At 60.8% G+C, this 57,671-nt stretch carries 47 protein-coding genes, 1 tRNA gene and 2 pseudogenes (1 of these 50 running past the window's edge); 16 read left to right on the top strand and 34 right to left on the bottom strand.

Annotation, left to right across the window (positions count from 1 at the left end):
• The 12 genes from pepB (ACW5W8_RS07875) to ACW5W8_RS07820 all read left to right on the top strand — a co-directional run.
• A protein-coding gene (pepB, locus tag ACW5W8_RS07875; RefSeq protein ID WP_498627221.1) for an aminopeptidase PepB crosses the window boundary here: on the top strand, nt 1-922 show its 3' portion. 383 nt of this gene lie to the left of the window's left edge; only the last 922 of its 1,305 coding nucleotides appear in the window; its start codon lies off the left edge, out of view; its stop codon occupies nt 920-922.
• A gap of 97 nt (nt 923-1,019) precedes the next feature.
• Nucleotides 1,020-2,303: an aminopeptidase PepB gene (gene pepB / locus ACW5W8_RS07870; protein ID WP_498627219.1), complete on the top strand. Its 1,284-nt coding sequence runs from the start codon at nt 1,020-1,022 to the stop codon at nt 2,301-2,303.
• 267 nt (nt 2,304-2,570) lie between these two features.
• A complete protein-coding gene (ndk, locus tag ACW5W8_RS07865) occupies nt 2,571-2,999 on the top strand; it encodes a nucleoside-diphosphate kinase (protein ID WP_498627217.1) in 429 nt (142 codons plus the stop codon).
• A 167-nt stretch (nt 3,000-3,166) separates the two neighbouring features.
• Complete coding sequence (gene rlmN / locus ACW5W8_RS07860) at nt 3,167-4,270, top strand: dual-specificity RNA methyltransferase RlmN (protein WP_033136073.1); 1,104 nt, start codon at nt 3,167-3,169, stop codon at nt 4,268-4,270.
• 11 nt (nt 4,271-4,281) lie between these two features.
• Complete coding sequence (gene tapF, locus ACW5W8_RS07855) at nt 4,282-5,073, top strand: PilW family type IVa pilus biogenesis/stability lipoprotein TapF (RefSeq protein WP_085943024.1); 792 nt, start codon at nt 4,282-4,284, stop codon at nt 5,071-5,073.
• Nucleotides 5,063-6,031 carry a cytoskeleton protein RodZ gene (gene rodZ, locus ACW5W8_RS07850; protein WP_498627215.1) on the top strand — a complete coding sequence of 323 codons (969 nt, stop codon included), beginning with the start codon at nt 5,063-5,065 and terminating at the stop codon, nt 6,029-6,031. The genes tapF and rodZ overlap by 11 nt, the downstream gene beginning before the upstream one ends.
• Before the next feature lie 10 nt (nt 6,032-6,041).
• A complete protein-coding gene (gene ispG / locus ACW5W8_RS07845; protein WP_005333801.1) occupies nt 6,042-7,157 on the top strand; it encodes a flavodoxin-dependent (E)-4-hydroxy-3-methylbut-2-enyl-diphosphate synthase in 1,116 nt (371 codons plus the stop codon).
• 138 nt (nt 7,158-7,295) lie between these two features.
• Nucleotides 7,296-8,573: a histidine--tRNA ligase gene (gene hisS / locus ACW5W8_RS07840; RefSeq protein WP_498627213.1), complete on the top strand. Its 1,278-nt coding sequence runs from the start codon at nt 7,296-7,298 to the stop codon at nt 8,571-8,573.
• Nucleotides 8,574-8,576: 3 nt separating this feature from the next.
• Nucleotides 8,577-9,227, top strand: a complete 651-nt coding sequence (locus tag ACW5W8_RS07835; RefSeq protein WP_040066512.1) for a YfgM family protein — start codon at nt 8,577-8,579, stop codon at nt 9,225-9,227.
• Entirely contained in the window at nt 9,220-10,404 is a 1,185-nt protein-coding gene (gene bamB, locus ACW5W8_RS07830; RefSeq protein WP_005333796.1) for an outer membrane protein assembly factor BamB, read from the top strand. Before ACW5W8_RS07835 ends, bamB begins: the two co-directional genes overlap by 8 nt.
• Before the next feature lie 74 nt (nt 10,405-10,478).
• A complete protein-coding gene (gene der / locus ACW5W8_RS07825; protein ID WP_498627211.1) occupies nt 10,479-11,987 on the top strand; it encodes a ribosome biogenesis GTPase Der in 1,509 nt (502 codons plus the stop codon).
• Between the two features lie 124 nt (nt 11,988-12,111).
• The gene (locus tag ACW5W8_RS07820) at nt 12,112-12,336 is read left to right on the top strand and encodes a zinc ribbon domain-containing protein (RefSeq protein WP_498627209.1); all 225 of its coding nucleotides are present in this window, start codon (nt 12,112-12,114) and stop codon (nt 12,334-12,336) included.
• A gap of 371 nt (nt 12,337-12,707) precedes the next feature.
• Here ACW5W8_RS07820 and mltF read toward each other — a convergent pair whose 3' ends face one another.
• Nucleotides 12,708-14,192, bottom strand: coding sequence for a membrane-bound lytic murein transglycosylase MltF (mltF, locus tag ACW5W8_RS07815; RefSeq protein WP_498627208.1), 1,485 nt, complete (start codon nt 14,190-14,192; stop codon nt 12,708-12,710).
• Nucleotides 14,193-14,341: 149 nt separating this feature from the next.
• Between mltF and purL the strand changes: the two genes are divergently transcribed.
• The gene (purL, locus tag ACW5W8_RS07810) at nt 14,342-18,265 is read left to right on the top strand and encodes a phosphoribosylformylglycinamidine synthase (RefSeq protein WP_498627207.1); all 3,924 of its coding nucleotides are present in this window, start codon (nt 14,342-14,344) and stop codon (nt 18,263-18,265) included.
• A gap of 64 nt (nt 18,266-18,329) precedes the next feature.
• Here the strand turns inward: purL and ACW5W8_RS07805 are convergent, their stop codons facing one another.
• From ACW5W8_RS07805 to ACW5W8_RS07650, 32 genes and pseudogenes are all read right to left on the bottom strand, one after another.
• Nucleotides 18,330-19,865, bottom strand: a complete 1,536-nt coding sequence (locus ACW5W8_RS07805; protein ID WP_498627205.1) for an HD domain-containing phosphohydrolase — start codon at nt 19,863-19,865, stop codon at nt 18,330-18,332.
• Nucleotides 19,866-19,881: 16 nt separating this feature from the next.
• A pseudogene (locus ACW5W8_RS07800) lies at nt 19,882-21,310 on the bottom strand (HD-GYP domain-containing protein).
• Nucleotides 21,307-22,443, bottom strand: a complete 1,137-nt coding sequence (locus ACW5W8_RS07795) for an FIST C-terminal domain-containing protein (protein ID WP_498627204.1) — start codon at nt 22,441-22,443, stop codon at nt 21,307-21,309. The pseudogene ACW5W8_RS07800 and the gene ACW5W8_RS07795 overlap by 4 nt, the downstream one beginning before the upstream one ends.
• Nucleotides 22,444-22,678: 235 nt before the next feature.
• A complete protein-coding gene (gene nuoN, locus ACW5W8_RS07790; RefSeq protein WP_129504218.1) occupies nt 22,679-24,142 on the bottom strand; it encodes an NADH-quinone oxidoreductase subunit NuoN in 1,464 nt (487 codons plus the stop codon).
• Nucleotides 24,139-25,683 carry an NADH-quinone oxidoreductase subunit M gene (nuoM, locus tag ACW5W8_RS07785; protein ID WP_498627203.1) on the bottom strand — a complete coding sequence of 515 codons (1,545 nt, stop codon included), beginning with the start codon at nt 25,681-25,683 and terminating at the stop codon, nt 24,139-24,141. The genes nuoN and nuoM overlap by 4 nt, the downstream gene beginning before the upstream one ends.
• Before the next feature lie 98 nt (nt 25,684-25,781).
• A complete protein-coding gene (gene nuoL / locus ACW5W8_RS07780) occupies nt 25,782-27,629 on the bottom strand; it encodes an NADH-quinone oxidoreductase subunit L (protein ID WP_498627202.1) in 1,848 nt (615 codons plus the stop codon).
• Nucleotides 27,626-27,934 (bottom strand): NADH-quinone oxidoreductase subunit NuoK, encoded by a 309-nt coding sequence (gene nuoK / locus ACW5W8_RS07775; protein WP_431362521.1) that lies wholly within the window; start codon nt 27,932-27,934, stop codon nt 27,626-27,628. The genes nuoL and nuoK overlap by 4 nt, the downstream gene beginning before the upstream one ends.
• Nucleotides 27,931-28,482, bottom strand: a complete 552-nt coding sequence (nuoJ, locus tag ACW5W8_RS07770) for an NADH-quinone oxidoreductase subunit J (protein WP_005337246.1) — start codon at nt 28,480-28,482, stop codon at nt 27,931-27,933. The genes nuoK and nuoJ overlap by 4 nt, the downstream gene beginning before the upstream one ends.
• 10 nt (nt 28,483-28,492) lie before the next feature.
• The gene (gene nuoI, locus ACW5W8_RS07765; protein WP_005337245.1) at nt 28,493-29,035 is read right to left on the bottom strand and encodes an NADH-quinone oxidoreductase subunit NuoI; all 543 of its coding nucleotides are present in this window, start codon (nt 29,033-29,035) and stop codon (nt 28,493-28,495) included.
• A 10-nt stretch (nt 29,036-29,045) separates the two neighbouring features.
• A complete protein-coding gene (gene nuoH / locus ACW5W8_RS07760; RefSeq protein ID WP_005344904.1) occupies nt 29,046-30,014 on the bottom strand; it encodes an NADH-quinone oxidoreductase subunit NuoH in 969 nt (322 codons plus the stop codon).
• Nucleotides 30,011-32,767, bottom strand: a complete 2,757-nt coding sequence (gene nuoG / locus ACW5W8_RS07755; protein WP_498627201.1) for an NADH-quinone oxidoreductase subunit NuoG — start codon at nt 32,765-32,767, stop codon at nt 30,011-30,013. Before nuoG ends, nuoH begins: the two co-directional genes overlap by 4 nt.
• Before the next feature lie 41 nt (nt 32,768-32,808).
• Nucleotides 32,809-34,194 (bottom strand): NADH-quinone oxidoreductase subunit NuoF, encoded by a 1,386-nt coding sequence (gene nuoF, locus ACW5W8_RS07750; RefSeq protein ID WP_498627200.1) that lies wholly within the window; start codon nt 34,192-34,194, stop codon nt 32,809-32,811.
• Nucleotides 34,191-34,733, bottom strand: coding sequence for an NADH-quinone oxidoreductase subunit NuoE (nuoE, locus tag ACW5W8_RS07745; RefSeq protein ID WP_005337236.1), 543 nt, complete (start codon nt 34,731-34,733; stop codon nt 34,191-34,193). Before nuoE ends, nuoF begins: the two co-directional genes overlap by 4 nt.
• 80 nt (nt 34,734-34,813) lie before the next feature.
• Nucleotides 34,814-36,619 carry an NADH-quinone oxidoreductase subunit C/D gene (nuoC, locus tag ACW5W8_RS07740; protein ID WP_498627198.1) on the bottom strand — a complete coding sequence of 602 codons (1,806 nt, stop codon included), beginning with the start codon at nt 36,617-36,619 and terminating at the stop codon, nt 34,814-34,816.
• Nucleotides 36,620-36,621: 2 nt separating this feature from the next.
• The gene (locus ACW5W8_RS07735) at nt 36,622-37,296 is read right to left on the bottom strand and encodes a NuoB/complex I 20 kDa subunit family protein (protein ID WP_005344917.1); all 675 of its coding nucleotides are present in this window, start codon (nt 37,294-37,296) and stop codon (nt 36,622-36,624) included.
• 29 nt (nt 37,297-37,325) lie between these two features.
• The gene (locus tag ACW5W8_RS07730; protein ID WP_498627196.1) at nt 37,326-37,730 is read right to left on the bottom strand and encodes an NADH-quinone oxidoreductase subunit A; all 405 of its coding nucleotides are present in this window, start codon (nt 37,728-37,730) and stop codon (nt 37,326-37,328) included.
• Nucleotides 37,731-38,110: 380 nt separating this feature from the next.
• On the bottom strand, nt 38,111-38,680 hold the full coding sequence (locus ACW5W8_RS07725) for an Lcl C-terminal domain-containing protein (protein ID WP_236267878.1): 570 nt from the start codon (nt 38,678-38,680) through the stop codon (nt 38,111-38,113).
• A 13-nt stretch (nt 38,681-38,693) separates the two neighbouring features.
• Nucleotides 38,694-40,133, bottom strand: a complete 1,440-nt coding sequence (locus ACW5W8_RS07720; protein ID WP_498627194.1) for an Lcl C-terminal domain-containing protein — start codon at nt 40,131-40,133, stop codon at nt 38,694-38,696.
• A 59-nt stretch (nt 40,134-40,192) separates the two neighbouring features.
• Nucleotides 40,193-42,640, bottom strand: coding sequence for a proprotein convertase P-domain-containing protein (locus ACW5W8_RS07715; protein ID WP_498627193.1), 2,448 nt, complete (start codon nt 42,638-42,640; stop codon nt 40,193-40,195).
• Nucleotides 42,637-44,643 (bottom strand): prolyl oligopeptidase family serine peptidase, encoded by a 2,007-nt coding sequence (locus tag ACW5W8_RS07710; RefSeq protein ID WP_498627192.1) that lies wholly within the window; start codon nt 44,641-44,643, stop codon nt 42,637-42,639. Before ACW5W8_RS07710 ends, ACW5W8_RS07715 begins: the two co-directional genes overlap by 4 nt.
• A complete protein-coding gene (locus tag ACW5W8_RS07705; RefSeq protein ID WP_498627190.1) occupies nt 44,643-46,781 on the bottom strand; it encodes a TonB-dependent hemoglobin/transferrin/lactoferrin family receptor in 2,139 nt (712 codons plus the stop codon). Before ACW5W8_RS07705 ends, ACW5W8_RS07710 begins: the two co-directional genes overlap by 1 nt.
• A gap of 162 nt (nt 46,782-46,943) precedes the next feature.
• On the bottom strand, nt 46,944-47,819 hold the full coding sequence (locus ACW5W8_RS07700) for a flagellar motor protein MotB (protein WP_498627188.1): 876 nt from the start codon (nt 47,817-47,819) through the stop codon (nt 46,944-46,946).
• The gene (locus ACW5W8_RS07695) at nt 47,797-48,555 is read right to left on the bottom strand and encodes a flagellar motor protein (RefSeq protein WP_042056089.1); all 759 of its coding nucleotides are present in this window, start codon (nt 48,553-48,555) and stop codon (nt 47,797-47,799) included. Before ACW5W8_RS07695 ends, ACW5W8_RS07700 begins: the two co-directional genes overlap by 23 nt.
• A 367-nt stretch (nt 48,556-48,922) precedes the next feature.
• A tRNA-Ser gene (locus tag ACW5W8_RS07690) sits at nt 48,923-49,010 on the bottom strand.
• A gap of 145 nt (nt 49,011-49,155) precedes the next feature.
• Entirely contained in the window at nt 49,156-49,773 is a 618-nt protein-coding gene (locus tag ACW5W8_RS07685; protein ID WP_098969672.1) for a TPM domain-containing protein, read from the bottom strand.
• A gap of 20 nt (nt 49,774-49,793) precedes the next feature.
• On the bottom strand, nt 49,794-50,519 hold the full coding sequence (locus ACW5W8_RS07680) for a TPM domain-containing protein (RefSeq protein WP_150998917.1): 726 nt from the start codon (nt 50,517-50,519) through the stop codon (nt 49,794-49,796).
• On the bottom strand, nt 50,516-51,106 hold the full coding sequence (locus tag ACW5W8_RS07675; protein WP_005346564.1) for a LemA family protein: 591 nt from the start codon (nt 51,104-51,106) through the stop codon (nt 50,516-50,518). Before ACW5W8_RS07675 ends, ACW5W8_RS07680 begins: the two co-directional genes overlap by 4 nt.
• Before the next feature lie 85 nt (nt 51,107-51,191).
• A complete protein-coding gene (mepA, locus tag ACW5W8_RS07670) occupies nt 51,192-51,929 on the bottom strand; it encodes a penicillin-insensitive murein endopeptidase (RefSeq protein WP_498627185.1) in 738 nt (245 codons plus the stop codon).
• Entirely contained in the window at nt 51,923-52,828 is a 906-nt protein-coding gene (locus ACW5W8_RS07665) for an amino acid ABC transporter permease (protein ID WP_498627183.1), read from the bottom strand. The genes mepA and ACW5W8_RS07665 overlap by 7 nt, the downstream gene beginning before the upstream one ends.
• Entirely contained in the window at nt 52,828-53,649 is an 822-nt protein-coding gene (locus ACW5W8_RS07660; protein ID WP_498627181.1) for a transporter substrate-binding domain-containing protein, read from the bottom strand. The genes ACW5W8_RS07665 and ACW5W8_RS07660 overlap by 1 nt, the downstream gene beginning before the upstream one ends.
• 2 nt (nt 53,650-53,651) lie before the next feature.
• Complete coding sequence (locus ACW5W8_RS07655; protein ID WP_498627180.1) at nt 53,652-54,449, bottom strand: amino acid ABC transporter permease; 798 nt, start codon at nt 54,447-54,449, stop codon at nt 53,652-53,654.
• The gene (locus tag ACW5W8_RS07650) at nt 54,442-55,188 is read right to left on the bottom strand and encodes an amino acid ABC transporter ATP-binding protein (protein WP_498627179.1); all 747 of its coding nucleotides are present in this window, start codon (nt 55,186-55,188) and stop codon (nt 54,442-54,444) included. Before ACW5W8_RS07650 ends, ACW5W8_RS07655 begins: the two co-directional genes overlap by 8 nt.
• A 131-nt stretch (nt 55,189-55,319) precedes the next feature.
• Here ACW5W8_RS07650 and ACW5W8_RS07645 point away from each other — a divergent pair, with 131 nt between their 5' ends.
• A complete protein-coding gene (locus ACW5W8_RS07645) occupies nt 55,320-55,862 on the top strand; it encodes a hypothetical protein (RefSeq protein ID WP_498627178.1) in 543 nt (180 codons plus the stop codon).
• 216 nt (nt 55,863-56,078) lie between these two features.
• Complete coding sequence (rbp, locus tag ACW5W8_RS07640) at nt 56,079-56,360, top strand: RNA-binding regulator (RefSeq protein ID WP_005337180.1); 282 nt, start codon at nt 56,079-56,081, stop codon at nt 56,358-56,360.
• Nucleotides 56,361-56,431: 71 nt separating this feature from the next.
• Here the strand turns inward: rbp and ACW5W8_RS07635 are convergent, their stop codons facing one another.
• Nucleotides 56,432-57,331, bottom strand: coding sequence for an aldo/keto reductase (locus ACW5W8_RS07635; protein WP_498627176.1), 900 nt, complete (start codon nt 57,329-57,331; stop codon nt 56,432-56,434).
• Nucleotides 57,332-57,478: 147 nt separating this feature from the next.
• Between ACW5W8_RS07635 and ACW5W8_RS07630 the strand changes: the two are divergent.
• Nucleotides 57,479-57,586, top strand: a pseudogene (locus ACW5W8_RS07630) (XRE family transcriptional regulator); the annotation flags it as partial.
• Between the last annotated feature and the right edge of the window lie 85 nt (nt 57,587-57,671).

Raw genomic sequence — 57,671 nt, 5'->3', positions numbered from 1 at the left:
GAGTCTGGCGGAATCGGCCCTGTTACTCATTCGTGGTATCGCCGGGGATCAGGTCACAGCCCGCATCACCGCCGGTGAAGCGCTGCGCGAGTCCGGCCATATCGGGGTCTGGTCGGTTGGCCGTGGTAGCGAGCGTGAGCCTGTGCTGCTGGAGCTCGACTACAACCCGACCGGTGATCGCAATGCGCCCGTGGTGGCGGCGCTGGTGGGCAAGGGGATCACTTTCGACTCCGGTGGCTACTCCATGAAGTCCTCAGACAACATGCTGCCGATGAAGTCCGACATGGGCGGCGCTGCCATGGTGACCGGCGCGCTGGCGCTGGCCATCAGTCGTGGTTTGAACCAGCGGGTGAAGCTCATTCTCTGCTGCGCCGAGAACCTGGTCTCCGGCCACGCCTTCAAGCTGGGCGACATCCTTACCTACAAGAACGGGGTTTCGGTCGAGATCCAGAACACCGATGCGGAAGGTCGTCTGGTGCTGGCCGATGGCTTGATGGCGGCCTCCGACAGTGGTGCGGCTTATATCCTTGACGCAGCCACCTTGACCGGCGCCGCCAAGATGGCGCTGGGGCGCGATTACAATGCGGTGTTTGCCCTCGATGAGACCGAACAGCAGCGCGCGTTGGCCGCCGCCAAGGTGGAAAACGAGCTGGCGTGGGCGCTGCCGCTGGAGCCCTGGCATGCCAGCCAGCTCACCTCGGCTTTTGCCGATCTGGGCAACGTCGCCTCGGCCGAAGGCACGGCCGGTGCCACCACGGCTGCTGCGTTCCTCTCCCGCTTCGTGCGTGATGAGGGCAAGGGCTGGGTGCACCTGGATCTGGCGGCCTCCTATCAGAAATCGGGTAACGATCTCTGGGCGACCGGTGCCAAGGGCCACGGTCTGCGCACTATCGCACGTTGGCTGCAGGAGGTGACTGTATGACTATCTGGTTAAGTCTGCTCTCGGGTGACGTACAGCTGGTTCATAACGCGACAGTTTGCGCGCTATCGGTCCTTCGTGGGCTGCAGGAGGTGACAGCATGAATGTCTGGTTGATCCGTGAATTTGCGCCGGCCGAGTGGGGGGAGGAGGCGCTGCTCTCTCACCGCGCCGACGGCATGGTGATCCATCTGGTGACGGCCAATCCGTTACTCGATATCCAGCAGGCGGCGCGTCGCCTCTGCCTGCAAGGGATCCAGAAAGTGACCCTGGCTGGCCACTGGGAGCGTGAGCAGCAGTGGGCCTTTGCCCAAGGGCTGCAAACCCCCAAGGCCGAGGTGCAACTGCAGTGGGCCATGTCCTCGGAAGAGGACAGAGAGGAGCTGGAAGCGCGTTGGCTCTGTGGTCGCTGGGTGCGCGAGATGACCAATGCAACCCCGGAGCAGCTGGGCCCGCTGGAGCTGGCGGTGGAAGCGGCCTCCTTTATTACCGAGCTGGCGCCGGACAAGGTGAGCCATCGCATTTTGAAAGGCGAAGCGCTGCAACAGGCTGGATGGGTGGGCCTCTATCAGGTGGGTCGCGGTAGTGCGCGCGAGCCGGTGCTGCTGGAGCTTGACTTCAATCCGGGGCGGGATCCCAAGGCGCCGGTGGCGGCAGCGCTGGTGGGCAAGGGGATCACCTTTGACTCCGGCGGCTACTCCATGAAGAGCTCCGAGGGGATGCTCACCATGAAGTGTGACATGGGGGGCGCGGCAATTGTCACCGGTGCGCTAGCGCTTGCCATGCTGCGCGGGCTCGACAAGCGGGTGAAGCTGATCCTCTGCTGCGCAGAGAACCTGGTCTCCGGTCACGCCTACAAGCTGGGGGATATCCTCACTTACAAGAACGGCACCACGGTCGAGATTGTGAATACCGACGCCGAAGGGCGGCTGGTGCTGGCAGATGGCCTGCAATTGGCGAGCGACAGCGGCGCACCGCTGGTCATCGATGCCGCCACCCTGACCGGCGCCGCTGTGATGGCGTTGGGGGGGCGCTACAATGCCCTGTTTGGCCTCGACAAAGGGTTGGTGAGCCGGGCCATGACCTATGCCGATGCCGAGCAGGAGCCAGCCTGGCCGTTGCCGCTGGAGCCCTGGCACCGCCAGCAGTGCCCCTCCCATTACGCCGACACGGCCAACAGTCGTCCGGTGAAGGGGGGCGGACCGGGTGGCGCCTCCAACGCGGCGGGCTTCCTCTCCCGTTTCGTTGCCAACGAAGGGATGGGCTGGCTGCATATCGATCTGGCCGCCTGCTTCAGTGACAACGGCGATGCCCTCTGGGCGCCGGGGGCCAATACCCTGGGGATGCGTACCATAGCGCGGGCCCTGCTGGCGGAAGCCAGATAAACGAGACAAGGCACCTTCGGGTGCCTTTTTCATGCTGTTTGAATTGTGAGCAAAAGATGGGGTTTTGGCGGTTTAAGGTAACTATCGTGCGCAAGCGCACATATTTTTCGGCTCCGCTCGGTCAAGATGAGTGTGGATGTTGATTTCAAGGGGGTGGTGTTTAATAAAAAGTTGCCTGTTTGTGTGTTTTTTCCGGTTTTGTTTACGTATAATCGCCAGCGAAAATGGATTCTAACAATAAATCTCTGTAGTTAAGGAAAGATATCAATGGCCATCGAACGTACCTTCTCTATCGTCAAACCGGATGCTGTCAGCAAGAACCTGATCGGTGAGATCTACCACCGCATGGAAAGCGCTGGCCTGACCATCATTGCCGCCAAAATGCTGCGTCTGACCAGCGACCAGGCCGCGGGTTTCTACGCCGAACATCAAGGCCGTCCTTTCTATGATGCGCTGGTGACCTTTATGACCTCCGGTCCGGTCATGGTGCAGGTGCTGGAAGGGGAAAATGCCGTTCAGCGTTACCGTGATCTGATGGGGCTGACCAATCCCGAGCAAGCCCTGGCCGGTACCCTGCGTGCCTGCTTCGGCGAGAGCATCGACCGCAACGCGGTGCACGGTGCCGACAGCTTTGCCTCTGCCCAGCGTGAAATCGCTTACTTCTTCAGCGAAAACGAACTCTGCTCCCGCGACTAATCTCGCGACAGATACCTGCAAGGGAGCTTCGGCTCCCTTTGTTGTTTTCGCCGTTTACCCAATATCCCTCTATTCTCCAGGTGGAAAGCCAGACCCATTATTTGTACAATGCCGCCCCCTGACGTCGTCAGCCAATAATTGATGAAGTGTTTGAACTGAGGCCATTGATGAGCGAAACAAAAATCAACCTGCTGGATCTTGATCGGGATGCCATGCGTGCCTTTTTCGTCGAACTGGGCGAGAAGCCATTCCGGGCAGATCAGGTAATGAAGTGGATCTATCACTTTGGGTGTGATGATTTCGATCAGATGACCAACGTCAACAAGGTGCTCAAAGAGCGCCTCAAGGCGATCGCCGAGATCAAGGCGCCCGAGATCAGCCGCGAGCAGCGCTCTGCCGATGGCACCATCAAATGGGCCTTGCAGGTGGGTGATCAGGAAGTCGAGACCGTCTACATCCCGGAAGATGACCGCGCGACCCTCTGCGTCTCCTCCCAGGTGGGCTGTGCGCTGGAGTGCAAATTCTGCTCCACGGCCCAGCAAGGCTTTAACCGCAATCTGAAAGTCTCCGAGATCATCGGTCAGGTGTGGCGTGCTGCCCGCGTAGTCGGTGGCAAGCGCCCTATCACCAACGTGGTGATGATGGGGATGGGCGAGCCGCTGCTCAACCTCGCCAACGTGGTGCCTGCCATGCGTCTGATGATGGATGACTACGGCTTTGGCATCTCCAAGCGCCGGGTGACCATCTCCACCTCTGGTGTGGTACCGGCGCTGGACAAGTTGGGCGACCAGATTGACGTAGCGTTGGCCATCTCCCTGCACGCACCGAACGACAAGTTGCGCTCCGAGATCATGCCGATCAACGACAAGTACAACATCGAGGAGTTCCTCGCCGGTGTCCGTCGTTACCTCGAGAAGTCTAATGCCAACGGTGGTCGGGTGACCGTCGAGTATGTGCTGCTCGATCATATCAATGACGATATGCAGCATGCCCATGAGTTGGCCAAGGTGCTCAAGGATACCCCGAGTAAGATCAACCTGATCCCGTTCAACCCCTTCCCGGGCAACCCTTACGGAAAGCCGAGCAACAGTCGTATCGATCGCTTCTCCAAGGTGCTGATGGAGTACGGTTTCACCGTGATTGTCCGCAAGACCCGTGGTGATGACATCGATGCCGCCTGTGGTCAGCTGGTGGGTGACGTGATTGACCGTACCAAGCGAACTATCAAAAATCGGATGCAACAGGATGGGATTTCCGTCAAAATGGTTTAAATGCTAAGCCATTGTATAGACAGGGAATGGATACACGTACATTGATCGTAGTGGCAGCGCTCTGCGCGCTGCCAGGCTGTGTGACCGAGACCACTTACGCTGGCCAGAACTCGACCCAGCGTGAAGTGGGTCCTGACCTCAAGGCGGCTGCCCAAACCCGCCTCGACTTGGGTATCCAGTACCTGCGTCAGGGCAATGCCGAGCAGGCCAAGTTCAATCTTGACCGTGCCCTCCAGTATGACCCCTCCAACCCCCAGATCCAGATCGGTTTTGCCTACTTTTACCAGAAGGTAGGAGATTTCAAGGCAGCCGAGACCCATTACAAGAATGCCCTTGCCATGGATCCGTCCAATGCTGACGCAATGAACAACTATGGTGCCTTCCTCTGTGATCGCGGCAGGTATGCCGAGGCAGATCAGGCGTTCAACCAGGCTGTTATTCAGCCAGGCTACGTAAAAATTGCCGATACCTATGAAAATGCGGCACTTTGTGCGCTGCAAAATCGCAGAAATGATAAGGCAGGCGAGTACTATCGCCTGGCCTTGGGGTATAATCCCCGCAATCCAGGGTTATTGCTGGACTTGGCCGAGCTTTCCATGAAAGATGGCAAGCTGCCTGATGTGCAGTCCTACCTCGCCCGTTTTGCCGATGTGTCAGACGAGAACGAGGAGAGTCTCTGGTTGAGACTTCGGCTGGCGCAGGCGATGGACAAGCCGGCATTACTTCACCAATTCGGGACTGAGCTGGTAAGGCAATATCCCACTTCGCAACAAGCCAAGCGTTATTTAGCCAATGACTATTGAACAGCAACACGATTTCCAAGACGACTCCCAGGCAGTAGGCCCAGGCCAATTGCTGCGCAACGCCCGTGAACAGCTTGGCTGGACACGAGAACAGGTTGCGTCTCGCATTCACCTTCGTCTGACCCTGATCGCCGCTATCGAATCGGATACCTACGACAAGCACACGTCCCACACCTTTATTCGGGGCTATTTGCGTACCTACGCCAAGCTGGTCGGGATCCCCGACGAGACCATTCTGGCTGCTTACGACAAGCTGGGTCTGACTCCTCCCGACAATATCGACATGCAGAGTTTCTCCCGTCGCTCCCGCCAGCAAGCCAACGACAGTCGGCTCAAGGTGGTGACCTGGCTGGTGATCCTGGTGTTGATTGCGCTCTCGGTCGCCTGGTGGTGGCAGAGTACTTCCCGTCGCTCAGCCGGTGATGAAGCGCTGGCAGCCACCGAGATGAGTGCAACCGGTTCGACTCCGGCTGAACCTGCTATCACGCCGCCCGATGCGATCAACACCGCTCCGGTGGAAGGCGCAGCCATCGCACCGGCCGCCACGGACGTGGTTGCCCCTGCAGTGGTCTCCGATGCGACGGCTACCTTGGCGCCTACTTCTGCGGCTGTTGCCCCGACCGATGTCAGCGCGGCTGTCGGCACTGCGACCGATGCAGCGGTATCCGGCGCCAATGGCACCGAATCTGAAGAGGCTGTCGTTGATCCGGCGACTGCGCCGCAACTGAAGATGAGCTTCACCGCCGATTGCTGGCTGGATGTGAAGGATGCCAACGGCAAGACCCTGTTCAGTGGTCTGAAGAAGGCCAACGACGAGCTGGTGCTGGAAGGCGCCGAGCCCCTGAGGTTCATCATTGGCGCGCCCATGGCCGTCAAGCTTGACTACAAGGGTCAGTCGTTTGATATGAGCCGTTACAACAACGGTCGTACAGCCCGCTTCTCACTGCCGCAGGAGTAATCTGTTTCCCATGTCTTCTCACGAATCACCCATCATTCGTCGTAAATCCAGACAGATCATGGTTGGTAATGTACCGGTTGGGGGCGATGCCCCCATTACCGTGCAGACCATGACCAACACTAAGACCACAGATGTCGCCGCCACCATCGAGCAGATCCAGCGGATCGAGCGGGTCGGTGCCGATATCGTCCGTGTCTCCGTGCCCACCATGGAAGCGGCGGAAGCCTTCCGGCTCATCAAACAGCAGACCCGCATCCCCATCGTCGCCGATATCCACTTCGACTATCGCATCGCCCTGAAAGTGGCCGAGTACGGTGCCGACTGCCTGCGTATCAACCCGGGCAATATCGGCAATGAGCAGCGAGTGCGCTCGGTGGTCGATTGCGCGCGCGACCTCAATATCCCGATCCGTATCGGGGTCAATGGCGGGTCGCTGGAGAAAGATATCCAGGAGAAGTACGGCGAGCCGACCCCCGAAGCGCTGGTGGAATCCGCCATGCGTCACGTGGACTATCTCGATCGCCTCGATTTTCAGGATTTCAAGGTGAGCGTCAAGGCTTCCGATGTGTTCCTGGCGGTTGGCGCCTATCGCCTGCTGGCCAAGCAGATCGAGCAGCCGCTCCATCTGGGCATCACCGAAGCGGGCGGTTTCCGTGCCGGCGCAGTGAAGTCTGCCATTGGTCTGGGCATGCTGCTCACCGACGGAATCGGCGACACCCTGCGTATCTCGCTAGCGGCGGATCCGGTGGAGGAGGTGAAGGTCGGTTTCGACATCCTCAAGTCCCTGCGCATTCGCTCCCGTGGCATCAACTTTATCGCTTGCCCATCCTGCTCACGGCAGGAGTTCGATGTGATCGCCACTGTCAACGCACTGGAAGAGCGGCTCGAAGACATTATCACCCCGATGGATGTTTCCATCATCGGCTGTGTGGTGAATGGCCCGGGCGAAGCGCTGGTCTCCGACCTTGGTCTGGCGGGTGCCGCCAACAAGAGTGCCTTCTATGAAGGGGGCCAGCGGGTCGATCGGCTCGACAACAAGGATCTCATTCCAACTCTGGAGCGCCGCATTCGCGCCCGCGCCGCCATGCTGGATCCCGCTAACCGGATCCCGATGGACAAGGAGTGAGCGAAACAGGGCCACATTGGGTGGCCCTTTTTCCAGGTGACTGATTTTAAATCCCGCATCCGGATTCCCTGATTTTACCTTGGGGGGGAAAATCCCTATAATGCGGCCAAATTTTACCTCTTTTTCTCGAGTATCAACGTGGCAAAACAGATCCAAGCTATTCGCGGTATGAATGATTGCCTGCCGGAGCAGAGCCCGGTATGGCAGAAGGTTGAACAGATCCTGCGCCAGGTCGTTGCCAGCTATGGCTACAGCGAAGTGCGCATGCCGATTGTCGAGCAGACTCATCTGTTCAAGCGCGCCATCGGTGAAGTGACCGACGTGGTCGAAAAAGAGATGTACACCTTTGAAGACCGTAACGGCGACAGCCTGAGCCTGCGTCCGGAAGGGACCGCCAGCTGTGTCCGCGCCGGTATCGAGCACGGTCTGCTCTACAACCAGGAACGCCGGATGTGGTACATGGGCCCCATGTTCCGTCACGAGCGTCCCCAGAAGGGCCGTTACCGCCAGTTCCACCAGTTCGGTGTCGAGCTGTTCGGCATCAACGGGCCGGACATTGACGCTGAACTGATCATGCTGACCCACCGCCTGTGGCGTCTGTTTGGCATCAGCGAGCATGTCACCCTGCAGCTCAACACCCTGGGCCAGAGCGCCGAGCGTGCCGCTTACCGCGATGCGCTGGTGGCCTATCTGGAGCGGTACAAGGATCAGCTGGACGAAGAGAGCCAGCGCCGCATGTACAGCAACCCGCTGCGGGTACTCGACTCCAAGGATGAAAAGGTGCAGGCCATTTTGGCGGGTGCCCCGCGTCTGTTCGACCATCTGGGCGAAGAGAGCCTGGCCCACTTCGAGGGGCTCAAGCGCCTGCTCGAGTCTGCCGGTATCAAATACGAAGTGAACGAGCGTCTGGTGCGTGGTCTTGACTACTACAACCTGACCGTGTTCGAGTGGGTCACCAGCAGTCTGGGTGCCCAGGGCACCGTCTGTGCCGGTGGCCGCTACGATGGTCTGGTGGAGCAGCTGGGTGGTCAACCGACCCCGGCCGTGGGCTTTGCCATGGGCATGGAGCGTCTGGTGCTGATGCTGGATACCCTCGAGCTCAACGCCGATATCCGCCCGGCGGTGGATGTTTATCTGGCGATGGTGGGCGAGGGGACCGAACAGGCTGGCTTCCAGCTGGCCGAGCGTCTGCGCGATGCCCTGCCGGACCTGCGCCTGATGAGCCACTGCGGTGGTGGCAACTTCAAGAAACAACTCAAACGTGCCGACAAGAGCGGCGCGGCAATCGCCCTGATCCTTGGTGAGACCGAGGTGCAAAACGGGGAGATCACTATCAAATATCTGCGTGGTCAGGCCGAGCAACAGACCGTCAAGGTTGACGCCGCCATTGCCCTGCTGGCAGCCAAAGGAGAGTAAGCTGTGGAAGTCTATACCACCGAAGAACAACAGGTTGAGGTTATCAAGGAGTGGTGGAAAGAGAATGGAACCTCGGTGATTGCCGGGACCGTGATCGGTCTGGTCGGTCTGTTCGGCTGGCGCTATTACAACCAGCACCAGCAAGAGACCATGGAGGCCTCCTCCCACTCTTACAACCAGGTGATTGAGCAGCTGGCCAAGGGCGATGCCGCCGGTTTCGAGCAGGCACAGCAGTTTGTCACCGCCAACAAGGGTGACTCCTACGGTGAACTGGCCGCGTTGCAACTGGCTGCCGCTGCCGTCAAGGCGGGCAAGCTGGATCTGGCTGTCGAGCAGCTGGAGCTGGTAGCGACCACGGGTGACGAGAGCATTCGTCCCATCGCGGCGCTGCGTCTGGCCCGTGTGCTGAATGATCAGGGCAAGGCAGATGAAGCACTGGCCAAGCTGGCGACCATCCAGAATGAGGCCTTCAAGGCGCAGGTAGCCGAAGCCCGTGGTGATGTGCTGCAAAAGCAGGGCAAGACCGAAGAGGCTCGTGATGCCTATCAGGCGGCGGCGGATGCCGGCGGCCTGCAGGGTAGCGCCGAGCTCAAGCTGAAAATGGACGATCTGGCCCTGCCGGCCGTTGCGACTGGTGAGGCACCGGATGCGTAATCTATTCAAGATGGTGGCGCTGGGGGCTGCGGTCTCCTTCGCTCTGCAGGGTTGCTCCCTGTTCAGTTCGGAAGAGGATCTCAACCCGATGGCGCCGCTGCCCAAGGTTGAATCTGCCTTCACGGCCGACACCGCATGGTCATCTACTGTGGGTGATGGTATCGGTGACTTCTACTCCCAGCTCAAGCCGGTGGTGGAAGAAGATCGCATCTACGCGGCGGCCCGCGACGGCGATGTCAGCGCCTTTGACCGTGCCAGTGGCGATCGCCTCTGGACCGTCGATCTGGCCGACCTGCCGGTCAACGCCGACAAGCGTAGCGCTCGTCTCTCCGGTGGCCTGGTTTCCCGTTACGGCAAGCTGTTCCTCGGCTCCGAGAACGGGGTGGTCTACGCCCTGAACGAAGAGAATGGCGAAGTGCTGTGGCAGACCAATGTGCCCGGCGAAGTGGTGGCAAGCCCCGCGGTGGAAGATGGCCGCGTGGTGGTATTGACCACCTCCGGTCGCCTGATCGCGCTCGACACTGATGAAGGCAAGATGCAGTGGTCGCTCTCCGAAGAGCAGCCGCCGCTGACCCTGCGCAGTGCCGGTGCACCGGTGATCACCAACGGCGCCGTGATTTACGGTCGTGCCGATGGCAAGGTGGGCATCGCGCTGCTGAGCAATGGCCAGCCGGTGCGCCAGTCCAAGGTGGCTGATCCGCGCGGTGCCACCGAGCTGGACCGCATGGTTGACGTCGATGCCAGCCCGCTGATCGCCGGTGATGAGCTCTACGCCATCGCCTACAACGGTCAGCTGATGGCACGCAAACTGATGACCGGCGATGAAGTGTGGAAGCGCAAGTATTCCGGCTATCGCGATCTGGCGATGACCGGTAATGCCATCGTGCTGACCGACAGTCGCAGCCACCTGTTTGCCATCGACCGTCGCAACGGTCTGGAGCTGTGGTCCAACACCCAGCTGGAAAATCGTACCGTCACTGCACCTGTCATCTTCGGTGACTATGTGGTGGTGGGTGATGTGGAAGGATACCTGTATTGGCTTGATCGTACCGACGGTACCATCAAGGCGATGCAGCAGCTCGATAGCAGTGGTCTCTATGCCGCCCCGCTGGTGGATGGCGAGACCCTGTATGTGCAGAGCCGTGACGGCAAGTTGTACGCCCTCAAGCGTCCTTGATCGTCCGATAATGTGAATATCCGGCTCCTGGTCTTCGGACCCGGAGCCTTTGTCGTCTTGAGAATGAGGCTTTTATGACTCCTGTAGTAGCCCTGGTGGGCCGCCCCAACGTGGGGAAATCCACCCTGTTTAACCGCTTGACCCGTACTCGGGATGCCCTGGTTGCCGATTTTCCCGGTCTGACCCGGGACCGTAAATACGGTCAGGCGAAGTTGGGCGAGCTGGAATTTATCGTGGTCGATACCGGTGGTATCGATGGCACCGAAGAGGGGATTGAGCTGAAGATGGCCGAGCAATCCCTGCTGGCCATCGAAGAAGCGGACGTCGTGCTGTTCATGGTTGATGCCCGTGCCGGTCTGACCGCGGCGGATCAAGCCATCGCCGAACACCTGCGCAAGGCCCACAAGAAAGTATTTCTGGTGGCCAACAAGACCGATGGCATCGATGGTGATTCCGCGGTTTCCGAGTTCTATGGTCTGGCGCTGGGCGAGGTCTACCAGATCGCGGCCGCCCACGGTCGTGGCGTGCTGAGCCTGCTGGAACTGGCCCTGGCTCCCCATCTGGAGACCCTGGTCGACGCCGCTACCGATGAAGATGCGCAGGATGAGGATGAGGATGAGGAAGAGGAGGACTTCGACGAAGAAGCCCTGCTGCGCATGGTAGCCGCTGGTGATTTGGATACCAGAGAAGATACCAAAGAGACCCCGTTTGCCGACCTGCCCATCAAATTTGCCATCGTCGGTCGCCCTAACGTCGGTAAATCGACTCTGACCAACCGCATGCTGGGTGAAGATCGGGTCATCGTCTATGACATGCCCGGCACCACCCGCGACTCCGTCTACATTCCGATGGAGCGTGACGAGCAGAAGTACGTCATTATCGACACCGCCGGTGTCCGTCGTCGTGGCAAGGTGCACGAGACGGTGGAGAAGTTCTCCGTCATCAAAACCCTGAAAGCCATCGAAGATGCCAACGTCTGCCTGCTGGTGATCGATGCCCAGGAGACCATCACCGATCAGGACTTGAGCATTCTTGGCTTCGTGCTCCACTCCGGCCGCTCCGTGGTGCTGGTGGTGAACAAGTGGGATGGCTTGGATCAGAAGGTGAAAGAGGATGTGAAGAACGAGCTGGATCGTCGCTTGGGCTTCATCGACTTCGCGCGCGTCCACTTCATCTCTGCCCTGCACGGCAGCGGTGTCGGCCACCTGTTTGAATCCATTCAGGAGGCTTACCAGTCCGCCACCCGTCGTACCAGCACGGCGATGCTGACCCGTATCATGCAGATGGCGCAGGAAGATCACCAGCCGCCGATGGTTAACGGTCGCCGCGTCAAGCTCAAGTATGCCCACGCCGGTGGCTATAACCCGCCGCGCATCGTGATCCACGGCAACCAGCTGAACGATTTGCCGGATTCCTACAAGCGTTACCTGATGAACTACTTCCGCAAGTCCCTCAAGATCATGGGCTCGCCGATCCGGGTCGAGTTCCAGGAGTCGGTCAACCCGTTTGAAGGCAAGAAGAACACCATGACCCTGAGTCAGGAACGTCAGCGCAAACGCCTGCTGAAGATGAAGAAGAAATAAGTCCTTGCGGCTGCCCTCACCGGCAGCCGCTTTGTTATTCCCCCTGCAGTGGCGTGATGTCCGGCGGGGAGGGGAACCCGCCATGGGCAAGCCCATCGCAGGTTCACTTTATGAGGAGTCGACAATGGAAGCTTTGCTTTGCCCGTCATGCCAGGCTGAACTGGATACCCGCAGCAAGGAACAGACCTGTAGTCAGTGCCAGGCGCCTGTTCGCATCACGGCTATCTGTCCCACCTGCCAGCAGGAGCTGGAGCGGCTCAAGGCGTGCGGTGCGGTGGATTACTTCTGCAACCACTGCAACTCGCTGATCTCCAAGCGGACGGTACAGTTCAAGGCTGCGCTGGTGTAAGGTGGTTATCAGACGTTGATGAAGATAAAAAACCCGGCTAATGCCGGGTTTATGCTGTGTGCTCTGCAATAAGCAGAGTATAGGATCGATTTCTGCGCCACAGGTTGCGCTTGACGTCATTAAGCTTGAGTTTTCTTCTGGGGCTCCAGCTGCACTTCACTTTTCTGACCAGACTGATTTTTCTACGTTTTTGCATTTTGGTCTCCTCCCAACTGGGTGGCCGTCCCGGCCTTGGGTCATTGATGGAGCCCATCCGAAATTGCTGTTATTTAATCTCTCAACATAATGAAAACAATGCGATTTCGGATAGGCTCCGATGCAATTGGATGTTAACAGAGAAGTTTGCGTGAAAACAGCCGAATAATGGCTGGTTAGCGCATGGTGATCTGATTGACCACTTCGGCGATGGCGGTGGGGCGCTCGGCCAGCTCGGGCTCGCTGTCGTTGTCGAGACTCTCCCGCTGATGTGCCTTCTGCTGCTCGTTGTCGAGCCAGAGCAGACTCTGGTAATACTGGCGCACGTTGTTGACATAGTTGCGCGCCTCGCTGCCACGGGCATAGCCGTAACGTACCTTGCGGTGCCAGCGCGCTTGCTGCAGCAGCGGCAGCACCTCTTTCACGTCGCTCCAGGCGTCGGGATTCTTGCCGAGCTCTTTGGTCAGGCGGCGGGCGTCCATCATGTGGCCGTAACCGATGTTGTAGGCGGTGAGGGCAAACCACACCTTCTCGTCATCGGGCACCGAATCCGGTACCTTCTCCATCATTTGTTGCAGATAGAGGGAGCCACCCTTGATGCTCTCTTCCGGATGAAGCCGGTCGTTGACTCCCATCGCCTTGGCAGTGGGCTCGGTCAGCATCATCATGCCGCGCACGCCGGTGTAGGAGCGGGCCTGCGGGTCCCAGTGGGACTCCTGATAGCTGATGGCGGCCAGCAGGCGCCAGTCGATATTCTTGGCGTGGGTCTGGAACAGCGGTTGGTACTTGGGCAGCAGGCTCTTGGCGCGCTTGAGGAAGGTACGGGTATCGACAAAGTCGAAGTTCTGCACGTGGCCGAAGTACTTCTCGTCTAGCTTGGCGATGGCACCATCCATAAAGCGCTGACCGAAGAAGTCGATCACGCTGGCATAGAGGCTGTCATCGGGCAGCTTGCTCATGGCCCAGGCAACGGTCTGCTTCTGGGCCAGGGTCAGCCCCTCGGTGAGCTCCGGGTAGTAGCGCTGGGTACGGGCCAGCACGGTATCCTGCACCACCGTGTAGTCAATCTTGCCATCCACCACCTGCTTGAGCAGCTCCTCCACATCGGCGTTGTCGCTGGTGCTCCAGGCTAGTTTCGGATTCTCTTTGCTCATCTCTTTGAGCAGATCTTCACCGGTGGAGCCGGCGGCCACCACCAGCTTGCCCTTGATATCGTTCAAAGAGGCCGGCTTGGGTTTGCCGTTGCGGTAGACCAGTTTGGGGGAGACCTGGTAGAAGCCCGGGCCGAAGCGAAACAGCTCGCGTCGCTCGGGAGTGACCATGATGGCGGCAGCCGCCAGATCGAGTTTGCCCTTTTTCAGCAGGGTGACCAGTTGGTCAGTGGTGTCGACCGGGATGATGGTGAGTTTCACCCCCAACCAGTCGGCATAATTTTGCGCCAGCTCGTAATCGAACCCCTGGGCGAGGTCGTCACGCTGGTAATAGGAGGTGGGACCATAGATGGTGCCAACCCGGATCTCGCCTCGCTGGCGGATCTGCTCCAGCTGGCTGGAGGGGCTATAGAAGTCGCAGCCAAACAGCGTCAGCGTCAACAATAGCCCGATAAACAGTCGAAAAATGCAGCGCAAGTAGGTGAGTACCTTTGTTGAAAAAATCGGCATTTGTCAAAAAAGAGGCACCTTTATACCAGAGAGTGTGCGCAGAGTCACACTGCCGGAAGTGAGAAAAACGTTTGTCCGCTGTGAGCCAGATCCCTATAATACGCGCGTCTCAATTCCCCCCCACTTTAAAACTTGGTGAGAAAGGTCATATGGATATCTTGCGTGGTGCCCCAGCACTGTCTGATTTTCGTGTCCAAAAACTGCTGCAACGCTTCGCACAGATGAGAAATGAGAGTGGTACGGAGAGTGGAGTAGAGATAGAGGATGTCTATGCCGAGTATGTGCACTTTGCCGAGCTGACAAGCCCCCTCTCTCCCCCCGAGCGAGCGACCTTGGGCCAGCTCTTGCGCTACGGCCCGACCATCCCCGAACACACCCCCAGCGGTCAGCTGTTTCTTGTTACCCCCCGTCCCGGCACTATCTCCCCCTGGTCTTCCAAAGCAACCGACATCGCCCACAACTGCGGCCTGAAACAGGTCAAGCGGCTGGAGCGTGGTATTGCCTATTACCTGACCATCAAGGGGCAGGGGGAGCTGAGTGCCGCCCAGCGCAGCGCCATTGCCGCCGTGCTCCATGATCGGATGATGGAAGTGGTGTTTGCCGAGATGAGCGAAGCTGCCGCCCTGTTTGCTCACCACGAGCCTCGCCCCTTCACCCAGGTGGATGTGCTGGGCGGTGGTCGCGCAGCCCTGGCCGAAGCCAACGTGGCGCTCGGTCTGGCGCTGGCCGACGACGAAATCGACTATCTGGTAGAGAACTTCACCAAGTTGGGTCGCAACCCCAACGACATCGAGCTCTACATGTTCGCCCAGGCGAACTCCGAGCACTGTCGCCACAAGATCTTCAACGCCGACTGGACAATAGACGGTGAGCAGCAACCCAAGTCGCTGTTCAAGATGATCAAGAACACCTTCGAGCAGACGCCGGATCATGTCCTTTCTGCCTATAAAGACAACGCCGCCGTGATGGAAGGGAGCCAGGGTGGTCGCTTCTTCCCGAGCCCGGCCAACGGCGAATACCAGTATCACCAGGAACAGGTCGACATCCTGATGAAGGTGGAGACCCACAACCACCCGACCGCCATCTCCCCGTTCCCGGGCGCAGCCACCGGCTCCGGCGGCGAAATCCGCGACGAGGGAGCCACCGGTCGCGGTGCCAAGCCCAAGGCGGGTCTGGTCGGTTTCTCCGTCTCCAACCTGCGCATCCCCGGCTTCGAGCAGCCCTGGGAGCAGGATTTCGGCAAGCCGAGCCGCATCGTCAGCGCGTTTGATATCATGCAGGAGGGGCCGCTCGGCGGCGCCGCCTTCAACAACGAGTTCGGCCGTCCGGCCATTCTCGGCTACTTCCGTACCTTCGAAGAGGAGGTGCCGAGCCACAACGGCGTCGAGGTGCGTGGCTACCACAAGCCCATCATGCTGGCGGGCGGCATCGGCAACATCCGCACCGAACATGTCCAGAAAGGGGAGATCCCGGTCGGTGCGGCGCTGATCGTGCTGGGCGGCCCGGCGATGAACATCGGTCTGGGCGGTGGTGCCGCATCCTCCATGGCCTCCGGCCAGTCAGCCGAAGATCTCGACTTTGCCTCGGTGCAGCGTGACAACCCCGAGATGGAGCGCCGTTGCCAGGAGGTGATCGATCGCTGCTGGCAGCTGGGTGACGACAACCCTATCGTCTTTATCCACGATGTGGGGGCGGGCGGTCTCTCCAACGCCATGCCGGAGCTGGTCAACGACGGTGAGCGCGGTGGTCGTTTCGATTTGCGCGCCATCCAGAGCGACGAGCCGGGCATGAGTCCGCTGGAGATCTGGTGCAACGAATCCCAGGAGCGTTACGTGCTGGCGGTAGCGCAGGACAAGCTGCCGCTGTTCAAGGCGCTGTGCGAGCGCGAGCGCGCCCCCTATGCAGTGATCGGCACCGCGACCGAAGAGAAGCATCTGACCCTCTCTGACAGCCACTTTGACAACCAGCCCATCGATCTGCCGCTGGACGTGCTGCTCGGCAAGGCGCCCAAGATGCACCGTGACGTGGTGACCCTGCCTGCACAGGGCAAAGCGCTCCAGCTCGATGGCATCACCTTGGGCGAGGCTGCCGAGCGGGTGCTGCGTCTGCCGACCGTGGCGGAGAAATCCTTCCTGATCACCATCGGCGATCGCAGCGTGACTGGCCTCGTCAATCGCGATCAGATGGTTGGCCCCTGGCAGATCCCGGTGGCCGATTGCGCCGTCACCGCTGCCACCTACGACAGCTATCACGGCGAAGCCATGTCCATGGGCGAGCGTACCCCGGTGGCGCTGCTCTCCCACGCGGCCTCTGCCCGCATGGCGGTAGCGGAAGCGCTCACCAACCTGGCACCGGCCCACATCGGTTCCCTCAAGCGGGTTAAGCTCTCCGCCAACTGGATGGCCGCTGCCGGTCACCCGGGTGAAGATGCCGGTCTCTATGAGGCGGTCAAAGCGGTGGGCGAGGAGCTCTGCCCGGCTCTTGGTATCACCATTCCGGTGGGCAAGGACTCCATGTCCATGAAGACCCGCTGGCAGCAGGATGGCAAGGAGCAGAGCGTTACCTCGCCGCTCTCCCTGCTCATCTCGGCGTTTGCACGGGTTGAGGATGTGCGCAACACAGTCACACCACAACTGCGTACCGATCTCGGTGAGACCGACCTTATCCTCATCGACCTTGGCAATGGCAAGCAGCGCCTCGGCGCCTCGGCGCTGGCGCAGGTCTATCGCCAGCTGGGTGACAAGGCGCCGGATCTCGACAACCTGGTCCAGCTCAAGGGCTTCTTCAACGCCATTCAGGCGCTGGTGGCTGATCGCAAACTGATCGCCTATCACGACCGCTCCGACGGTGGCCTGTTCGTCACCTTGACCGAGATGGCGTTTGCCGGTCACTGCGGCCTTGACATCCAGCTCGATCGCATCGGCGGCGAGCTGCTGCCTGCGCTGTTCAACGAAGAGCTGGGCGCCGTCATTCAGGTGCGTCGTGAAGACAAAGAGACGGTGATGACCCTGCTGGCCGGTCACGGTCTGGCGGCCTGCTCCCATGTACTCGGTAGCGTGCGCGAAGGGGACCTCATCACCTTGCAGCGGGGCGGTCAGGAGGTCTATCGTGCCAGCCGTACCGCACTTCGCACCATCTGGGGTGAGACCAGCTGGCAGATGCAGCGCTTGCGCGACAATCCCGAGTGTGCCGACAGTGAGCACGCGGCCCGTCAGGACGCCACCGATCCGGGTCTGCATGCCAAGCTGACTTACAACCCGTCCGAGGATGTGGCTGCCCCCTATATCGCCCGCGGGGTCTCTCCCCGTCTGGCGGTGCTGCGCGAGCAGGGGGTCAACTCCCACGTGGAGATGGCGGCGGCGTTCGATCGTGCCGGTTTCGCGGCGGTCGATGTCCATATGAGCGATATTCTCTCCGGTCGCATCAAGCTGGAGGAGTTCCAGACCCTGGTGGCCTGTGGCGGTTTCTCCTACGGTGACGTGCTGGGGGCGGGGGAAGGCTGGGCCAAGTCCATCCTGTTCAACGACAACGCCCGCGAGCAGTTCCAGCGCTTCTTCGAGCGCAGCGACACCCTCTCTCTGGGGGTGTGCAACGGTTGCCAGATGATGTCCAACCTGCGAGAACTCATCCCGGGTGCCGATCTCTGGCCGCGCTTTGTACGCAACCGCTCCGAGCGCTTCGAGGCCCGCTTCAGTCTGGTTGAGGTGCAGGAGTCCCCGTCGGCCTTCTTCGCCGACATGGCAGGCTCGGTGATGCCCATTGCCGTTTCCCACGGGGAAGGGCGTGTCGAGGTGCGCGATGCCGCTCACCTGAACGCACTGCAGCAGAGCGGTCTGGTAGGACTGCGCTTTGTCGACAACCGCGGCAGCGTGACCGAGCAATATCCTGCCAACCCGAACGGCTCGCCGGATGGTATCACCGCAGTGACCACCACAGATGGCCGCGCCACCATCATGATGCCGCACCCGGAGCGGGTGTTCCGCACCGTGGCCAACTCCTGGCACCCGGACAACTGGGGCGAGGACGGCGCCTGGATGCGGATGTTCCGCAACGCCCGGGTTCGTCTGGGTTAATAGAGAGAGCGCCAGCGCATAAAAACAGAAACCGGCCAATTGGCCGGTTTTTTTATCCGTGTCGTTACGGCTTGCCGAGCGGTTGGGGGATAAAGTCTCCCCGGTCGAGGATCCGCAGACAGGCATCCACCACATCCGCATCGAGCTGATGGCCGCGCATCTGGATGATCTGCTCACGGGCCTGGGGAATGCCGAGGGCGGCGCGATAGGGGCGATCCGAGGACATGGATTCGACGATATCGGCAACGGTGAGGATGCGGGCCTCCAGCAGGATCTCATCTCCCTTGAGCCCCTGCGGATAGCCGGAACTGTCGAGATACTCGTGGTGCTGGTGGATCATCCGGGCGATGGGCCAGGGGAAGTCGATATCCTTGAGCACCAGATAACCTGCCGTCGGGTGCTCCTTGACCAGATTGAACTCCTGGGGGGTCAGCTTGCCCGGTTTGGTCAGGATCTCGACAGGCACCTGGATTTTACCGATATCGTGCACCATGGCGCCCAAATAAAGACCACGTAACTGTTTGTCACCCAGCCCCAGTTCCCGACCGATGGCCAACGCCAGAGTAGCGACGTGCTTCTGGTGACCTGCGGTGTAGGGATCGCGTTGTTCCAGCACGGCAGCGATGGCTCCCAGCGCATCCTCCAGGGCCAGCTCCAATTGACGGGCATGCATGGCTTTTTCTCGCTGAGCGGCGAGATAGGCTTGCTGGGTACGACGAGCTTGCAGGCCATAGGTCAGGTAGTCAGCCAGTCCGTTGAAGAGGTGTACTTCCTCATCGGTGAAGGCTCTGGCCTGCGTGCTGTGAATAAGCAGGCCACCTGGCACTGTGGCTTGCCACGGTAATGGCAGCAGCAGCCGGCCCCTCAGGGTGGCGGAGTGGTGAACCAGTTCGATGCCGAGTGCTTCGTTAAGCATCTCGCCTGAGCTGATGGCCCGGAGCAGGGCCACATCCCGGGTGAGCCAGTCATCGCTGGCAAACCAGATAGCCTGACCTGCCTGCGCCAGGATCTGCCTACTGTCCTGATCAGCGGCCTGCAGCACGATCACCAAAGGAAAGCGACCATCGAAGGTGATGGCATCGCAGATCTCCTGCAGTAGTGTCTGCTCGTCCCCCTGCTTGAGCATGGCATGGTGGGCGCGGGTAATGGCTTCAAGCGTCCAGGTATATTGCTGGAGACGCTCCTGCTGCAGCTTCTGGTCGGTGATATCTTCGAAGAAAACACCGACGCCGATCACCTTGCCCAGCTCATCGTACAGGGGAAACTTGGTGGTACTGAGCCAGCGGTCTTCACCCCCTTTCAGATAGGGTTCTTCGTGATGCCGGGTTGTGCCGCTGGCCATGACCTGGAGATCGTCATCCCGATAGCGTTGGGCCAGCTCGGCCGGGAAAAAATCGGCATCGCACCTGCCAACCAGTTCGGCCGGAGTGAGGGCCAGATCGTCGGCCAGCAGACGGTTGCAGGCGATGAAGTGTGAACGGGTATCTTTCAACAGGACGCGATAGGGTAGCTGTTCCATCACCTGATGGAGCAGGGCTGCGGTGGGGTGAGAGTTGACGCCCGGTGGCTGAATGGATGGCGGTAGATCTTTTAACATCATCTTGGTGCAACCAGAGTCAGGTGGTAGTAAAGCGGTAGCCCGCTTGCCAGACGGCGAAACAGGCATCGACCACCTGTTTGTCGTAATGCACACCGGCGTAGCGCGTCAGTTCGGTGAACGCATCGGTGAGGGGGAGGGCACGCCGGAACGGCCGGTGGGCCGTCATGGCGGCCAGGGAGTCGGCGACCCGTATAATCCTCGCCTCCAGCGAGATCGCATCTCCCTGTAGCCCCTGTGGATAGCCGCTGCCATCGAGGTTTTCGTGGTGCTGCAGCACTATGGTGGCGATGGGCCAGGGGAAGTCGATCTGTTTGAGAATATCGTGGCCGGCCTGGGGGTGCTGCTTGATCAGTTCGAACTCCACCGGCCGCAATTCACGTGGGCGGGTGATGATCTCGGTGGGGATCTGCAGCAGGCCGATATTGTGCACCATGGCCGCCAGTCCCAGCGCATCCAGCCGCTCTTGCCGCAGTTGCATGGCCTGCCCGATGGCCAGTGCCAAATCGCGCCCCCTCAGCTCATGGCCCGCACTGTTGCGATCCTTGTGGCTGATAGCGCTGGCGAGGGCACTGATGGTCTGGAACAGCAGATCACGCTGGTGACGCTCGCTCTCTTTAAGGCGGGTGATGTCGACCAGGGTGCCGATGATGCCGGCAACCATCCCCTGATGGTCATAGAAGAGATCCTTGAAACAGATGACCTGATAGCGCATGCCATTGCGATCATGCAACTGCTGTTCGATGCACTGGGGCTGGCGACTTCGCAGCAACTCGGCTTCCCGCATGCTGTAGGCCTCGGCAAGCCCGACTGGCAGCAGCTCCTCGACCCGTCGACCCAGCAGCGCCTCCTTGCCGATGCCGATCACCTGATTGAAGGCCTGGTTGCAGCCCAGAAACCGCCCCTCGATATCTTTGTAGAACACAGGGATCGGGATGGCCTTGAGCAGGGATTCGTTGAAGTGTTTCAGGTCCTTCAGTTCGGCCTGCTGACGCAGGGCGAGCAGCTCGCTGTCCTTGCAGAGGGAAATGGCGCGGGCCAGGTTGCCGAGCACCGGGCTGAACAGATGGCAGACCGGTACGATCTGCTGATGTGGCTGGGGGCGAGCAGCAAGATGAGATAACCCCCTTCAACCTTGAGCCGATAGGCAAACTGGTAGGGGCGGCTGCCCGGCAGGGGGAGCGTCTGTTGCAGCAGGCAGTGCTCCTCCTCGCTGACCCACCCAGGCAGTGGCAGGGTGGTGCCGGTGTGCTGGCGCAGCTGCTCGTCGCCGATCACCTTGAGCAGCTTGTATCCCTCCCGTTGTTGCTGCAATACCGCGCAACCGGCGTGGCGCAGTGATGCATAAAACGTTGCAGTACCTTGGTGAGCAGCGCATCCAGCGTGACTTCACGCCCGATGCAGAGCGCCAGATCGCAGACGATGGCCATGGCGTGGTCGTTGTTCATATCAATGCCCCGTTACAGAGAATGGCGCCGTTATGAAATTGGGGGTAATCCCCGCGGCGCACGCTGCCAATTTCGCCAAGGGAGAGGGCGCCTGCCAGCTCGCCAGCGCCCGAGTCGCTCAGCAGGGTGTGCAGCTCGGTCACCGTCTGCTGGTCGAAGTGGAGCTGGCGTCCCGCGCAGTAGTAGACCTCCAGCAAGTGTGCCCGGGTGAGGGTTTGTTGCTGGTTGAGGCGCCTGGCCAGTGAGCAGGCATGTTCGGTGGCACTCTCTGGCGCCTTCAGCAGAGTGAGGATGCTGTGCTCTGCGACCTCGCCGGCGCAGAGCAGGGCGCCGTCATCGTTTGCCTCGACGGGGATCCTGACAATCACATCCCCGTTGGCCCGCAGCAGGCCCAGTGGCATGTGCACCACGAAACGGTAGAGCTCCTCGCGCACCATAGTGTGCTGGAATTGCTGGCGGATCAGCCCCTGATATTTTTGAAAGGCCGGTTGCCAGTCGATGTAGGCAATCTGGTTCGCTTCACTGCTGGTGGCCAGCATTGGTTGGGCCGAGAGTTGATAACCATGTTCCAGAAAGGGAAAGCTGTTGCTGGGCAGCAGCGTGCAGGTGACCCCGTAGGCAAGTTGCCGTTGATTGTCGAACAGGCAGGCAAGGGGGGTGAAGCTGCCGCTGCCTGCGTTGGCGCCGGCATAGTTGACGCGATTGGCCAGCTGCAGATAAAGCGCATCCAGAATGGAGGCGATATTGGGAATGAGGTTGTCGAAGGTCAGAAAAAGGGTTGGTGGTGGCGAAGGGGTTGGCCAGGTGGCCAGCATGCTCTCCACCTGTTCCGCAATCAGTTGAGCAAGGGATGCTGCGCTGGCTTGCGGTGTCAGGGGCAGCAGTGTGGCGTGATAGGGGTTGGCTCTGGGCAGTAGCCAGGCCCCTTGCGGTAACAATCCTTGCGCACCGATCAGCTGGGGGAAAATGGCGCTATCCAGGGCGATGTTGAAGTCGCGGCACAACTGCTGCAACAGGGGAACCTGCGCGCAATCCTGTTCGGCCAGCAGTATGGTCAGCTTGCCTCCTTGCAAGGGTGCCAGCGTGGCGGCCAGTTCTGTCGGGTTAAATTGGCAAACGTAGTGTTGCTTCATCAATCTGAACTCCATTCCAGAATGTGATCAATATATCAGTTAGAGATTCAAGAGGGTATGACGATCCTGCCCGGTTCTGGTTGTATGGCAAAAAGCATGATGGGCATCACCCTCGTTGATTGACCTGTCATTTGCTGGCTCGCGGAGTGCGCGATGCTGTCGGACCGGAAATAGAAAACCGGCAGCCAAGGCTGCCGGTTTTGCGGGTAATGGTGAGGGGGAACGTCTGTGAAGGTTACTGCAATACCACGTGCTGAAACCCTTGTACCAGGCTGATGACGGGCTGGGGATAGAGCCCCAGCAACACCACCAGCGCTGCAGAGAGCAGCACTACCACACCACCGGAGGAGAGCGCCCAGTCGGCGCTGGCATCCCGCTGCTGCATACCCGGTTCGCGCAGATAGAGGGTCACCATCACCTTGAGGTAGTAGTAGAGACCCAGTGCGCTGCCGAGCACGATGGCACCGGAGAGCCACCAGAGCTGCGCCTCGACGGTGACGCCGATGAGGTAGAACTTGCCGATAAAGCCGAGGGTCATCGGGATGCCTGCCAAGGAGAGCATCATCACCGTCAGCACGGCTGTGAGGTACGGACGCTTCCAGAACAAGCCGCGATAGCTGTGCAGGGAGTCTGCATCCTTGCCGCGATAGGGGCTCGACATCATGCTCACCACCCCAAAGGCACCCAGGCTGGTGAACAGATACATCAGCAGGTAGACCCCGGCTGCTTCCACCGGCATCTGGCCGAATCGGCTCGCCACGATTACCGCCAGCAGGTAGCCGAAGTGGGAGATGGAGGAGTAACCCAGCATCCGTTTGATGTTGGTTTGCACCAGCGCCAGCAGGTTGCCGACCAGGATGGAGATGACCGCCATGGCTGCCAGCAGCCAGTGGATCATGGGATCGCTCGCCGCCGGTACCGCCAGATAGAAGCGCAGCAGCACGGCAAAGACCGCCACCTTGCTGACGGTGGCGAGGAAGGTGGCGACCGGTGCCGGGGCACCTTCGTAGACATCCGGGGTCCAGAGGTGGAAGGGGGCCAGGGAGAGTTTAAAGGCGAAACCGACCAGCATTAACCCCAAACCCCCCATCAGCAGCGGGTGGTGAGCCGGGCTCTCGGCCAGGGTCTGCCCCAGGGCTGCAAAGCTCAGGCTGCCTGCCTGTGCATAGAGCAGCGCCATGCCAAACAGCAGGAAGGCGGTAGCTGCGGCAGAGAGCACCATGTATTTCACCGCGGCTTCCAGCGAGTGGCGCTCGCGGTAGGCGTAACCCACCAGACCGAACATCGGCAGGGTCAGCATCTCGATCCCGATAAAGAGAGAGGCGAGGTGACGGGAGCAGGCCAGCACCAGACCACCAGCGGTGGCGATCAGCAGCAGCAGGAAGAACTCCTCCCGGTTGTCCGGGTAGGCTTTCAGCCACGATTGACCGAAGGTGCAGGTGGCCAGGGCGCCGATGAGCACCAGTCCCATGTAGAAGACGGCGTAACTGTCCACTTGCAGCAGCGGGGTGACCCCCTGATCCCCTTGCGCCATCACGATGGGCAGCGAGAACAGTGCCAGGTTGAGACCAACAATGGTGACGGTAAAGGCGGTAGTGACACAGCGGCGCCAGGCGATGGCCAGCATCAGGGCCGCCATGGCCCCGGTGGTCAACAGCAGGGGAAGCAGTGCCAGCAGTTGGGAAGCGGAGAAAGTCATTGCAGGGCTCCAGCAGTCGGCAGCAGATACCAGTGCAGCACGTTGATAAGGCTGCTGCTGGCGGTATCAATCACGGGTTGGGGATAGAGGCCAAGCAGTACCAGTAGACCGGCAATCACCATCATCATGGTCAGCTCGCGGCGATCCAGTCCCTTGAGCACGCTCTCATCCTTGGTAGGGCCAAAGCAGGCGCGCTGCAGCATGATAAGGGAGTAGACCGAGGCCAGTACCAGACCGAAGGTGGCGACTGCCGTGATGACAGGAGCCACCTGGAAGCTGCCGACCAGGATCAGAAACTCGCCGACGAAGTTGCCGGTACCCGGCATGCCGAGCGACGCCACCGAGAAGAACAGCATCACACCGGGCAGATAGCGCAGGCGCCCCCATAGGCCGCCCATCTGGCGCAGGTCGCGGGTATGCAGCCGCTCGTAGAGCTGACCACAGAGGATAAAGAGGCCGGCGGCGGAGAGACCGTGGGCGATCATCTGCACCACGGCGCCCTGCAGGGCCAGCTCGCTACCCGAGTAGATGGCGATCATCACAAAGCCCATGTGGGAGATGCTGGTGTAGGCTACCAGCCGTTTGATGTCGGTCTGGGCAAAGGCCACGATGGCACCGTAGACGATCCCGATCAGGCCAAGCACCATGGCGTAGGGAGCAAATTCTGCGGATGCTTCGGGGAAGAGCGGCAAGGCAAAGCGCAGCAGACCGTAGGCGGCGGTTTTCAGCAAAATACCGGCCAAATCCACCGAACCTGCGGTCGGCGCCTGACTGTGGGCATCCGGCAGCCAGCCGTGCAGCGGTACCAGCGGCATCTTGACCGCGAAGGCGATAAAGAAGCCCAGCATCAGCAGCCACTGAACGCCCTTGCTCATCGGGGTATTGAGTAGCTCCAGATAGTTGAAGGTGAAGACTCCGGTGGCATGCTGGTGGGTCAGCACCAGCCCGATGATGGCCACCAGCATGATAAGGCCCGAAACCTGGGTGTAGATAAAGAACTTGGTTGCTGCGTTGATCCGTGATTTGCCGTCAGTGACCGAATGGCCCCAGAGCGCAATCAGGAAGTACATGGGGACCAGCATCATCTCCCAGAAGAAGAAGAAGAGGAACAGGTCCAGCGCCATGAAGACCCCGAGCACGCCGCCCAGGATCCAGAGCAGGTTGAGGTGGAAGAAGCCGATGCGCTGCACGATCTCTTTCCACGAACAGAGGATGGCCAGTACCCCGATAAAGCAGGTGAGGATCACCATCAAGAGCGACAGGCCATCCACCGCGATATGCAAAGAGATGCCGAAGCGGGGGATCCACGGCAGGCGCCACTCGGCGGCCCAGGCGGAGGCAGCACCGGAGACGCCCGCGCTGTCGAGGCCGGTCGTGGCAAGGGAGAAATCACCACTTAGCCAGATGGCACAGGAGAGCAGCAGGCTGGCGCTCATGGAGAGCAGGGCCACCCAGCGGACAAACTGCCCGCCGAGACGCTCCATCTGCCAGCAGAGCAAGCCGCCGATAAAAGGAATTAGCAAGATCCAGAGTAAGGTCACGGTATCAGCTCTCGTTCAAGTTCATATGAGATTGCGCTCCCTGTTCCATCAGGGAGAGCAAACAGCCTGGCTGTATGATTGTCCGGTTGTTCATCGCGTTACCCCAGCAGCAACAGCGCCAGCACCAGCACGGCGCCGATCCCCATGGAGGCGGCATACCAGCGCAACTTGCCGGTCACGGTCCAGGCCAGCAGCTGGTTGCCACGCAGGGCAAGCCAGGCGGGCAGGCCCATCATCCAGTCCAGCGGGTCGTGGGCCAGCAGCCGGGTCGCCAGCAGATAGGGTTTGACCCACAGCTGGTCATAGAGCCAGTCAAAGCCCCAAGCGTTGAACCAGAGGGTGCTGAGCAGGCGGCCTGGCGCGCTGTTGGCAATGGAGGTGGCCAGACGGCGCTCACCAAGGAACAGAAACGCGGCCAGCGCAATGCCTGCGATGGCGATGATGCCAGAGGTGATTTCCAGTGCATGGCGCCCCTCTTCGATATGATCACCAGGGCCTGCGGGCAGCACCCCGGCCAGCGGCGGGGTGATCAGCGCCCCGATGCCGGTAGAGAGCACCAGCAATACCAGCAGCGGCAGATTGTGAGCCAGACCGTGGCCCGCATGGGCTTTGGTCTGCTCTTTGCCATGGAAGGCGATAAAGATCAGTCGGAAGGTGTAGAGAGAGGTCAGGAATGCCCCTACCAGACCGGCCCACAGCAGAGCGCTTTGGCCAGAGGCTTCTATTTGCCACAGGATGGCGTCCTTACTGTAGAAACCCGAGGTGACCAGCGGCAGCGCGGCCAGTGCCGAGCCACCCACCAGGAAGCAGGCATAGACCAGCGGCAGGCTCTTGCGCAGGCCGCCCATCTTGAAGATGTTCTGCTCGTGATGGGTCGCGACGATAACGGCACCAGCGGAGAGGAACAGCAGCGCCTTGAAGAAGGCGTGGGTCATCAGGTGGAAGATGGCCCCTTCCCATGCACCGACACCGAGTGCTAGGAACATGTAGCCAATCTGGCTCATGGTGGAGTAGGCAAGGATCCGTTTGATGTCGGTCTGAACCAGCGCGGCAAAGCCTGCCAGCACTAGCGTGATGGCGCCAACCAGCCCGACCAGATGGAGGATCTCCGGCGCCAGCAGGAACAGGCCGTGGGTACGAGCAATCAGGTAGACACCGGCGGTCACCATGGTGGCGGCGTGGATCAGCGCAGAGACCGGGGTCGGGCCTGCCATCGCATCCGCCAGCCAGGTTTGCAGCGGCAGCTGGGCCGATTTGCCGACCGCGCCACCCAGGAGCATCAGACAGGCCAGTGACAGGGCAGGGGAGCCCTCGGCAAACAGGGTGGGCGCGCGCACCAGCAGCTCGTGGATATTGAGGGTGCCCAGTTCCCGATAGAGGATAAACAGGCCGATGGCGAGGAAGACATCACCCACCCGGGTCACGACAAATGCCTTGAGGGCGGCCGCGCCGTTGTTGCGATCCTTGTAGTAGAAGCCGATCAGCAGGTAGCTGCACAGCCCCACACCTTCCCAGCCGAGGTAGACAAACAGCAGGTCATCGGCCAGCACCAGAAACAGCATGCTGGCTATAAAGAGGTTGGTGTAGGTGAAGAAGCGGGAGTAACCCTCTTCCCCGCGCATATACCAGGAGGCGAACAGGTGGATAAAGAAACCCACCCCGGTCACCACCCCCAGCATGGTCAGCGACAGGCCATCCAGTGCCAGCGAGAAGCTCGGGGTAAAGTTGCCCACCGCCATCCATTGCCACAGGTGTTGGATATAGACGCCCCCCTCGGGCGGGTTGCCCAGAAAGTCCATGCCGACCCACAGGGTAGTGAGGGCCGACAGGCCAATGGAGCCTACCCCGACCAGCGCCGAGGTACGCTCACCAAACCGACCGAGGGAGAAGGCCAGCACCAGCCATCCCAGCAGCGGAAATAGAAAAGTCAGATATAAGAGGCTCATCCGCGCATCTCGCTCACATTGTCCACGTTCAGGGTGTGGTAACGACGATAGAGCAGCAGTAACAGGGCGAGGCCGATACTGGCCTCCGCTGCCGCCAGAGAAATCACCAGGATATACATGATCTGGCCATCGGCCTGGGCCCAGCGGCTACCCGCCACCACAAACGCCAGTGCCGAGGCATTCATCATGATCTCGATACTCATCAGGATGTAGAGCAGGTTGCGGCGGATCAGCAGACCGCACAAGCCGATGCAGAAGAGCACCGCGGCCAGCAGGAGGCCGTGCTCCATAGGGATTCCATTCATTGCTGACCTCCTTCTTGTGCAGAGCGGGAAGCAGAGCGCGGGACGGAGAGCACTTCACCGCTCTTCTCTTCCCGACCCAGGTGATAGGCGGTCACCAGACCCGCCAGCAGCAGGATGGAGGCAAGCTCCACCGCCAGCACATAGGGGCCAAAGAGCTCGACACCCACCTGCTTGGCGGTCACCTCGGTCACTCCGATCAGGCCCCCGGTCACCCCGAGAATGCCGTGGGCCAGAAAGCCCAGCAGGATCAGCGAGAGCAGGGCTGGGCCCCCCCAGGTCATGGGGGTGAGCCACTTTTTCTCCTGTGCCTGGGCACTCCCCAGGTTCAGCATCATCACCACGAACACGAACAGCACCATGATGGCGCCGGCGTAGACGATCACCTGCAGGGCGCCGGCAAAGGCGGCACCCAGGCAGAAGAAGATCATGGCCACGGCGATGAGAGAGATGATGAGATTGAGCAGCGCATGCATGGGATTGCTGGTGCTGATCACCCGCAGCGTGCTGTAAATGGCCACCAGGGCCGAGGCATAAAATGCCAGTTCCATGATTGACTCCTCAGGGCAGCAGGCTCTTGACATCGATGGGCTTGGCTTCGTTTTCGGCATCCCCTTTCGGCTTGCCGTCGATGGCCATCCCGCTCATGCGATAGAAGTTGTAGTCCGGGTATTTGCCGGGCCCGCTGATCAGCAGATCTTCCTTCTCGTACACCAGATCCTGGCGGCGATACTCACCCATCTCGAAATCCGGTGTCAGCTGGATGGCGGTGGTGGGGCAAGCTTCTTCGCACAGGCCGCAGAAGATGCAGCGAGAGAAGTTGATGCGAAAGAACTCCGGATACCAGCGACCATCTTCCCGCTCGGATTTTTGCAGCGAGATGCAGCCCACCGGGCAGGCGACCGCGCAGAGGTTGCAGGCCACGCAACGCTCGTCCCCGTCGGGGTCACGGGTCAGCACGATGCGACCGCGGTAGCGGGGGGCGGCATAGACTGCCTGCTCCGGATAGTTGAGAGTTTCACGGGGCCGCCAGGCATGGGAGAAGACCATGGCCAGGCTGCGTAACTGGGTGCCGACACCCTGAATAATGCTAACAATTTTCATAATGAGTGCCTCACTGCGTACTTATCAGTACAACTGCCGCGGTGACCAGCATATTGATTAGGGTCAGCGGCAAGCAGACTTTCCAGCCAAACGACATCACCTGGTCAAAGCGCGGGCGAGGCAGGGAAGCCCGCAGCAGGATGAAGAACACCATGAAACAGGCGGTCTTCAGGGCAAACCAGATGAAGGGGGGCAACCAGGGGCCGTGCCAGCCACCGAAGAAGAGGGTCACGATGAGCGAGGAGACCAGCACGATGCCGATATACTCGCCCACGAAGAAGAGACCCCACTTCATCCCCGCATACTCGATGTGATAGCCGTCGGCGAGCTCCTGCTCGGCTTCCGGCTGATCGAACGGGTGACGGTGGGTGACGGCGACACCGGCAAACAGGAAGGTGACAAAGCCCAAGATCTGGGGCACCACGTTCCACAAGTCTGCCTGTGCTTCGACGATATCCCGCAGGTTGAAACTGCCGGTCTGGATCACAATCCCCATCAGGGATAGCCCGAGAAATACCTCGTAGGAGAGGGTCTGAGCCGAGGCGCGCAAGCTGCCGAGCAATGAGTATTTGTTGTTGCTCGACCAGCCGGCGAACAGCACCGCATAGACCGCCAGCCCTGCGATGGCCAGGATGTAGAGCAGCCCCACATTGAGATCCGCCACGCCCCAAGTGGGGGTGATGGGCACCACCGCAAACGCCAGAATAAAGGCAGTGAAGGCGATGATGGGGGCCAGGATAAAGATCCGCCGATCAGCGAACGGCGGGATCCAGTCCTCCTTGAAGAACATCTTGATCATGTCGGCGGCCAGCTGGAGCAGACCAAACGGCCCCACCCGGTTGGGGCCGTAGCGATCCTGCCACAGGGCCAGCAGACGGCGCTCGATAAAGCTCATGAAGGCGCCAGCCCCCACGATCCCCACCAGCACGATCAGTGCCTTGCCCACTTCCAGCAACAGATCGATCAGCGACTCACTCATGCGATCACCTCCTGCAGGTTAGTGATTGAGGCTTGTTGCAGGGCCGTCGGCAGGCCGTTCACCCCAAGGGGGAGCCCCACCAGACCGGCGCTCAGCTGCTCGCTAAGCCGCAGACGCAGTTGCCAGTGGCTACCGCCCCAGGAGAAGGAGACCTGATTACCCCCGTGGAGGGCCAGACGCTGCGCATCAAGGGGATTGAGCACCAGCTCGGGTTCGTTCATTCGGGCCTGAATAACCGGGCTGCGGGCCGACAGCTCCTCGCCGCCAAACAGCTGGGCATAATTAACCACTTGCAGCGCCTCTGCGGCCTTGAAGGGGGCGGGGATGGTGGTGAACCAGCCGAGCAGCTCCTTGCCTTCTGCCTGCGGGTCTGTTGCTTCCAGCAGACGGCGACCCGGATCGCCGGCGCGCAGTTTGCCACCGACTTCATCCTGGAACTTGTTCCAGGCGGAGGGAGAGTTCCAGCCCGGCGCCCAGGCGAACGGTACTTGCGGCAGCGGCTGACGGGCTCCGGCATACCCCTCCATGGAGAAGTTGAAGGGGGAGTCGGGGTCTTGCGCTACCCGTGGCTCGCTGACGTTCTGATCCGCCAGCATGGAGGTGCGACCGCTGTAGCGGTGCGGCTCACGGGCCAGTCGCATGCCTCGGATCCGCAAGCCTGCATTGGGCGCCGCTTCCAGCATGGTAGCGAGCAGCGGGTGGCTGCTGGCGCAAGCGTGGCTGATCTGCTCGAAGTTCTGCCAGCGCAGCGGCTTGCGTTCGATCGCCCCTTGCAGCGCCGCCAGCCAGCGCCACCCTTCACGCACCTGAATATCGGCGTTGTAGAAGGCGGGCGCATAGACCTGGAAGAAGCGCTGGGCGCGCCCTTCCATGTTCACCAGGGTGCCATCGGCCTCGGCAAAACTGGCCGCTGGCAGCACCAGATCAGCCTTGTTGGCGGTCGGGGTCGCCTGGTGGTCGATGACCAGCAGGTGCTGCAGCCGTGTCAGCGCAGCATCCACCCGGTTGCGTGGCGCGCGGCGGTAGAGATCGTTCTCCAGGGTAACCAGCGCCAACCCCTCTTCTGACTCGATACGCGCAAGGGCGGCTTCGAGTGGCTTATCTGCCAATGTGTGAGCACCCAGCATGGCCAGACCCAGCGAGTTGGCCTCCTGGCCAACCAGCGCGATGCTGGCTTCCAGACCACGCCCTTTCAGGGTACGAGCAATATTGCTGGCTGCTTCGACCAGCGTCACATCGCAGGCAGTGGAGCCTGCAATGATGAGCGGCTTCCTGGCGTTGCCGAGCAGCTTGGCCCAGCGAGTCGCTTGTGCCTGCAGTTCGGGGCAGAGGTCGGCCACGGCCGGAGCACTAGGGTCGAGCAGGTTGGCGATGGCAAAGCCAAGGCGCGCCTGATCGGCATAGGGGGCGTGCAGCTTGTCGGCCGCCACATCGTCAAGACGGGTGGTGTCGAGACTGGTGATGAGCAGCGGGTAGCGCTCGTTCTGACCCAGGGTCTGAACGGCGGCGACTTGCCACAGATCGACCTTCATCTTGCGGGCCAGCTCGCGGGCCTTGCCCTTGACGGCTTGGCGCAGCGCCAACGCGATACGGGCTGCGCTCATGGTGACATCCTCGCCGAGCAGCAGAATGGCGTCGGCCTCTTCCATGTCCCGCAGGCTCGGGGTTGGCACGCCGCCCTGTTGCAGGATCTGCAGCATCTTCAGCTGACAGGCCCATTCTGCCTGCTCGACGCCTGCGTAGAAGTTAGCTTCGCCCACCAGTTCGCGCAGGGCAAAGTTGCTCTCCAGCGAGGCGCGGGGCGATCCGATGCCGATGAGGTCGCTGGCACTGCGCAGGGCATCGGCGGCGCGGTTGAGGGCGCCATCGACTGTGATGGTCAGCTGGTCGTTGCCATCTTTGAGCAGCGGTTGGCGCGGACGGTCGGCCAGATTGACGTAGCCATAGCCAAAGCGGCCACGGTCACAGAGGAAGTAGTGGTTGACGCTGCCGTGGAAGCGGTTTTCGATGCGACGCAGCTCGCCATAACGCTCACCCGGGCTGATGTTGCAGCCCACGGAGCATTGCTGGCAGATGCTGGGGGCAAACTGCATGTCCCACTTGCGGTTGTAACGCTCGGAGTGGGTCTTGTCGGTGAAGACGCCGGTGGGGCAGACCTCCACCAGGTTGCCGGAAAATTCGCTCTCCAGGGTGCCATCCTCGACCCGCCCGAAATAGACGTTGTCGTGGGCACCGTAGACCCCGAGATCCTCGCCACCGGCATAATCCTTGTAATAACGGACGCAGCGGTAGCAGGCGATGCAGCGGTTCATCTCGTGACCGATGAAGGGGCCCAGCTCCTGATTCTGATGGGTGCGTTTGGTGAAGCGGTAGCGACGGCTGTTGTGGCCGGTCATCACCGTCATGTCCTGCAGGTGGCAGGCGCCGCCCTCTTCACACACCGGGCAGTCGTGGGGGTGGTTGGTCATCAACCACTCCACCACGCTCTTGCGAAATTCTTTAGCCTCTTCATCCTCGATGGCAATGTAGCTGCCATCGGTGGCCGGGGTCATGCAGGACATGACCAGACGACCGCGTTTGTCATCGGCATTCTGATACTGTTTGACTGCACACTGGCGGCAGGCTCCCACGCTACCCAGCGCCGGATGCCAGCAGAAATAGGGGACGTCCAGACCCAGCGACAGACAGGCTTGCAGCAGGTTATCTGCTCCGTCTACCTCGTACTCTTTGCCGTCTACATAAATGGTTGCCATACAACTTCCCTGAAACCTGTTTTGTGAAATCTGTGGTGTCGTTACCAGCGCTCGCCCAGCAGATTGGGCTGGATCCCTTTGACCGGCTTGCGGTTATCACCGCTGCCTTTGATCCCGGCCTCGAATTCGGCGCGGAAATATTTGATGGCGCTGGCCAGCGGCTCGACGGCGCCCGGTGCGTGGGCGCAGAAGGTCTTGCCCGGGCCAAGGAAACCGCAGAGTTGTTCCAGAGTCGCCAGATCGCCGGATTGCCCTTCGCCACGCTCCAGCGCGCGCAGCAGCTTGACGCTCCAGGGCAGGCCATCGCGGCAGGGCGTGCACCAGCCGCACGACTCGCGGGCGAAGAACTCCTCCATGTTGCGCAGCAGGGAGACCATGCTGATGGAGTCATCCACCGCCATGGCGAGGCCAGTCCCCATCCGGGTGCCGACCTTGCCGATACCGGCGGTATACATCTGGGCATCGAGGTGCTCCGGCAGCAGGAAGCCGGTGCCCGCGCCGCCCGGTTGCCAGGCTTTCAGGCGATAGCCGCTCTTCATGCCACCGGCGTAATTTTCAAACAGCTCGCGGGCGGTGATGCCAAACGGCAGCTCCCAGACCCCGGGGTTGTTCACCTTGCCGGAGAAGCCCATCAGCTTGGTGCCGTGATCTTCCGAGCCCGGCAGCGCCAGCCCGTGATACCAGGCGACCCCGTTGCCGATGATGGCAGGCACGTTGCAGAGGGTCTCGACGTTGTTGACGCAGGTGGGTTTGCCCCAGACGCCTGAGACGGCGGGGAAGGGGGGTTTGGCGCGCGGGTTGGCACGGCGCCCTTCCAGCGAATTGATCAACGCCGTCTCTTCACCACAGATGTAGCGGCCGGCGCCGGTGTGGACGAACAGCTCGAAGTCAAAACCGGATCCCAGAATGTTCTTGCCCAGTAGACCGGCGGCTTTTGCCTCTTCCACCGCACGGCGCAGGTGGATGGCAGCATCCACATACTCGCCGCGCAGGAAGATATAGCCGCGATAGGCCTTGAGCGCCCGGGCACTGATGATCATCCCTTCGATCAGCAGATGGGGCAGTTGCTCCATCAGCAGGCGATCTTTCCAGGTGTTGGGTTCCATCTCGTCGGCGTTGCAGAGCAGGTAACGGATGTTCATGCTCTCGTCTTTGGGCATCAGCCCCCACTTCACGCCAGTGGGGAAGCCCGCGCCGCCACGCCCCTTGAGGCCGGCATCCTTGACGGTGCTGACGATCTCGTCCGGGCTCATCTGGCCGAGCGCCTTGCGGGCGGCTTCATAGCCCTGTTTGGCCTGATACTCCTCCAGCCACACCGGCTGGCCGTCATCCCGCAGCCGCCAGGTGAGCGGGTGGGTCTCGGGGGCACGCGGGGTGCGATTGGCGGTGCCAAGAGAGGCGAGGATCTTGTTCTGCGGCAGGCTCATGGGTAAGCCTCCAGGGTTTTCAGCAAGGTCACCGGATCGAGGCCGCCATAGGTGTCGTCATCGATCATGATGGCTGGCCCCTTGTCGCAGTTGCCAAGGCAGCAGACCGGCAGCAGGGTGAAGCGGCCATCCGGGGTGGTTTGACCGGGGCCGAGGTTCATCACCTCCTTGAGACCGGCCAGCAGATCTTCGTGGCCATTGATGTAGCAGACCATGCTGTCGCAGACGCGGATAATGTGACGCCCTACCGGCTGGCGGAAGATCTGGCTATAGAAGGTAGCGACCCCCTCCACGTCGCTGGCGGGAATGCCGAGCTCGGCCGCGATGGCGTGAATGGCACCGTCGGGGACCCAGCCTCTGGCCTGCTGCACGATCTTGAGCGCTTCGATGCTGGCGGCGCGGGGATCTTCGTAGTGGTGTTTCTCGTGTTCGATGGCATCGCGTTCAGCCTGGCTCAGAACGAAGTCGTCCTGTTTGCTGCTGCATGCCCCTTGCCCCTGTGGGGTCTGATTATTGTGACACTGACATTGCTGGCTCATGACTTGACCTTTGGTGGCTTGTCCTTTTACTGCTCGTCCGGCGATCCCGATTCCCGGCCATGGCCGGGAGGCGGGATCACTTAACGGTCCACATCCGACATAACGAAATCGATACTGCCCAGATAGACGATGAGGTCCGATACCATGCTGCCCTTGATCACCGAGGGGATCTGCTGCAGGTGAGCAAAGCTCGGGGTGCGGATCCGGGTCCGGTAGCTCATGGTGGAGCCGTCACTGGTCAGGTAGTAACTGTTGACCCCCTTGGTCGCTTCAATCATCTGGAACGACTCGGCAGCGGGCATCACCGGGCCCCACGACACTTGCAGGAAGTGGTTGATCAGGGTCTCGATGTGCTGCAGGGTGCGCTCTTTGGGCGGTGGGGTGGTGAGGGGGTGATCCGCCTTGAAGGGGCCCTCCGGCATGTTCTTCATGCACTGCTCGATGATCGACATGCTCTGGCGGATCTCCTCGATCCGCACGGTTGCCCTGTCGTAGGCATCGCCATTGCTGCCGACCGGCACTTCAAAGTCGAATTGATCGTAACCGGAGTAGGGGCGCCACTTGCGCACGTCGAAGTTGAGGCCGGTGGCGCGCAATCCGGCCCCCGTGGTACCCCAGGACAACGCCTGCTCGGTGGTGTAGGCAGAGACGCCTATGGTGCGACCGCGCAGAATGCTGTTGCGCATCGCCGCTTTTTCGTAATCCATCAGCCGCTTGGGCAGCCAGCTCAGCAGGTTGTCCTGCACCAGCCGCTGCCATCCCTTCGGCAAGTCGTGGGCCACACCGCCGATACGGAACCAGGCCGGATGCATGCGGGCACCGGTGATCGCTTCGATGATGGTGTAGATCTTCTGCCGGTCGGTGAAGGTGAAGAAGACCGGGGTCATGGCCCCCACGTCCTGGATATAGGTCCCTAGGAACAAGAGGTGACTCTGGATGCGGAACAGCTCCGCCATCATCACCCGGATCATGTCGACCCGCTGCGGCACCTTGATGCCGGCCAGCTTTTCGACCGCCAGCACATAGGGGAGGTTGTTCATCACCCCGCCCAGATACTCGACCCGGTCGGTATAGGGGATGTAGCTGTGCCAGGACTGGCGCTCGCCCATCTTCTCGGCACCACGATGGTGGTAGCCGATATCGGGCACGCAGTTGCGGATCTCCTCGCCATCGAGCTGCAACACCAACCGGAAGGCGCCGTGGGCAGAGGGGTGATTGGGGCCGAGGTTGAGGAACATGTAGTCCTCGTTCTCGTTGCCGCGGGCCAGGCCCCACTCTTCCGGTTTGAACAGCAGGTTCTCCTGCTCCATGTCCTGTTTGGCAGCATCGAGCATGAAGGGATCGAATTCGGTGGCGCGCGCGGGATAATCCTTGCGCAGCGGGTGACCCTGCCAGCTCTTGGGCATCATGATGCGGGTCAGATGGGGGTGACCGTCGAAGGTGATGCCCATCAGATCCCACACTTCCCGCTCGTACCAGTTGGCATTGGGGAAGTGGTTGGTGATGGTGGGCAGATGCAGGTCACTCTCGGCCAGCGCCACTTTCAACATCACATCGGCGTTACGGTCGATGGAGATGAGGTGATAGAAAACGGTGAAGTCGCTCTGGGACAGACCGTCGCGATGGCTGCGCAGCCGCTCGTCGGTGGCGCTGAGATCAAACAGCATCACAAACGGGGAGGGCACCTTGCGCAAAAAGCCCATCACATCCTGAAGCAGTTCGCGGGGAAGCCAGACCACCGGCACGCCGGTGCGCGTGGTCTGCACGGTGAAGTGCTCGGCCCCGAAGTGGGCAAACAGTTCGCCAATGACTTTGGCATCCTTGTGGTCGCTGGGCTGCCACTGGGCCATGGCGTAATTGCTGGGAAAATCACGAGTCAGTTTCATGGTCAGATCTCATCCGGCGTGCGCAGGTTGGTCACATTGATCCGTTCGCCGCGCTTGCGCTCTTTTTCGGCCTGCATCTGGGGACGGTAGATCCCCTGATCGCCCACTACCCAGGAGAGGGGGCGGCGCTCTTTGCCGATGGAGTCCTGCAGCAGCATCAGGGCTTGCAAAAAGGCTTCGGGACGGGGCGGGCAACCCGGAATGTAGACGTCGACCGGCAGGAACTTGTCTACCCCCTGCACCACTGAATAGATGTCATACATGCCGCCGGAGTTGGCACAGGCCCCCATGGAGATCACCCACTTGGGTTCGAGCAACTGTTCATACAGGCGCTGGATGACTGGCGCCATCTTGATGAAGGGGGTCCCTGCAATCACCATGAAATCGGCCTGACGGGGCGAAGCGCGGATAACTTCGGCGCCGAAGCGGGCCACATCGTGGGGGGAGGTGAAGGCGGTACACATCTCCACGTAGCAGCAGGAGATGCCGAAGTTGTAAGGCCAGAGGGAGTTTTTGCGGCCCCAGTTGACCGTGTCTTGCAGCACCTCCTCGAGTCGGCCCATCATGATGCCGCGCGTCGCTTCTTGCGCCAGTGGGTCATCGACGGTCTGGCGCTGCTCCTGGGGGTAGCGCTCAACGGGTGCATCCGGGTCAATCCGGGTCAGGGTGTACTTCATGGTGCAACCTCAAGGAAAGGGTCTGTGGTTCAATCACTGTTTTTGTTGTTCAGCTGCGGTTTGCGCGGTGACCAGTCCAGTGCGCCGATGCGCCAGAGGTAGATCAGGCCGATAAGCAGCAGTCCGATGAAAATGGTGGCTTCAATAAAGCCGACCCAGCCGCTTTCGCGCACGGAGACAGACCAGGCAAACAGGTAGAGCGCCTCGACGTCGAAGATGACGAAGAACATGGCGACCAGATAGAACTTGGCGGAAAAACGCAGGCGGGCACTGCCGACCGAGTCGACACCAGATTCGAATGGTTTGTTCTTGGTACGGCCGTAGGCACGACCCCCGAGCAGGGCTGCCAATCCAATCATGGTCAGGCAGATGGTGATGGCACCGATGACATAAATGGCAAACGCCCAATGTTGAGCAGAAATATCAGCAAACATAGAGGTTTTTCCTAACCGAATTAATCATGAGACCCAACAATAATGTTACGCATTATGACATTTTCGTACTGATTTACATGTGATTTTTGTGGATTATTTATTAATCGGTTAACAGGTAATTAAATTTTGTTAAGAGGCGCACTTTTTTGCTGGTTATGGCGGGCGAGAAAGGCCTGTAAAGCGCAGAGAGCAGCTCCTCGTCATCACCTGAAAGGGGTAAATGCCGCGGGCGAAGCAGGATCAGGTCGGTATCGCGGGTAGGGGGCACAGGCGGGAGAAGAGCGTGATGGCGGGTGAGATAGAGGGGGCGGCAAGAGCAATAAAAAGAGAGGCTTTCAAGCCTCTCCTGTCATCGCGTTCCGGTTTCGAGCGTGGGGCGGTCAGGGTTTATTGGCGACCAGCAAGACCTGATCCGGGTAGGCGCCAATGGCGCGAAGACCGATATCTCCCGAGGTGATATCCAGATACGCCCGCTGACCATTGGCGGAGGTTACCGTGCTGCTCATCAGATAGACATAGCCCTCATTGACCTCTTTACCGCCCCCCGCCATGGCGCGCGGAAAAATGGCTTCATTGAGAGAGGGCTTGTAGCAGGCATGCTCGACCAGGGTTGCCAGCTCCTTGATGTCGGGCAGGCGCCACTGGCTGATACCGCCGAAGTGATAGAGCGCATGGCTGCTGTCACTGCGGATCCGCTCCGCCACTTGCAGCCCCTGCTGCCAGTAGTAAACGGTCGGTTCACCCAGGCAACTGCTGCCACTCCATGTCTGCCCCAGTTTGCATCGCATCCAGGTGAGGCCGGTGTGTTGATCCGTGACGGTGCCGTTGCCATGGTCAAGAAAACGGGCAGAGGGGGCGGTGCGATCCATGGTGTCATCACAAATGGCAGCACCGTGGGCCAGGGGGGCCATCAGTGCCATCATGGCGAACGAAAAGCGATAAAGGCTCATGATATTCCTCGGATTATTGGGGAGTAGCGACCAGTCGTACCTGCATCAGCTCGATATAGGTATCTTGCTGCACCAGCGCGGGATAGGTGGTGCCCGCATCTTCTCCCAGGAGCAGGACTGTGCGTTTGCTGATGGGGCCACCGGAGAAGCGCTGAGCTGTGTTGCTGGTGGCGCTCCAGTAGTAGCCATGGTAGGTGTCATCTTCCGAGGGGGCGATATCCGGGAAGTAACGGGTATCCACGATGATGCGCTGACCCAGCGGGTCCTTGGCCAGGCTGCCGTAGTGCATCAGTGACATCAGTTCACCCATGGTGGGCAGCCGCCACTGGCTGATGCCGCAGTGCTGCTCGCCATTGAGCCACTGCTGATACGCGCGGGTGGTCAACATGGTGGTCAGCGCCTGTGCCCGGGCGAGGGCCGACAGATCTCCTTCGGCGGTGAGCTGTTCGATCCTGTTATGAATATGCTGGTAGGCCGCTTGCTGCTCGCCTGCGGTCGCCTTGAACTGCTCATCCTCATAGGCAAAGGGTCTGCTTTTCCAGGCCGGACTCAAGGGATCGTCCGATTTGACCTCCCACACCAGACCGGTATTGAGATCCTTGACGCACTGCCAACTCGGCGCGTTGTCAGGGAGCGCCTGACCGCGATCATCGAGCTTACGATAGGCAAGCTGGGGACGAGTGCGATTCCAGCTGGCATCTTGTCCCGGATAGTCATCGGGTTCCTGTTCCAGCAGCGGGTCGTTGCCATCGCTGAAGGTGGTGACGCCAGTGACGGTCAGCAGGTTGCGTGGCTGCTGCTGCACCAGCAGGGTCAGCAGCTCGCTTTGGGTCTCTTCAGCAAACTGGCCGTTGCGCTGCCACTCCTGAGCCAATTGCGCCAGCATCAGGCTGATGGCGCGATAGCTGGTGGTGAGCAACTGGGTCTCCTTGGCGGTGGCAAGGCGTGTGCGGGCCTGTTGCTGCAAGCTGATCGCCACCTGTTGTAGCGCCTGATCAAACTGGCCGAGACCTGCGAGGGCCGCGCGGTCGCTGCCCGGTTGCAGCGGCGCGAGAGCGGCCAGCAGCTGCGTCAGTGCGCGATCGGCGGCCACCCCTTCGGCAATGCGGCTCTGCAACAGGGTGCTGAGCAGGGTCGGTTGTAGCCGTTGTGGATCCCCTTTGGCGGCCGGATGCGCCAGCAACAGCCCTCCGCTCCTCGGTACGAACAGCAGGGGCGAGTTGACGATGTTGGCCGAACGGCTGACCAGGGCCACAACTCCTTCGCCGCTGACGGCAGGGTCGGCAGGATCACATTGCCAGTTCTGATCCAGATCGGCGCACAGGGTACCGGCAGTCGGCAGGGCGACATCGACCCGGTAGTCCGGGATCGCCAGTGGTGCGTTATCTTCCCCGCCGCCACAGGCGCTGAGCAGGGCTGAGAGGGTTGCAATAACCAGTACGGATGGTTTCACTTCACATTCCTTGATTCGGTCACAGGTTCACGGGGGCGGTAACCCCCGTGGTACAGGATTCAACGGCGCGGGGTGCTCCGGCGCCAGAGGCGGGGCCAGAGGGCCAGCAACAGCAGCAGGGGGGAAGCCGTGCCGCCACCCCCTTCATCCTGCTCAAGGGGAACGATGCCGGTGTTGGGCAGGGCTTCATCCTTGTCGCAGCGGGCGCCGACTTGCTGGGCTACCCGCCAGTTGCGCAACTGACCGGTGTCACCGGCGCTGGTGTCGTTGATCTCCAGCAGCCAGCGGCCAGCGAGCGGTTCGCCGTGCAGCTTATCGAGTGATTCGAACGGTACCAGTTCACGGGGGAACTCCCCCTTGAGCCGGGTATGGCTGGCGTAACCCTTGTTCCACAGGCTGATCCGGGTACCGTAAGGGGAGGTGAGCCAGATCTCCAGCTGCTCCAACTTGCTGTGCTCCAGATCGAGGGCGACCACGAATCCGCTGTCGATGCGGGCCTTGCTCTCGGGCAGGGTGAGAGTGAAGCGGGACAGGCCGTGCCGTTCACCGCTCACCGCATCCTTGATCTGGCCACCCTGGCCGATGGCCCGCTGCCAGAGCGGTTCACCGATCGGCAGTTGCAGGTCAAGACGGGTCTGGCGCTCGGTGGGGCTGGGCAGGGTGAGCTGGAACTGCAGCGGCAAGGTGACTGCCTCGCCACAGGTCAGGTTGCTCGCTGCTTCCAGCGGCAGGGTCCAGCGGGCGGTGCCATCGGCGTTGAGCTCTCCCTGCCAGTGATCGTCACCCATGAGCCCCTTGCTCGGGAGCAGGCTGGTGTCAGCCACGGTCAGGGGGCGGCCGCTTTGGTTGGTCAATTCGATGGCGAGGCTCTTTTTCTCCCCGGGCAACAGGTAGCTGTCATCGGCAAGGCGGGCCGCGATGGGGGTGGGCAGCAGGGCGTGGTGGCGGAAGGCCTGCTCCAGCAGCTTGCCATAACTGCGATCCGGATAGAGGCGGTTGGCGGTATCCACGGTGACCCGCGCCAGCTGGGGCATCCGCACCTGCGGGCCGAGGCCGAAGTGGGATTCAATCAGCAGGGTATCGAACTCGTCACGGGCTACCTCGCCATACTGTTCAACGGCCTGGCGCAGCGCGGTGAAGAGCGGAGTGCCCCACAGCTGGTCGCCGTTGCTGCCGTTGATGGTGAGGTGAGCCGGATAGAGGAAGCCCGGATGATAGCGCGCCCGCAGATCGTCGAGCTGACGGGGCGTCCGGCCGCTGATCCTGGCATCCCAGTTGAAGACCATGAAAGGCTCGAACTGACGGGCTTCGGGACTGCGCTGGCGCCAGCTGGCGGCCAGATAGTCGCTAAAGCCCTCGCCGATGGCCCCCCAGTCCCCCTCGTCTCCCATGTCGGGCAGGATATGGTGCTGCACCGCATGGCCAAACTCGTGCCAGATCACCATGGGATCTTCCGCGTCGGGTACCCCTATCCGGCCAATTTCCAACCGGCGAAGGAAGGGGTCATAGAGGGAGTTGTCCTGCTCCCCGGCATCGGTATCGATGGCCAGGGGGCCACCCATCAGCGTCGGGTAGCCAAGGGATTCCACATGGCGCTGGGCCAGATCCAGATGGTAGTAGCCATTGATATCGAGGAAGGCGGGCTGCTGGTGATCCAGCTGGAAGCCATCGGCATCAGGGCTGCTAAAGGGAGCTGTTTCCGGCTCCGTGCCATCCACGACCCGCGCGCGAGGGCCGCTTAGCTGGTAGGTGTCATCCACCTTTTGTACCCTGAGCGGGACGGTGCGATAGGCCCGGTTGTCCAGCACCAGATCGTGGCGCCACAGCAGGTTGCCATCTTGCAGCTGGGTGCGGGGATCGAGGGCAAAGATGCGGGCCTGCACCGTGGCCGCTTCCCCAACCTGCGGGGCAGGCTCGGCTTGGCTGCTGGCCTCTTGCAGCGTGCGCCCCAGCAGGGCACTGCCATCACAGGTGAAAAACAGTTGCCAGTGGCTGCTCTTGCTGTTGCCCGGCTGGCTTTCCACCGCCAGCAGACGCCAGGCCGCAGTCAGGGTGTCGCCATCCTGCCAGTACCAGGGCTGGGCTTCGTCACTGCCAGCGAATTGCCACACCGTACCATCCAGCGTGGCGGTATAGGCATCCACCCCGGCGCGGCTTGCTTCATCACATGGCGTCGCCTGTGCCTGCATCAGCCGGGTATTGTGATAAAGGCGCCACGGGCGACCCTGCTCATCGAGACTGACGGCGGCCATCAGGCCGGCGATCGGTGCGCCATTGAGCTGCTGACGATAATGCAGATAGTGGCCCAGCTTGCCTTGGCGCTGATAGGCCGGGGCATCACTCAGGATGACGCCGAGCTGCTGCTCGAGCCAGAGGCGGGGATCGGCCGGGGCGTCCTGTTCGACAAAACGCAGTTCGGCGGCCTGAGTGGCAAAGCCAGCCAGCCCCAGCAAGAGGGCGGGCAACAGGGGTTTCATAGTGGTACTCCCAATCAGCGGCTGGGTCATTGATTGATCCCCGCCAGATGCAACAAGAAGGCAAATTCACGAGCCCGATCGCCACCACCGGCGCGGTGGCCTCCCTCCAGTTCGGTCAGCAGCAGGTAGGGGCCGGAGCCCGTGCTGTGCTCCCGCAGGCGGGCCAGCCACTTGACCGGCTCCCAGTAGGGCACCTGGCTGTCGTGCAGGGCGGTAGTGACCAGCAGGGGCGGGTAGGGGGCGCGGTGCAGGTTGTCGTAGGGGCTGATGCGGCGCATCGCCTGATACTCTGCGGGCTTGGCCGGGTTGCCCCACTCCTGATACTCCTGACGGGTCAAGGGGAGGGCAGGATCGCTCATGGTGCCGAGCATATCGACGAAGGGAACCTGCAACACGGCGCCGCTAAAGAGTGTCGGTTGCTGGTTGAGGGCCGCAGCAACCAGCGTGCCCCCCGCACTGCCCCCCATGGCAAACAGGGGCAGGGGAGCAGAGTCGGGCGACCAGTGGCGCAGGGCGTTGCCGGCGGCGATAAAGTCGCTGATGCCGTTCTGCTTGTGGATGCCCCGTCCGTCGCGGGTCCACTGCTCCCCCAGCATGCCGCCGCCGCGCACATGGGCGATGGCGTAGACAAAGCCCCGATCCAGCAGGCTTAACAGCTCTTTCTGGTAGTAGGGGCGCATCGGTGTGCCATAGGCGCCATAGCCGTAGAGCAGTACGGCGCGGGGGGCCAGATCCTTGCGCCACACCAGCGAGACAGGCACCCGGGTGCCATCGGCAGAGGTGATCCAGCGCCGCTCGCTCTGATAGGGCAATGCTTTATTGCCTGCGGTGTGCTGGTCGTTGATCCAGTGGCCGCTGTTTAAATCCAGCCAGCGCTGGCCGGGGGGCTGGCTCAAGCCCTGACTGCGCACCTGAATGCGGTCGCTGGCCGGGTCATGTTCTCCTTGCAGCCAGCCGGTACCGGCGCCACTGGCCAGCGGCAGGCGCTGGCGTTCATGGCCGTTGCGATCGAGCAGGGCGAGCCAATCCTCCCCCTGCTGGCGAAACTGCACCACCAGATGGCGATCAAACAGTCGCCACTTGTCGGGATCGCCGAGATCCTCCCCTTTGGCGGGCCACAGGCGCTGCCACTCACCGAGCGGCGTGCTGGCTGAGTAGAGGGCAAACGCCCCCTCCCGGTTGCTCTTGATCACCCAGCCGGATTGGCTGTCCAGATAGTATTCCACCCCGCGCTGGCGGGGTTTGACCTGCTGCGGCTTGCCCGAGTCGAGCAGGTACTGCTCCGAGCTGTCGTGGTTGTTGCCCTGCAACACCAGATGCTGGCCATCCGTGGTGCGATAGAGGCTGAGCAGCCAGGCGGGATCCTGCTCCTCATAGAGAGTCTGCTCCTGGCCATTCTGCCAGCCACGCAGCTGCCAGGGGCGCAGGGTGTCGCGCTCGTTGGCGATGGTGTAGAGGGTGCGACCATCTTGTGACCAGGCGAGATCAGCGCTGCGCTGCGCCAAACTGGCCAGCGCCTTGCCGCTTTGGAGATCGAGCAGGGTGACCTGATAGTCGAGATCGCCGCGCCTGTCTTCGGCGATGGCCAGCGTGCGGTTATCCGGGCTCAGGGCCCAGCCGCCCGCGTTGTAATAGCCCTCACCCGCTCTGGCGGGAAGCCGCTGCTGCACCTTACCCCCGTGGCGTTGCCAGAGTGAGCCATCCGGGCGCAGCTGCCATGCCTGATCGCCGCGGACAAGCCAGTTGTCTGGCACTGGTTCCCCCGCCGGATGGCGGGCAAACTCGGCGCGCAAGGTTGCTTCCAGCGGCTGCTGCGCGGCGAGCTGCTGCTCGCTCCAGCGATTTTGCTGCTTGAGCAGGGCGAGAATGGCCGGGTTGCTGCGGCTCTCGTCCCGCAACCAGAAGTAGGGATCCTGGCGTACGGGATTGCCTGAAATCAGGTGTGGCTGGGACGGGATCGGGGGTGGCAGGGCCTCTTGCGCCCACGCCAACGGGACGGCCAGCAGGGCCGCCATGATTGCATGATGTTTCATCACATCCCCACGAAACGGTAGCTGAGGCTGGCTGACAGGTAGCGGCCGCTCTGGCTGTAGAGGGAGGTGTCGCTGCCAGCCGGGAGTCCGGCCACATCCTGATAGCGGACATAGCGGGTATCGAGCAGGTTGCCGATGGTGGCATTGACCTTGAGCGCCTCGGTGATCTGCCAGTCGCCGGTGAGATCCAGGCTGAACCAGCCTGCGCTGCTCTGGCAGGCACCGTTGTAGCCAGTCTGCGCACTGGCGCACTGGGGCACCTTGGTCATGGCGGCGGCATAGTTGCCACTGAGCTCAACCCCCCAGTCGAGCTGTTGCCAGCGCAGGGTGGTGTTGCCTTCCAGAGGTGTCTGGGTGCGCAGCGGCTCACCGCGGTGATCCTTGCCATCCATCCAGGCCAGATTGGTCGAAAGCTCCCACTCGTCGCTCAGCCAGAGGCTGGCGGCCAGCTCGGCGCCCCAGGTTTCTGCTTTGGCAACGTTGCGATACTGGCGCAGGAAGACACCGTCATCGAGGCGAAAACCGGTCTGGCGCCAGTCGATGAAGTTGTAGTAGCGGTTGTAGAAAACGGCCGGTTTGACACTCCAGTTGTCGCTTTGGCCATTCACTCCCCACTCCAGGCTGTGGCTGGTCTCCTCCTTGAGGTTGGGGTTGGCAATGATCTCGAACGGCGGCATGGCAAAGTAGTGGGGAATGTTGCCGTAAACCTGATCGTAAGCGGGGGCGCGGAAGCCGTTGGCATAGCTGAGCCAGCTGCGCCATGTCTCGTTGAAGCGGTAACTGGCCGCCACACTGGGGGAGATGTGGTCGCTGTGGTTCTCGGCCAGATTGCTGTCCGGCGCACGCAGGCGCTGGCGGTCAAAGCGCAGGGTCGGGGTAAACTGCCAGTTGCCCAGATCGATCACATCGCTCAGCCAGATGCCATCGCGGCGGGTCTCGGCCTTGCTGAAGGGGGCTTTCTGTCCCTGGGTGGTGATGCCATCTTCCAGGGTCAGATTGCTGACCGGTCGCTCGTGGTTGGCCTGCTCCAGCTCCACACCGTAGCTGAAGGTGTGATCCAGCGAGCCGGTGCTCAGCTTGCTCTGCAGCTCCAGCTCACTGCCAAGGCGCAGCTCCTCGAACGTGGAGAGGGTGCGCTGGCTGCGATATCTGGGATAGCCGCTCAGGGCATCGTTGCGCAGCAGCTGGCGCTGGTTGGCTTCGTTGCGTGACTGGTTGCCAAACAGGCTCCAGTTGAGGGTATCGACCATGCCCAGATCGTTGGCTTCCCAACTGAACTTGCCGCCCTGGGTGCGCTGATCGCCATCTTCCTGAAAACCGACCACGTCCCAGCTGCCATCGGGTTGGGGCACCGCTTTGGGCCCCATCTGGCGTTTGGCGTGATCCTCGTAGTAGTCCAGCTCCAGCCGCAGAGCGTGATGGGCATTGAGGGGGAGGCGGCTGCTGGTGGAGGCACTCATGCCATCCAGATCCGCCGGAATGCGGTTCTCTTCAAAGTTGGCGGTTTCGTTGCCGCGCCAGCCGGAGAGGCGCAACAGATGTTCGCTCTCCAGTGCCCGTACCGCGCCGGTCATGCTGAGCTTCTTCTTGTTGCTGTCGCCACCGTAGAGGGTCTTGGCCGCCAGATAGCTATCTTGCTGTTGCAGATAATCTTCCGGCTGCTTGGTATTCATCACCACGGTGCCGCCGATGGCATCGGAGCCATGCAGGGAGGAGCCGGCCCCCTTGGCCACCTCAATCTGCTTGATGTCATCAAGGTCGAAGTTGAAGCGACCCACCTTGTCATTGATGTTGTCGGCGCCAAAGCCGTCGCTGACGCGCACCCCATCCTTGATCAGCAGGATACGGTTGCCACCGATGCCGCGCACGCTGATGTTTTGCGGTCGCCCGGCAGAGCCGGTGACCGAGACACCGGGGATCTTGCGAAACACATGGGTCAGCTCGCTGGCGACCTGACGGTCCAGCTCTTCCTGGGTGATGACGGTGATGGAGCCGGAAACATCGGAGAGTTTCTGTTGTACCCGTTGCCCGGTGACAATGATGGTGTCGTCGCTGCGAGCCTTCTCCACAGGGGGAAGATCGGCCGCGCCAGCGGAGGCACACAGGAGTGCCGGCCATGCCTGAAGCAGTTTGTTCATAATGATAATTGTTTTTATTTAAGCCTGAGGGGCGGCATTATTGCAGAGGCCTGACCACTTGACAATAAATGGCAATCATTATCATTAAGATCTTATGGTGTTGATATTATTGAGTTATTTGTTTTTAAAAAGAGGCTCCCGCGCGAAGCGGGAGCGGGGGGATCAGGGCTTGAGCAGTTGCAGTGACTCTTCTGCTGCCTTGCCTTGAGAGAGGGTGATATCGACCCGGCGGTTCGCCTGGCGATGTTCGGGGGTGTCATTGGCAAAGCGGGGTTGGGTGTCGGCAACACCTTGTGCAATGACCCGTTTGGCATCCAGCTTGGGGTTGGCCAGCATGGTCTGCACGATGGAGGAGGCCCGCAGCACCGAGAGCTCCCAGTTGTTGCGATAGAGCTCCACCGGCGCCTGGGAGTCATCGGTATGGCCGGTGACCACCACCTGCCCCGGGATATTGGCCAAAATGCCGGAGATCTTATGGACCAATGGAACGAACTGAGGCTGCAGGAACGCCGAATCGGAGGGGAACAGCGCCTTCTCGCCGATGCGGATCACCAGCTGGCTGCCGAGCTGTTCAACCTCCAGATCCTTCGATTCGATCTGGGCCTTGAGCTGCTGCTCCAGCTTCTGCTTGGTCACCTGCACCCACTCCTGCTCCTTGGTCTTGTGCGGCCAGGCTTCGGTGGCACTCGGCTTCTCCGAGGCACCTATGGTCTCGTTGAAGGGGTCCGATGCCGCCATGGGGGCATCTTTCTCCAGTACAGTCTCCTCTTTCGGGCTGCTCGGCGTAGTTTTTGATTCCGGTTCGAGAATGCCGGTACCGCCCTGCATGACCGGCGAACCGGCAGGCGGGGAGATGAGGCCGATTTTACCCAGCGACTCGATAAAGCCCTGGATAATCACCCGGGTTTCGGACTGCTTGGCCATGGCAAAGGAGTAGAGCACCACAAACAGGGCGAACAACAGGGTCATGAAGTCGGCATAGGAGACCAGCCAGCGTTCGTGGTTCTCCGGCGCTTCAGCCTTTTTCTTTTTGGCCACCGTGACCTCCCAGATAAGGTTCGAGGGTAACTTGCAGGCGCGCTTGGGATTCGCCATCCACGATGCAGAGAATGCCGGTCAGGGTCATCTCCTTGTAGTGGCGGATCTGGTGGGCAAAGCCTTTGTAGCGGTTGCCGAACGGCAAGAAGATCAGGTTGGCTGCGGATACCCCGTAGATGGTGGCGATAAAGGCCACCGCGATGGCGCCGCCCAGCTTGTCGGGGGCATCCAGCAGACCCATGGCGTGGATCAGGCCAAATACCGCCCCGACGATCCCCATGGTCGGGCAGTAGCCGCCCATGGCTTCGTAGAATTTGACCGTCTGTTCGAGATCTTCCTGCTCGAACTCGATCTCGTTCTCCAGCACCTCGTGTATCTTGGTTTTCTCGTAACCATCAACCATCATCTGCACCCCTTTCTTCAGGAAAGGATCCTTGATCTCGTCGATCATCCCTTCCAGCGCCAGCATGCCGCTGCGGCGTGCGTTGCCTGCCAGGGTCTCCAGTAACTGGGCCTGTTCATGCATGTCGAGCTTGAGGGGGGAGAGCAGCCATTTGAAACGCTTCATGGTGCTGCCGACGACGGAGAAGGGGAACTGGGTCAGCGCAGCACCTATGGTGCCGCCGATTACGATAAGAAATGCGGGCAGATCGAGCAGGGCGCTGGGATGTCCACCCTCGATCATGTTGCCGCCCAGGATGGCGATCAATGCCAGGACCAGGCCAATCAAGCTCATTTTTTATACATCCCTGAATATTGATAATGGCTAGTGTAGCTATTTAAGTATCAGTTTTTCAAAATGATATCCAATCGATGAGCAATTAATGGGCGCTGGGTAACGTCCATAAAAGAAGGCGTGTTGCGGTCATGGGATGGCCTTGCAATGATCTTGTTGCCTGGAAGGATGCTTGTCGGGTAGGGCAATCACAAAAGCAAGGTAGGGGCGGGTGCTGGAAATACGAAAAGCGGTGATGTCCATCAGTGCTTTGCAAACCGGGGGGGAGCGCGTGGATGATCTGCCACTGCGTGGCTTGTGCTCCCTTGTCGGCATAGGTGTTTGCCGGAAAGCAAAAAACCGACCCTGAGGTCGGTTTTTTTAAATTTGGCGGTGAGGGAGGGATTCGAACCCTCGATACGTTGCCGTATACACACTTTCCAGGCGTGCTCCTTCAGCCACTCGGACACCTCACCAAATTTTCGTTCGCTGCGCTGTTGCGCTGGAACGGGGCGTAATTTAGGGGAAAGGACTGTGTGGGTCAACCTCTTTTCCCCTTATTTTTCATAATCTTTTCCGAATGCCTAACCCTTGTGCAGAATGCCGGTTTTTTAAACCGGATCAGGGCTTGTCGAGGATGATCAGACTGTCCGGCAGCTCGTTTTGATCCCGGGTGGCCGGGAAGGCGTCGGTCAGAATGGCGCTGACGCGCTCCACGCACTCCAGAAAACCCTGTTCGATCTCCTTGTTGCGCACTCGCGTCACGAAGTCGTCGATGATCTCCTGCCACTGGCCATTGTCGATATGCTGGGCGATGCCGTCATCCACCAGTATTTCTACATAGTGCTCGGCGGCCGAGACGAAGATCAGCACCCCGAGCCGGTCGCGAGTGCGGTGTAGCCCCTGCTCGACAAATTGCAGGCGGGCCATCAGGGCCGCCCGGTGCTGGCGAACCTTCTTCGGGATGAGCCGCATCTTGATGGGGGTCCAGTGGAATAGCAGGCTCAGCAGCAGCCAGACCGACCACTGCACCAGCAGGATTTCGTACCAGCCGAGCCAGAAACCGAGCTGGAACACCAGCAGCGGGGTGAGCATCGCCAGCAGCGCCGCCCAGAGGGTGGGAATGTAGCGATAGCCATCGCTGGCCGGTGCCAGCACGGTGACCAGTTCAGCATCAGTTTCAAGCTCCGCTTCGCGCACCTTGGCCTGAAGCGTGTGGAAGAACTGTTTAGAAATCATGATTTGTCTCTTTACTCCTGTTACCAGCCACCGGAGGCTCCGCCACCGCCAAAACTGCCGCCGCCACCGCTGAATCCGCCGCCAGAGCGGCCACCAAAGGAGCCGGCACCTAATCCACCGGCCATGTAGGTCGACCGACGTCGTCCTCCCGGCCCACCGCCACCACCCCCGCGCAGGTTGTGGAGCACGATCATCGCAATCACCACCAGAATAAACAGCCAGGGGCCGCCACCGTTGTCACTCTTTGGCTGCTCGACCGGCTGATACTCTCCGGCGAGTGCTTTCATGATGCTCTGGCTGCCCGCCATGATCCCGGCCACCATATCGCCGCGCTTGAAGGCGGGCAGGATGCGGCCATGGATGATGTTGGCTGCGATGGCGTCGGGCAGGGCGCCTTCCAATCCATAGCCTACCTCGATCCGCACCTTGCGCTCATCCTGGGCGATCAGCAACAACACGCCATTGTTTTTGTCTTTCTGGCCGATCCCCCAGTGGCGACCGAGCTGGTAGCCATACTCCTCGATAGTCTCCCCATCGAGGCTGTCGACAGAGACCACCACCAGCTGGATACCGCTGCGCTTTTCAAAGGCGGCCAGCTGTTGGGTCAGTTGATGGGCCTGTTTGCGGGACATCAGACTGGCTTCATCCACCACCCGTCCGCTCAGCGTCGGGAAGTCCGGTGCCGCTTGCAGGGCACTGGCCCAGAGCAGCAGACAGGGAAGAAACCAGCGCAGCATCATCTTCATTGGAAGCTGACCTTGGGCGCCTCATCGGCACCGGGTTTGGCACTGAAACTGGGTTTGGCCTCCAGATCCGAGTAGAGCAGCTTGGACCAGATAACGCCGGGGAAGGTGCGGATCTCGGTATTAAACTGGCGCACCGCCTCGATATAGTCGCGGCGAGCCACCGAGATACGGTTCTCGGTTCCTTCCAACTGGGCCTGCAGAGCAAGGAACTGCTGATCCGCTTTCAGCTCGGGGTAGCGTTCTACCACCACCATCAGGCGGGAGAGGGCACTGGATAGCTGGTTTTGCGCCGCTTCAAACTCCTTGAGCTGGGCAGGATCGCTCACCTGTACGCTGCCGACCCGGGCACGGGCATCGGTGACCGCCTTGAGGGTCTCCTGCTCATGGCTGGCGTAGCCCTTGACGGTGGCCACCAGATTGGGGATGAGATCGGCGCGGCGCTGATACTGGTTCTCCACCTGCCCCCAGCTCGCCTTGACCTGCTCATCCAGGGTCGGAATGTTGTTCATGCCGCAGCCGGTCAGGCCGAGCAGCAGGGTCAGGGTCAACAGGCTCTGCGTGGTTCTGCGCCAGAGTGATGTGGCCATCTTGTTGTTCTCCTTTGATATTTCGAGTCGATAGTGCGCCATGGATGGTGTACGACCAAGCGTGCATCACCATACCAGCTTGGGGTCAGTTGCCACAACGCGCAGGTAGCTCAGGTCGCTTGTTGATGCCGGATACCTTGGGCAGCTGGGGCTTGTCTTTGAGCCAGGATGCCAGCTCTTCCCCGCAGCCATTGCCGGGCGGAATGGGAGCCTGGGGCTCGCAATCGGGGCTGCCTGTCGGGCAGCGCAGCCGCACGTGGAAGTGGCTGAAGTGGCCCACCCAGGGGCGCAGCTTGGCGACCCAGGGCTCGCTACCAGCCTGCTGGCAGACTGCGGATTTGATCACCGGATTGACGAAGATGCGGGCCACCTCGGGCTTGCTGGCCGCCAGCCGCAGCAGGGTGAGCTGCTGGGGGCCAAAGCGGCCCGGCAACATCTTGTAGCTGGGTTCGTCGATCAGCGCCCACTCCTTGGGGGCATCCTGCTCCCATTTGCTGATGGGGCGGTTGGCCATGCGAAACCAGATATCGGCATCAAGGCCAGTCTGGTGGCTTCGATGGCCGGAGGTAAAGGGGCCGCCACGGGCCATCGCCAGATCGGCGATATAGAGATCCGGCAGCCCGGCCATGCGGGTCTGGTTGGCCAGTGCTTGCAGATAGTGGATGAGGTCGGGGTGGCCGTAGTAGCGCAGCCGTTTGGTGCGGATCACCTGATAACCCGGCCCTTCGAGGGGCAGGGATACGCCGTTTTTCAAACAACCGGCGGCATAACCGCCGATGGCTTCTGCTTGCAATACGGTCGCCAGCAACAGGGATGTCAGCATGTGCGTGCTCCTTGTTTTGCTTCGAGTCGGCTCAGCAGTACGAACAGACTCAAACATATAAATAAATAGGCCGCGGCCACCAGCAGCCAGATCTCGTAGACCAGTCCGCTGGAGTTGGCCATTTCGGTGCCAACGAAGGTGAGATCCTGCACCGAAATAAGCGAAACGATGGCGGTATCCTTTACCAGCGCGATGAGCTGACCGGTGAGGGGGGGCAGCATCAGCAGCATGGCCTGCGGCAGGATCACATGGCGCAGCCGCACCCAGGGGGAGAGCCCGAGGCTCTGTGCCGCCTCCCACTGGCCACGGGGGATGGCGGCCAGCCCGGCGCGGACGATCTCGGCGACGAAGGCTGCGCTGATCATGCCAACGCAGAGGGTGCCTGAGATGAGGTTCTCCCAGCGGGCAGGTGGGCCAAACAGCGCCTCTTGCCACGAGGAGAGTGATACGGTGCCGAGCCAGCGGGAGAGGCCGCTCGCGGGCAGCAGCTGGTTGGAGATAAAAAAGTAGAAGATGAAGATAAAGACCAGTGGCGGCAGATTGCGGATCAGCTGGATAAACAGGGTCGCGGGGATCACCAGCCAGGGGCGGCGGCTGAAGGCGGCTACCCCCAAGGCAGTGCCGAGCAGCAGCGCCAGCACCATGCCGAGCAGGGCGATGCGCATGGTGGTGAACAGACCGCTAAAAAAGTAGGGCAACTCGCCGTGAGGACCAGGGGTGAACAGCAGATCGAAGGCCTCATGCCAGCGCCACTGATAGGCCACCCCGATGTGCAAGCGGCTGGCCAGCCAGAGGCCAGCCAGCAGCAGGATCAGGGCGATCGCCCCATCCAGCCCGTTGATGTTCCGACATGGCTTCCGGACGATGCGCCGGATGGTCTCTTTTAGAGCAATCAGCATCAGGGATTGGCGACCTGCGCTTCCCACGCCAGCGACTTGAACCAGTAGTCATGGCGCGCCTTGAGCCAGCCATCGGCCTGACGGGCGGCGATCCACTCGTTGAACTGTTCAGCTAGCGCATCATCCCCTTTGCGCAGGGCAAAGCCTTCATCGCCTTGTGCCAACGGTTTGGCAAACGGCATAAAGAGGGCATCCGGGTGGCGCAGCGCCTCTTGCTCGGGTTTCGGGGAAGAGGAGAGGGCGCCGTGGGCGCGGCCGTTCAGCACCTCCTGAAATACCTGTGACTCGTCATCAAACTGGCGCAGGGTGGCCTTGGGGAAGTGTTCTTTTGCCACCTGTACCGGTGAGGCGCCACGGCGTACCGCCAGGATCACCCCGCGCTGGTTGAAGTCCGCCAAGGTTTTCTTCTCTTTGGCCAGGGTGCTGGAGGCGGCCAGCTGCACCCCCGAATGGGAGTAGGCATGGGTGAAGCGCACGCTCTTCTCCCGCTCGGGGGTGATGGTGAGGCCGCCGATGATGACGTCATATTTTTTCGCCAACAGGGAGGGGATGATGCCATCCCAGGCGGTAGGCACGAACTCTACCTGCCAGCCGTTGTCGGTGGCGAGGCGACGGGCCACGTCAATCTCGAAACCGATCAGTGCCCCCTGCTTGTCGCGCATCGCCCAGGGGGCGAAGGTGGACATGCCGACCCGCAGGGTACCGCTCTGCTCGATCTGCGCCTGGGTGTCGGAGGGGGCAGTTTCTGCCAGTGCCGGATTGAGCAGGCTTGCCAGCAGCAGGGCAGCGCCCGACAGGGTGGTCTTGAATGACAGATTCATGGTTAGCGTCCTTGTTGATCCGGATTCAGGTGACGGGCCAGTGCCCGCGAACAGGCTGACAGCGTCAGGGTTAACAGCAAATAGAGGGCAGCCACGGTAAACCACACCTCAAAGGTCAGAAACGTATCGGCAACCAGAGTACGCCCTTCGTTGGTCAGATCGAAGATGGCGATCACACTCACCAGCGCCGAATGTTTGATAAGGGAGACCAGCTCGTTGGTCAGCGGCGGCAAGGTGATGCGCACCAGCTGGGGCAGGATCACCTTGCGCAGGGTGATGGCCCGTGACAAGCCAAGCGACTGGGCTGCCTCCCACTGTCCTCTGGGAATGGCCTGTACGCCTGCACGCAAGACCTCGGCGGTGAAGGCCCCCTGATAGAGGGAGAGGCTCAAAACGGCGCAGGCAAGGGGGGCCAATCCTAGCATGGGGCCCAGCAAGAAATAGAGAATATAAAGTTGCACCAGCTGGGGCGTGGTACGCACCAGCGCCAGATAGGCGATGGCTAGCCAGGGGCCGAGCCGGGATGGAAGCAGCCGCAGGCTAACCAGGCACACTCCGACCGCCATCGTGCCCAACAGACTGATCAGCGCCACCTGCAAAGTGACCAGCAGGCCGTTTAGCAAGGGGCCGGCATAAAAAGTTCCCTCATCCCATTCACCGAGAAAGGGCAACACCCGCGGCCACTGCCACTCATAGCCCATCTGGCGAGCGCCGCTATAGAGCGCCCAGCCCAGTAGCGCAGAGAGCATCACAGTGCCTGACAACCAGTCAAGCAGGCGGGGGCGTTTGAGCCTAGCCATGATAGCTAAGCACCTGTTCGAGGAAGGCCCGGGTGCGCGGGTGCCGGGGGGCGTTGAACAGCTGGGCGGGCGGGGCCGACTCGATGATCTTGCCCTCGTCCATAAAGAGCACCCGATCAGCCACCTGACGGGCAAAGCCCATCTCGTGGGTGACGCAGATCAGGGTCATCCCCTCGTCAGCCAGCTCGCGGATCACATCGAGCACTTCGCGGATCATCTCGGGGTCGAGGGCGGAGGTGGGCTCGTCAAACAGCATCAGCTCGGGTTGCATGCAGAGGGAGCGGGCGATGGCGACCCGCTGCTGCTGGCCGCCTGAGAGCTGGTGGGGGTACTTGTCGGCCTGCGCCTGAATGCGCACCCGCTCGAGCAGTCCGAGCGCCCGGACTTTGGCCTCCTGAGGGTGCAACCCCAGGGTATGCACCGGCGCCACCATCAGGTTTTCCAGCACCGTCATATGGGGGAAGAGGTTGAACTGCTGAAACACCATGCCGACCCGACCTTGCAGGCGACGCAAGTAGGCGGGGGTTACCGGCTCGCCAAACAGGAACAGCTGGCCGCCGTCGATCCCCTCCAACCCGTTGATGGTGCGGATCAGGGTCGATTTTCCCGAGCCTGACGGGCCACAGATGACCCACTTCTCTCCTCGTTCAATGGTGAGATCGATGTGATGAAGAGCCTGAAAATCGCCATAGAATTTGTCGACGCCACAAAAGCGCACACAGGGTTGCGAGCTGGTCAAGAAGCAGGGTTCCACTGAGAATCATTTACGCCATGGTATTGATTTTATAGAGGGATGACAAAGAAAACCCCCTTGTCAGCATCCTGATGGCTATTCACAATGGCGCCATTTCGTGATGACAGGAGCTTTTCATGCGTATTACATCCTTGCTTGCCGGTTCGCAGGTGCAGCTGTTGATGCCGCCAGCGGTTCGCTATCGCTGCGTCATTTTTCTGTTGTTGCTGGTGAGTTGGGGCGTGGTGGTGGCCGCCTTGTGGGATGGCTGGGGCGCCATGGCGCTGCTCAACTGGGTGGGCGTGGTCTTTGGTGGCATCACCGGGATCATGGTGTCGCTGCCCCGCAGCTGGCAGCCCTGGCGCCTGGCGGAGCTGGGGTGGGATGAACAGCATATCTATCTGCTCAATGGCAACAAGGATGAGGCGCTGGCGCTGCCCCGCAGTCAGTTGGTGGCGCTCGAACGGGAGCGGCGAGTGGGTCACGACGGCCAGTGGCTCGACTTCAGCCTCGATCTGCAACTGAGTGAAGAGGAGCTGGCGGCGGCCATGGCCTTGCTGGATCTCAAGGCGGGGGAGCTCCATCTGGTGAGCCCGTCTGTCTATCGCTTCGGCTTTAAACGGGCCTGGCACGGTTGCCGGATGTTGGCGCAACGGTTGTCAGATCTGCAATCGGCCTGAGTCGACTATTTTCTCGACAATTCCCGGCAAAGCTCAGATACTGCCAGTGACTCGAATTGATCTTGTCTGCACTGTTAACCCAAGAGATCAATCACTTGACGACAGTGTGGAGAAGGCCACGGCATGAAGCCATGGCAGGTCCGGCATAGGGGTTGTGCCCTTACCGTTATGCTGGGAATTGCATAGAGAAGGCACCTTGAATCGAGAGTGGATGGCATGAAGATTTACGTAGGAAATCTGTCGTACCGGATGACGGCCGACGAACTGAAAACCCTGTTCAGCCAGTTTGGACAGGTCGACAAGGTTGATATCATCATCGATCGCGATACCGGCCAGTCAAAGGGGTTTGGTTTTATTGAAATGCCGGTCAATGGTGATGCCGAAAAGGCCATCGCTGGTCTGCATGGCACTGAAGTCGGTGGCCGTACCATCACCGTCAACCAGGCCAAACCGAAGACAGATGCTCCCCGTGGTCGCCCGCAACAGCGCCACCGCTAAGGTGCCTCGGCAATAAAAAAACGGCATGGGTTTCCCCCATGCCGTTTTTGTTTCTGGACGTTTTGCTGTTATCAGGGGACGTCGTAACCGAGCGCCGCCTTGCGGATGCGGAACCACTGCTGGCGATTGAGGACGATGGATTCGGCGGCCACGGCGGCAGCAATCCGCTCCCGTTTGCCGGAGCCAATCAATGGCAGCGGCTGGCTTGGCAGCATCATCACCCAGGCGTAGACCACCTGCTCGATAGTCTGGGCGCCCACTTCCTGACGGATCTGCTCCAGTTCGGCACGCAGCGGGGCATAGGCGTCATCGCTGAACAGTCGGCCGCCGCCGAGGCATGACCAGGCCATCGGCTTGATGCCAAGCTGCTGGCACTGATCCAGGGTACCATCGAGGGTCCCTTCCTGATGAAGCGGCGAGATCTCCAGCTGGTTGGTGACCAGCGGGAAGGGGAGGCGCGATTGCAGCAACTCGAACTGACGGGCGGTGAAGTTGGATACCCCGGCGTGCTTGATCTTGCCCGCCTGTTTCAGGGTGATAAAGGCGTCGGCCACTTCATCGGCGTTCATCAGGGGATCCGGGCGGTGGATCAGCAGCAGGTCCAGATGGTCGGTGCCGAGCTTGCGCAGCGAGGCCTCGGCGCTGGCGATGATATGGTCCTTGCCGGTGTTGTAGTGGTTGAGAGCATGCTCCGGCTTGGCGGTGAGGGCGATACCGCACTTGCTGACGATCTCCATCCGGCTGCGCAGGGAAGGCTCGAGGCGTAGGGCGTGACCAAAGGCCTCTTCGCACTGGTAGCCACCATAGATATCGGCGTGATCGATGGTGGTGATCCCCAGATCCAGATGATATTTCATCAGATCGAGCAGAGCGGCCGGAGAGAGCTGCCACTCCATCAGGTGCCAGTAACCCATGATGAGGCGAGAGAAGGTGGGGCCTTGCGGATGCAGGGCGACACGGGATACAGACATGGTTGACTCCTTGAGAAACGCGATGCGAAAACGATGTGCAACATAGATGACTGCGGGCATCTTGGCCCCATGTGGCTGGCAAAGCAATAATGGGCAGTGGCATGATTCGAACTTTGGTTCTGATCGCAGAGTAGGAGAGAGAGTTGGATGGAAGGATTTGCCGAGCGCTTGCAGAGCCTGATCGGGGAGATGAGCGTGAGCGCGTTTGCCCGCAAGGTGGGGCTCAGTGAAGCGCTGATCCGCAAATATTTAAGGCTATGTCCCAATTACGTGTTGCATGGGGTGCCCCAGCGCCTCATGCAAACATGCTTTGATATTCACGCCCCTCCCGTAACGCTCC

This window comes from Aeromonas aquatilis, from assembly GCF_054052405.1.
The sequence above is the reverse complement of the archived record's forward strand: the minus strand, read 5'-3'. Positions and strand labels throughout refer to the sequence as shown.

Excerpts from the sequence above, each read along its gene's own strand:
- rodZ (WP_498627215.1), top strand. The coding sequence starts at position 5,063 with ATGACTATTGAACAGCAACACGATTTCCAAGACGACTCCCAGGCAGTA.
- ACW5W8_RS07645 (WP_498627178.1), top strand. The coding sequence starts at position 55,320 with ATGCGTATTACATCCTTGCTTGCCGGTTCGCAGGTGCAGCTGTTGATG.
- ACW5W8_RS07660 (WP_498627181.1), bottom strand. The coding sequence starts at position 53,649 with ATGAATCTGTCATTCAAGACCACCCTGTCGGGCGCTGCCCTGCTGCTG.
- ACW5W8_RS07725 (WP_236267878.1), bottom strand. The coding sequence starts at position 38,680 with ATGAGCCTTTATCGCTTTTCGTTCGCCATGATGGCACTGATGGCCCCC.
- ACW5W8_RS07710 (WP_498627192.1), bottom strand. The coding sequence starts at position 44,643 with ATGAAACATCATGCAATCATGGCGGCCCTGCTGGCCGTCCCGTTGGCG.
- ACW5W8_RS07680 (WP_150998917.1), bottom strand. The coding sequence starts at position 50,519 with ATGAAGATGATGCTGCGCTGGTTTCTTCCCTGTCTGCTGCTCTGGGCC.
- bamB (WP_005333796.1), top strand. The coding sequence starts at position 9,220 with ATGCGTAATCTATTCAAGATGGTGGCGCTGGGGGCTGCGGTCTCCTTC.
- nuoC (WP_498627198.1), bottom strand. The coding sequence starts at position 36,619 with ATGAAACTGACTCGTGATTTTCCCAGCAATTACGCCATGGCCCAGTGG.
- ACW5W8_RS07715 (WP_498627193.1), bottom strand. The coding sequence starts at position 42,640 with ATGACCCAGCCGCTGATTGGGAGTACCACTATGAAACCCCTGTTGCCC.
- nuoJ (WP_005337246.1), bottom strand. The coding sequence starts at position 28,482 with ATGGAACTGGCATTTTATGCCTCGGCCCTGGTGGCCATTTACAGCACG.
- ndk (WP_498627217.1), top strand. The coding sequence starts at position 2,571 with ATGGCCATCGAACGTACCTTCTCTATCGTCAAACCGGATGCTGTCAGC.
- ACW5W8_RS07735 (WP_005344917.1), bottom strand. The coding sequence starts at position 37,296 with ATGAAGTACACCCTGACCCGGATTGACCCGGATGCACCCGTTGAGCGC.
- rbp (WP_005337180.1), top strand. The coding sequence starts at position 56,079 with ATGAAGATTTACGTAGGAAATCTGTCGTACCGGATGACGGCCGACGAA.
- nuoG (WP_498627201.1), bottom strand. The coding sequence starts at position 32,767 with ATGGCAACCATTTATGTAGACGGCAAAGAGTACGAGGTAGACGGAGCA.
- mepA (WP_498627185.1), bottom strand. The coding sequence starts at position 51,929 with ATGCTGACATCCCTGTTGCTGGCGACCGTATTGCAAGCAGAAGCCATC.
- nuoE (WP_005337236.1), bottom strand. The coding sequence starts at position 34,733 with ATGAGCCAGCAATGTCAGTGTCACAATAATCAGACCCCACAGGGGCAA.
- ACW5W8_RS07635 (WP_498627176.1), bottom strand. The coding sequence starts at position 57,331 with ATGTCTGTATCCCGTGTCGCCCTGCATCCGCAAGGCCCCACCTTCTCT.
- nuoH (WP_005344904.1), bottom strand. The coding sequence starts at position 30,014 with ATGAGTGAGTCGCTGATCGATCTGTTGCTGGAAGTGGGCAAGGCACTG.
- nuoI (WP_005337245.1), bottom strand. The coding sequence starts at position 29,035 with ATGAAAATTGTTAGCATTATTCAGGGTGTCGGCACCCAGTTACGCAGC.
- nuoF (WP_498627200.1), bottom strand. The coding sequence starts at position 34,194 with ATGAGCCTGCCGCAGAACAAGATCCTCGCCTCTCTTGGCACCGCCAAT.
- ACW5W8_RS07675 (WP_005346564.1), bottom strand. The coding sequence starts at position 51,106 with ATGGCCACATCACTCTGGCGCAGAACCACGCAGAGCCTGTTGACCCTG.
- ACW5W8_RS07805 (WP_498627205.1), bottom strand. The coding sequence starts at position 19,865 with ATGATGTTAAAAGATCTACCGCCATCCATTCAGCCACCGGGCGTCAAC.
- purL (WP_498627207.1), top strand. The coding sequence starts at position 14,342 with ATGGATATCTTGCGTGGTGCCCCAGCACTGTCTGATTTTCGTGTCCAA.
- ACW5W8_RS07655 (WP_498627180.1), bottom strand. The coding sequence starts at position 54,449 with ATGGCTAGGCTCAAACGCCCCCGCCTGCTTGACTGGTTGTCAGGCACT.
- der (WP_498627211.1), top strand. The coding sequence starts at position 10,479 with ATGACTCCTGTAGTAGCCCTGGTGGGCCGCCCCAACGTGGGGAAATCC.
- pepB (WP_498627219.1), top strand. The coding sequence starts at position 1,020 with ATGAATGTCTGGTTGATCCGTGAATTTGCGCCGGCCGAGTGGGGGGAG.
- nuoN (WP_129504218.1), bottom strand. The coding sequence starts at position 24,142 with ATGACTTTCTCCGCTTCCCAACTGCTGGCACTGCTTCCCCTGCTGTTG.
- nuoL (WP_498627202.1), bottom strand. The coding sequence starts at position 27,629 with ATGAGCCTCTTATATCTGACTTTTCTATTTCCGCTGCTGGGATGGCTG.
- ACW5W8_RS07730 (WP_498627196.1), bottom strand. The coding sequence starts at position 37,730 with ATGTTTGCTGATATTTCTGCTCAACATTGGGCGTTTGCCATTTATGTC.
- ACW5W8_RS07695 (WP_042056089.1), bottom strand. The coding sequence starts at position 48,555 with ATGAGCTTGATTGGCCTGGTCCTGGCATTGATCGCCATCCTGGGCGGC.
- ACW5W8_RS07820 (WP_498627209.1), top strand. The coding sequence starts at position 12,112 with ATGGAAGCTTTGCTTTGCCCGTCATGCCAGGCTGAACTGGATACCCGC.
- ACW5W8_RS07665 (WP_498627183.1), bottom strand. The coding sequence starts at position 52,828 with ATGCTGATTGCTCTAAAAGAGACCATCCGGCGCATCGTCCGGAAGCCA.
- ACW5W8_RS07705 (WP_498627190.1), bottom strand. The coding sequence starts at position 46,781 with ATGAACAAACTGCTTCAGGCATGGCCGGCACTCCTGTGTGCCTCCGCT.
- nuoK (WP_431362521.1), bottom strand. The coding sequence starts at position 27,934 with ATGAATGGAATCCCTATGGAGCACGGCCTCCTGCTGGCCGCGGTGCTC.
- ACW5W8_RS07795 (WP_498627204.1), bottom strand. The coding sequence starts at position 22,443 with ATGAAGCAACACTACGTTTGCCAATTTAACCCGACAGAACTGGCCGCC.
- mltF (WP_498627208.1), bottom strand. The coding sequence starts at position 14,192 with ATGCCGATTTTTTCAACAAAGGTACTCACCTACTTGCGCTGCATTTTT.
- ACW5W8_RS07685 (WP_098969672.1), bottom strand. The coding sequence starts at position 49,773 with ATGATTTCTAAACAGTTCTTCCACACGCTTCAGGCCAAGGTGCGCGAA.
- rlmN (WP_033136073.1), top strand. The coding sequence starts at position 3,167 with ATGAGCGAAACAAAAATCAACCTGCTGGATCTTGATCGGGATGCCATG.
- ispG (WP_005333801.1), top strand. The coding sequence starts at position 6,042 with ATGTCTTCTCACGAATCACCCATCATTCGTCGTAAATCCAGACAGATC.